The following is a 55,752-nucleotide window of genomic DNA, read 5'->3' on the forward strand; positions in this document are numbered from 1 at the left end:
GCGGCACACAGACCACTCCCGGCATTGACCAGCGTGTAATTCCCGGTGGACGGGGCCGCCAAGGCGGCGGTGGCGAGCATGGCGACAATGCTGCCGCCTGCCACCAGGGCGGCGGTCAGGAAGACCGCCAGCCTGCCTTCTTTACGCACGTTGAACTCCGTTTCGTTGAAGGGGTTCGCAGTCGGTAAGCGCTTTCCCGAACGCAGGTGCAGTGAAGCACAAGGGACACCCCGGTGAAAGCGACCCGAAGGCCGTGCGGCCGGCCGATCGGCTGTCGGGCCAGGTCAGCCGTCATGCCGCCGGTTGCAGGCGCGCTGTGAAAGTTTCATCCCGGGGTCAGCGCAGGTCCGCGGCGAGCAGGCCGTCCTCCCAGGCGGCCGTGGTGCCGAGGTCCGCGCAGGCGGCGATGAAGCGGCGGCCCAGCCAGGCGCGTTCCTCGCCGTGGGCCAGGACCGTGCGGCAGTAGTCGAGCTTGAGCGGGACGGCGCGCAGCCGTACGGGGCCGAGTTCGTCGATGGTGACCAGGAACAGCAGCGACAGGTCGTTGCGCAGGCCGGGATCCACGGCGTAGTCGTCGAGGAAGTCGCCCAGGTCGTACAGGACGGGTGGCGCGACGCCGTGGGGGACGTGCGCGGAGTGGCCCGCGATCAGCGTCGCCCCCGCGCCGGCCAGGACCGTGGCCGCGGCGCGGATGTACGGCTGGGGCGCGGTCGTCATGTTGGGACCCCAATGAGGGCTGACCAGCACGGCGTCCGTCTCCGCACGGGCCCGCGCCACCGTGTCCGTCAGCCACGACGGCACGCCCGAGGGCAGGTCGGCGTGGGCCACACCGGGCCGGTGGGGCGTGGCCGCGTAGTCCGCCGGGTGGTCGGTCACCGAGATGACGGACAGGCGCAGCCCGCGTACGTCGAGGACGACCGGCTCGCGCGCCCGCGCCAGGTCGGGGCCCGCGCCCGCCGTGCGGATGCCCGCCGCCGCGAGGTGGTCGCAGGTGTCCAGCAGCGCCTCGTGGCCGTAGTCGAGGGCGTGGTTGTTGGCCAGCATGACGCAGTGGACGCCGAGCCGGGCGAGCAGGTCGGCCGCCCGCGGCGGGGCGCGGAAATGGAAGATTTTGCCCGGCTCCGGCCACGGGTCGCCGCGGTCGGAGAGGCAACATTCGAGGTTCAGCAGCGTGAGGTCGGCCTCGGCGAGGTACGCGCGGACGCCGTCCGACACGTACGCCCCCGGGTCCGCGGACTTCGCCAGCAGGTAGGCGACGCCGCGGCCGAGCATCGTGTCCCCCGCCAGCGCGAGCGTGACGGTCACACGAGTCCCCTGCCCGCCGCGGCGCGCCCAAACGTCAGATCAGCGCCAGGCGGCGCACCCCCGTCATGGTCGGCGTGGGGATGAAGGACACCGGGTCGTCCGGGTCGGTACGCAGGACGGCGAACCGGTCGAGCAGGATGTCCAGCGCGACCCGGCCCTCCAGCCGGGCCAAGGGGGCGCCCAGGCAGAAGTGGATGCCGCGGCCGAAGCCGAGATGCGGGTTGGGGTCACGGTCCGGGTCGAACACGTCGGGGTCGGGGAACTGCCGGGGATCGCGGTTGGCCGCGCCGAGCCAGGTCATGACCATCTGGTCGGCCGGGATCGTCACGCCGCCGAGCTCGGTCTCCCGGGTGGTGGCGCGGCCGAGGGCGGAGAACGGGGTGAAGAAGCGCAGCGACTCCTCGATGGCGGCCGGGATCCTGGAGCGGTCGGCGCGCAGCAGGTCCTGCTGTTCGGGGAAGGCGTCCAGGCACAGCACCGTGTTGCCGAGCAACATCGTCGTGGTGACGTGGCCGGCCAGCAGCAGCACGATCGCGAAGTTGACCACCTGCTCGTCGGGCAGGCGCTCGCCGTCCACCTCGGCCTCGACCAGCCTGGTGAGCAGGTCGGCGCGCGGCCGGACCCGGCGCTCGGCGGCGTGGCCCGCCAGGTAGCCGGACATCTCCTTCCACGGTTTCAGCGTGGTCCGCACGTCCTCCATCCGAGACTCGGCGGACTGCTTCAGCGTGACCTTGGCATCGCGCTGGAACAGGGCGTCGGCCCACTGTTTGAACAGCGGGCGGTCGCTGCTGGGCACGCCGAGCAGGTCGGCGATGACGATGACCGGCAGCGGGTAGGCCAGGTCGGTCACGAGCTCGAACCGGCCGCGTTCGCGCGCCTCGTCGAGCAGTTCCCGCGTGAGTGCGGCGATCCTCGGTTCGAGGTCCGCGACGACCTTCCTGGTGAAGGCGCTGCTGACGAGTTTGCGGAGCTTGCCGTGCTCCGGCGGGTCGATCTGGGTGATGAAGCCCGACAACGAGAAGTCGTCAGGGTCGGGCAGCAGGTGCTTGGGGACCACGCGCATGGTGTCGGAGGAGAACGTCGCCGGGTCGCCGAGGATCTCGTGCAGTTCCGGGTAGCCGTAGACGTTCCACATTCCGGTGGCGGGGTCGTGCTCGACCGGCGGCCCCGATCGGGGGCCGTGGAGCCAGAAGTGTTGTTTCGGTATGTCGTACCGCTCGACGATGTCGGCCATCGCCTCTCCTTCGTGGTGAATCGCTTGTGCCCACGTCCTCCTGGCGTACGTCTTCACGCTAACTCCGCGGACTCACCCTCACGCGCCTCGCGAGCGGCCCGCTCCAAAACCCGGGGCGCTCATCTCTTGATCAGCCCGCTCCCGCGACCGACGATCGGTTCAGGGAACCCCCCCCATCCCGCGAAGGGAAGAGCCACCATGATCCGCCGTGCCCTCCTGGCCACCGTCCTGGGTCTCGCCGCGGTCACCATCGTGACCACCGGCCCCGCCCAGGCCCGCGCCTGCAGGATCGACTACACCTGCGTCACGACCTTCTACAGCGACTCCGCCCACACCACCGTCGTCGGCGAAAAGTACGAGGACTGCGCGGGCAACGCGAGCATGTGGGGCGTCCGCAGCGGATACCTGACCTTCGACGAGAGCCCCTGCTGATCCCGGTCAGCGGGGCGGGGACGCGAGCCGGGTGAGGATTGCGTCGAACCAGCCGGCCGCGTCGCGGTGCAGGTTGAGCGCGTGGCCGGCGTCGTCGAGGGTCAAGTGTCTTCTGACTCGTCCGCGTTACCGCGCGGCCCGGACAAAGTACCCTTCATCCGCGGAGGTCTCCGCCGAGCGCCGGCAGAGGGCATCGCCGATCGGCCTCGCCCGCACGTCGAAACCGGGAGGAGCATCGGGCAACACGGCGTACCCGGGCCCCTCAGGGCTGATCTGTACGGGCCCCAGGCCACCTCCCGGCAGCCAGGGGCGGACCCTTAAGCAGTAATTGTCGCCGTAGTAAATAGCAGCCGTGTGCCGCCAGCCTGAATATTGCCCCGCTGGAATCAGGGCGTCGTAACAACCCTGCCGGTAAACACAGGAAGGGCCCCTGTAGACCTGGACGGCGCCGACGGAGATCGTGCTCGTATTATGCACCTCGTTGTCCGTTGGCGAGGCCATCGCCGCAGATGGCCCCGCACTGGCCAGAAGACCGGCTGTCAGGGCGATCGCGGCAGCCCATGCCGTTTTATTCATTTCCTTCTCCCCTGCCTTGTGAACGGCTATTGCGAGAAAGGTAATGCTTTCGCTTCTACGGCAACCAGGACAGCAACCGGACATTTCGCGGACCCGGTGGGCCAGGACGGCTGCCGTCTGGGTTGCGGGGCGGCTCGGCGTCCGTCGGGGATTCACGACTCCGGCCTCGATTTCGAGGATGGTTTGTCCGGGGGTCGGCGTTAAGGTGATATTTCAGGTGGAATCGCGGCCTTGCGGTTCCCGGGGCTGGTCCGGGCGGAGTGGCGGTGGTCGGCGAAGGACGCCTTCAGGTGCCCGTCGGGGCCCAGGCCCGCCGCTGGCACACGATCTCCCCGGCCCGCACGGTCCTCGCGGTGGCGCGCACGGTGACCACGGCCGGGCGGCTGCTGGAGATGGCGCCGCTGTTCCGGGCCGACCGCCGGGTCCAGATGGTGTTCACGGTGAGCGGCGGGTCGGCGTTCGACGACGGTGTGACGGACTTCCTGCGCGAGGCCCAGGCCCGTACCCTCTCGTGGGAGCAGGCCGTGGACACACCGTTCGACCTGGCCATCTCCGCCAGCGCCAACGGCGACCTGCACCGGCTGAAGGCGCCACTGCTGCTGGTGCCGCACGGCGCGGGGCACAATCGGATCCTCCACTCGGACGGCGGGGTGTCGGGGCTGGCCCGGCGCCAGCTCGTACGGGACGGGCGGGTGGTTCCGGCGGCCATCGCCCTGTCGCACCACGAGCAGCTGACCCGGCTGGCCCGCGACTGCCCCGAGGCGCTCCCCCACGCCGTGGTGACCGGTGACCCGATCTTCGACCGGATCGTGGCGAACGCGGACCTGCGCGACCGCTACCGGCGGGCGCTCGGCGTCGATCGCAAGCTGGTGCTGCTGAGCTCGACGTGGGGCGAGCACTCCCTGCTCGGCGCGAACCCCGACCTGGTGGCGCGGCTGGTGACCGAGTTGCCCTTCGACGAGTACCAGGTGCTGCTCGCCGCCCACCCCAACATCTGGTACGGCCACGGCGGCATGCAGCTGCGGCTGTGGCTGGCCGACGCCCGCGAGGCCGGCCTGATGCTGCTGCCCCCGCATCAGGGCTGGCAGGCGGCCCTGCTCGCCGCGGACGTGATCGTGGGCGACCACGGATCGGTCACCTTCTACGGCACCGCTCTGCGCCGTCCCGTCCTCCTCGCCTCCTCCGGGCGGGAGTTCGAGGAGCTGGACCCCGACTCCCCCACGGCCGCGCTGTGCCGGGCCCTGCCCAGGCTCGACCTCCGCCGCGACCTCCAGGGGCAGGTGGCGGCCGTCATGGCGGGCGGGCGCTCGTACGAGGAGGTGACGGGGCGCACGCTGGGCATGCCCGGCCAGGCGGAGGGCCTGCTGCGCGGCCTGGCCTACCGGCTGATGAACCTTCATGAACGCGGGCCCGCCCCCTCCCCCACGCCGCCGGCCGAGCCGCTGGCGGAGCATTCGGAGGTGCTCGCGTTCCTGGTGGAGACCGACGTCCGGGAGTCGTCGGTGGTGCTGCGCCGCTTTCCGGCAGTTCTCGGGGAAGAGAAGGATGATCGGGTACGGGAGGCGCATCTCTGCGTGGATGCCCACGTACTGGATCGGCGGCTCTTGGAGAGCGCCGCGATCATCATCCACCGGGACCCGGACCCGGGCTGGGCCGAGGAGACGCTGCGCCGCTATCCGGGTTGTCAGGTGGTCGCGGAGATCGTCCATTCGGGGCCGGTCCGGCTGACGTTGCGGGACGGGCGGCGGCTGTACGTCTCCGCGCGGGACCGGCCGCCCGATCCCTGGTGCCTGCCGTCGGCCGTGTACGGCTGGCTGACGTCAGGCCGTGAGCCTGAGGACATCACCGTCCAGGTGGGTGAGCGCGAGATCCGCATGCACGTCCGCCCTGACCGTTGATTTCAGGCCAGGCGGGCGCGCAGCGCCCGATGTCCCTGGCCTGCGGTCACCTGTCCGGACACCTCATTACGCGTGCCGGTTTCGTCGCCGGGGCCGGTCACCGTGTCCGCCTCATCCGTGAACCGCCTTCGCACGTCACGCCGCGGGAGTATTCCCGCCGGCCTGAATCGCCATTCACTGCTTCTTATGGAAATTGTCCGAATTAACGAAGGCGACTTCGAGTCGCCACTCATATCCAATCAGCAAACCGCGCCCTGCCGGGGGTACTCGCCCGCGAACAGGTCCTACGCTGGAGGAAATCCTTCTTCATTTGAGAGGCCCGATGGACCCGAGCGTCATTCCCACGCTGGCGGCGGTCATTTCCGCGATCATCGGCGGCGCCGCGGGCGAGGCCGGCAAGAACGCCTGGACCTCCCTGACCGCACTCGTACGCGGCCGCTTCGGCGCCGACGCCGCCGTCACCTCCGCCATCGAACGCGCCGGAACCCGGCCCCCGGAGGAGACCGCGGAGATCATCGCGGGGCACGCGGCGACGGATCCGGCGTTCGAGGAGTCGCTCGGCCGCTGGACCGCCGAGACCGTGCGTCTCATCCAGAGCAAGCACGACGTGTCGAACACGATCGGCGGCGACGCCCGTATCACCGGCCCCGTGGTGCAGGCGGGCGACGTCTTCGGCTCGATCAACCTCGGCAAGCCCTAGGGCTGAGGTGACAGGCCGGCGAGCAGGAGGTTCGCGAGCTTGCGTACGGCCGTGCCGGCCCGCTCGGCCGGCAGCGTGCGGAACGAGGTGATGGCCAGCAGGCCGATCCGCACGTCCTCGACCGACACGCCCTGACGCAGGGCGCCGGCCTCGCGCGCCCGCTCGACGAGGTGCTCGAGGCTTCTCGTGTGGGCGCGGCGCTGATCGGTGAACTCCCGTCCGGTTCAGTTCGACCGGTTCGGCCCGCCCGATGTCCTGGCCGTCGGGCCGTTTCCCGAGCCGCACGCGGGTCCCGGCGAGGTACGCGTCAGGGTCGAGACCGCCGGGATCTCGCCGGTCGATCTCGCGTTGCGGGCCGGGTCGTCACCGTCGAGCGGGAAGCTCGCCCTGCCCCACGTTCCGGGGGTGGACGCGGCGGGGGTGATCGACGAGGTCGGGGCGGAGGTCAGCGGGTTCGCCGTCGGGGAGGAGGTCTTCGGGGCGGTCGACGTCGCACGGCTGGGTGGCGCGAGTGCGGAGTTCGCCGTTCTGCGGTTCTGGGCGCGCAAGCCGGGTTCGATGTCGTGGGTGGAGGCCGGCGCCGCCGGCACGAGCGTCGAGACGGCCACGCGGGCGCTCGACGGTCTCGGCGTACATGAGGGGGCGACGCTCGTGATCGAAGGCGCGGCGGGCGGGGTCGGCAGCGTCGCCGTGCAACTGGCGATCGCGCGGGGCGCCCGCGTGATCGGCACGGGACGCCCGGGCAACCACCCCTTCATCGCCGGGCTCGGCGCGCTCCCCGTCGCCTACGGGGCCGGGCTGGGCGAGCGGCTGCGGGCCCTCGGCGTCGATCGGGTCGATCTCGCGCTGGACGTCGCGGGCGCCGGATCGCTGCCCGAGCTCATCGCGCTCACCGGCACGGCGGCCTCGGTCCTCACGATCGCGGACTTCACCGGCCCTGGGCTCGGGGTCCGCGTCTCGCTCGGTGAGCTCGGCGGCGAACCCGGCGGGCGGCACGGCCTGCCGATCGCGGCGGCGCTCTCGGAGGAGGGGCGATTCCGCGTCCCCGTATGGGAGACGTTCCCCATGAGCCGGGCGGCCGAGGCGCACGCGGCGGCAGGGAAGGGCCCGCGGCAAGGCAAGATCGCTCTCACCGTCTCCCACTGAGCAGACCAGAGCTCAGCGTGAGGTGACCCCTGGCAGAGCGTGGCCCGCACTGCTAGCGTCGATAAATGGTGCGCCGGGAAGTCTGGTCGGCAATGGTCATATCAGGCCGGGTTCGGGGAGGCGTCGCCAGATGAGACTCATCCAGCTGTCCGAGATCGACTCTTCCATGATCGAGCTGGTGGGCGGTAAGGCCGCCGGGCTCGGTGAGATGGTCGGAGCGGGTGAGCGCGTGCCTGACGGGTTCTGCCTGACCGTCGAGTCGTACCAGTCCGGAGATCTTCCCGAAGCCGAGCTGATCGAGGCCTACGAGCGGCTCGGCGGCGGGCGGGTGGCGGTCAGGTCCAGCGCCACCGCCGAGGACCTGCCGGACGCCAGCTTCGCCGGCCAGCAGGACACCTACCTCAACGTCGAAGGCTCGGGCCCGCTGATCGAGGCCGTGCGCAAGTGCTGGGACTCCCTGCACACCGAACGTGCCGTGGCCTACCGCGCCACCGTGGGGATCGACGACGCCGCGATGGCCGTGGTGGTCCAGCGCATGATCGACCCGGTGGCCGCCGGGGTGATGTTCACCGCCAATCCGATCACCGGCCGCCGTACCGAGATGGTCGTGGACGCCGCCCCGGGGCTGGGCACCGCCATCGTCGAGGGCACCGTCGTCCCCGACCACTACGTCCTGGGCGAGGGGGCCGTGCGGGGCGGCGACGGCTGCCTGGACAAGGGGCAGCTCGAAGCGTTGCGGGAGGCAGGGCGGCGGTTGCAGAGGCACTTCGGCTCGCCGCAGGACATCGAGTGGGCGATCGACGCCGGCGGCACGTTGTGGCTGCTGCAGTCGCGGCCGATCACGACCCTGTTCCCGGCGCCGCCCGACACCGGTGACACCCGGCTCTACATGGAGTTCGGCCACGTCCAGGGAATGTTGCGCCCGGCCACGCCGATGGGGGTGTCGTTACTCAAGGCGGGTGCGGGCATGTGGTTCAAGGGTGCGGGGGCCAAGGTCGATCCGCGTGATCCGCTGCCCCGGCTGGTGCCCATCGGCGGGCGCTTCTACTTCGACCTGACCGATTTCCTGCGCAACAAGTCGATGCGCACGCGACTGCCCGTCTCCTTGCAGGTGTACGGACCGCGGGTGCAGGGCGCGATCGAGCGGATGATGGACGATCCGCGCTTCGCCCCGAGGCCCGGCCTGCCGTTCCACCTCGGCAGTGCCGTGCGGATGACACTGCGGCTGGCGCCCGGCCTGGTCTTCGGCCTGGCCTGGAGCCTGGTGGCGCCGGACGCCGCCAGGGGCAGCGCCTATCGCGCGGTGCGGGCGATGCGGCGTCAGGCCACGCCGCCCGCCGGGCCGGCCACGGCGGCCGAGCAGCTGCGCTGGGTGATCGAGGACTCCCACCGGTCGCTCAAGAGCCCTGACATGATGGGGCTCATGGGGCCGCTGATCACCGGGATGATCGCCGGAATGGCCCCGTCCGCGCTGCTCGACGGCCTCGCCACCGAGGAGGAGCTGGGCGTCGTTCTCGGCGGGATGCCGCACAACGTGACCACCGAGATGGACCTCACGCTCTGGAGGGTCGCGGTCAAGGCGCGCGAGCACCGCGACCTGTTCCTCGGCACCCCGCCGCAGGAGCTCGCCGCGCGGCATCACGCGGGCGACCTGCCCGACATCGGGCTGGGCGGCTTCCTCGACCGGTACGGCATGCGCGCCGCCGCCGAGATCGACGTCGGCATGCCGCGCTGGGCGGACGACCCGGCGCCCCTGTTCGCCACGATCGCCAACTACCTGCGGGTGGAGGACCCGGCGCAGGCGCCCGACCGGCGGTTCGAGGTGGCCGCCCGGAAGGCGGAGCGGATGATCGGCACACTGTCGCGGCGGGCGCGGCGCACGAGACCGGTACGCGGGCTGCTGGCGACGTTCCTGATGCGCCGCTCGCGCAAGCTCACCGGGCTCCGCGAGATCGTGAAGTTCGCCTGGATGCCGTCGATCCAAGGGGCGCGCGGGCAACTCCTGCTGGTGGGAGCCGATCTGGCCGGCCGCGGGCTGCTGGAGCGGGCCGGCGACATCATGTTCCTCGACCTCTTCGAGGCTCGGGCCGCCGTGCACGACGGGGCCGACCACCGGGAGCTGGTCGCGGAGCGGCGCGCCATGTACGACCGCGAGCTGCGGCGGCACAGCGTCCCCGGAGCCCTCCTGTCCGACGGGACCGACGTGGAGACGCTCACCCCGCCAGGACCCGTGGAGAAGGGCGTGCTGACCGGGATGGCGGGGGCCGCGGGGCGGGCGACCGGCAGGGCGCGGGTGATCCGCGACCCGGCCGGCGCGCACATCGAGCCGGGCGAGATCCTCGTGGCCCCGACGACGGACCCCGGCTGGACGCCGCTGTTCCTGACGACGGCCGGGCTGGTGACCGAAACCGGTTCGCCGGTGGCGCACGGGCCCACGGTCGCCAGGGAGTACGGCATCCCGGCCGTGATCTGCGTGCGCGACGCCACGCGCGAGATCAGGACCGGCCAGCTCATCACCATCGACGGCAGCGCGGGCACCGTGCGGATCGAGGAGGAGGACACACCTCGGCGCGACGAAGCCGGCGCCTAGGAAGCGCCTTCGCCGCGGATCGAGGAGGAGGACGCGCCTCGGCGCGACGAAGCCGGCGCCTAGGAAGCGCCTTCGCCGGGGAGGCGCAGCGCTATCACCGCGATGTCGTCCAGGCCCGTCGTCGGCAGGCCGCTGAGCAGTTGGTCGCAGAACCTCTCCACCGGCTCGCGGGCCAGTGACTCCGCCAGCCGCCGCAGCCGCTCCAGCCCCCGGTCAAGGTGCTCGCCTGACCGCTCGACGAGACCGTCGGTGTACAGGAGCAGGGTGCCGCGCGGCGGCAGCGGCTCGACGGAGGACGGGCAGCCCAGGTCGTGGGGCAGGCCGAGCAGCGGGCTCTCCCCGCCGTCGAGGAAACGCCCTGTGCCCTCGTGGGTGACCAGCAGGGGCGGCAGGTGGCCGGCCACCGCGTAGTTGAGCTGGTAGCGGCGGTCGCACCCCTCGACCCTGGCCAGTACGCAGGTCGCCGTGACGTCCCCGGACAACGACTCCATCGCGAGGTTGAGGCGGGTGAGGATCTCCCCCGGCGGTTCGCAGCGGTCCATCGCCAGCGCGCGCAACATGTTGCGCAACTGGCTCATGGCGACGGCGGCGCCCAGGTCGTGGCCCGCGACGTCCCCGATGGCCATGACGCAGGCGCCGTCGGGCAGGACGAAGGAGTCGTACCAGTCTCCGCCCACCTCCGCGGCGGCCGGGCTGGCCCGGTAGCGGGCGACGATGCTCAGCTCGGGCAGCGACGGCGGCTCGGCGAGCAGGCTGTGCTGCAGCGCGAGGGCGATCTGCTGGGCGCGCTGGAAGCGGATGGCGCTGCTCAGGGCGTCGTGCGCGTGGTCGAACATGCGGTTCAGCAGCACTATGTCGGCCCGGCTGATCGGCGGGCGGTCCCCGCAGGTGACCACCGTGACCACGGCGGGCACCGCGCCGTCCACCACGACGGGCAGGATGAGCAGGCTGTTGGCGCCGTTGGCCTCCATCCACGCCTGCGACCCCGACGGGCTGAGCTTCGGCGGCGGAGAGCCGGCGGGGAACGTCTTCAGCAGCGGGCGCCGCCGCCGCACCACCCCGACGAAGGCGTGGTCGGAGGCCAGCTGCTCCTCGCTGTACGGGGGCAACCTGGGCAGCCCGGCACGCGAGGCCGTGGCCACCCGCTCGACGACGAACGGGGTTCCGCCCTGCTGCCCGGCGGTGAGATCGATGATCAGGTGCACGCCGCAACCGTCGGCCAGTTCCGGCACGATCACGTTGGTCAGCGCGCCGAGCATGTCCTCCAGGCTCGTCATCTCCCCGGTCGCGGCGGCGGCGCGGTCGAGCAGGTTCTGGCAGCGCTGCTCCTGCCACTGCTGCTCGACGTCGCTGCAGGACCCCACCCACTCCACGACCACGCCGTTCTCGCGGATCGGCACGGCACGGACCTCGAAGTGCCGGTAGTCGCCGCCGGCCGTACGCAGCCGGTAGTTGTGCTCCCACACCTCCGTCACGCTGCCCACGGCCCTCGCCCACGACCTCAGGGTGTCGGCGCGGTCGTCGGGATGGACCATCTCCTGCCAGCCTGGGCCGCGGAACTCCTCCCACGGCTGGCCGGTCACACGTTCCCAGCTCGGGCTCGGTTCGATCACGTCGCCATCGGGCCCGGCCACCCAGATGATCTGCGCGCTGACCCGCATCAGGCTCTGGTAGCGCCGCAGGATGTGGCTGCGCTCGTCGGCGATGGCCTGGACCTGCTGGACGGCCTCGATCTGCTCGGTGATCTCCATCGCCACCACCAGCACGCCGTGGTCGCCTGGCCCGAAGGAGATCCGGGACAGGCTGGAGGTGAAGAGCCGTTCGGTGCCGCGCTCGCCGCTCCCGGGCTCGGCGGTGAGGATGACCGGCTCGCCGCTCGCGTAGACCTGGTCGAACAGGAGCCGATACCGCTGCTGTACGGCGTCGATGAACGACTTCGCCAGCGGGGCCCCGATCGGGCGATGGCCGAACTGCGACCGGTAGACGGCATTGGTGTAGACGAGGCGGTGATCTTCACCCCTCGTCACCGCCACGCCGACCGGCGCCGGATCCAGCACCTCGAACGCCAGCCCGCTGTCCTCGGGCACCCCGCTCATCGTGACCTCCCCCGATGGCCACTTCCCCTATGAGCCCTACCCCTGCCGGGCCGCTCGCACGCTCACTTCGACAGGTAGAGGGTCTTCCAGGTGCCCGCGTACAGGCAGTTGAGTGACGGCTTGGCGGCCTTGCGCTCGGAGCAGACCTTGATCTCGACCTGGTAGACGTCCCGGTACTTGAGCGAGAACCGCTTCGGCGTGCGGTACGAGCAGTCGCGGACCCAGCGGTTCTTGGACGGCAGGTTGTTCCCCGAGCGGTAGCCGATGCGGAAGACCGCCCAGCCGCAGGCCGCGCCGCGGGTGCTGTCGTGAATCTGGCCCGAGATCCGCACCACGTCGGCGGTCGGCAGGACTGCGTGGTCCTCGCCCGTGGCCGTCAGCGTCCCGGCGGCCTTGGCGGCGTGCCCGGGAGCGTAGTAGGCGCCCCACGGGGTGCCCGCCCCGTCGGTGGTGGCCTGGGCGGCGGGGGCGAAGGTGGCGAGGGTGGCGGTCGCGGCGATGGCCAGACCGGCAAGGGTACGGGTGATCGTCATTGGGGGGCCGTCCTTTTCTGGTGGATGGCCACACTGTGCGACGAAACGATTTCAACCGGCTTGCCGGTAATGGATGGCCGCTTTCAACCTTCTTGCCACGTCTTAGTGGGCGGCCTCGTACTGCTCGACGACGGTGGCGGCGATGCGGCCCCGCTCGCTCACCGGCAGACCCTGGTTCTTGGCCCACCGCCTGATCTCCGTGGCCTTCTCACGGCTGACGGCGCGGGCGGAACCGCCGCGCCGGCCGCGGATGCCCCTTTCCGCGCGGACAGCACGGGCCTTGGTGATAAACGGCGCGAGAGCCTTCTCCAGCTTGTCCCGGTTCGAGCCCGACAGGTCGATCTCGTAGTTCGTGCCGTCGAGAGCGAACCTCGTGGTTCCCTCGGCGTCGCTGCCGTCGATGTCATCGATAAAGGATTCAACAATGCGCTTCGCCATAAGGGTGCTCCAATTAGGTTACGGTTGCAGGTACTGTAGCCCTCTTCAGCAGATTGTGCACCTTCCGCGCGCGGTGCTCCCGCACAAAGGCACTTCTTGCGGCCACCCCTCGCCGCCACGCCATTAGCCCATGTCACGAGGGTCATTCACCGGGATCAGCCCGGTCCATGATCAATCCGGGAGCCTTCAGGGACCGCCTCGCGGATCCGCCGTCCCACATTGCGGTCGGACCCGCCGTCAATAGCGCGGGAATCCCTATGTTGAAGCTCAATTCAAAGCTCGGCGGGGCGCCATCCCGCATTGCCCGAGAGCCGCGGGACCGGCCATTCCCGCCCCGCGGCAATGGCGCCATTCCCCCGCAACACGGGCACAGCGGGCTAGGCTGAGATGATGATCGAGGTTCGGGTGCTCCTTCTCGTCGCCTACGACGAGAAAGGGCGTGTCGTCGGGCGGACACGCCTCGCGTGAGGAGCGGCGGATGGCGATGCACGGGATCGACGTGCGCTCCGATGTGGTGATCAAGCGGTTCCGATCGGTGGATCGTGACCAGCCGCGGCGGGAGTGGCGGGCCCTGGAACTGCTCGACCGGTACGCGCCAGGGCTGGCGCCCGCTCCGGTGAGCGCCGACCTGGACGCCGATCCGCCGACCGTGGTGATGTCCCGCCTCCGTGGTGAGCCCGTGCGCGGGCCGATCACGGGGCGGCTGGCCGACGCGATCGCCGAGGCCGTCACAAGGGTGCAGCGGGCGCTCCCCCAGTCCGTGCTGCGGCGGCTGCCCGCGCGCGCCGATCAGGCGGTCGAGCTGCTCCAGCAGGTACGGTCCTCGGTGGCATCCGCCGTCGGAGGCCCCACGGTCACCGACAGAGATCCCACGGTCCCCGGCAGAGATCCCATGGTCGCCGATGGGGATCCCGTGGTCGCCGACGCGCTTCGCCAGGCCGCGAAATGGGCGGCACAGCAGGGGCTGGAGGAGCTGCTGGCACGGCCCGCCACCCCGGTGTTCGGCACCGGTGACGGGAACCTGGCCAACTACCTGTGGGACGGAACCGGCATCCGGGTGCTCGACTTCGAGTACTCCGGCCGCAGCGACCTCGCCTTCGAACTGGCCGAGGTCGTCGAGCACATCTCGGTGTGGCGCAACGACGTTCGTGGCCTGACCGCCGTGCTGGAGCGCCTGGGGCCCGCCGCCGGAGAGGGCGGCAGGCTCACCGAGTGCCGTCGGCTGCTCGCGCTGTACTGGCTGCTGCGGATACGCGGCGAAACCCGCGCCGGTCAGGCGGAGCGGATGCTGGCCCTCCTCTGAGACGAGGTTGCGGGTCAGCGGATGCTGGCCCTGCTCTGAGACGAGGTCGCGGGTCAGCGGAAGGCGGGGACGGTGGGCGGTCGGCCCATGAGGACGGCGCCCGCGGCGTCGTACATGGCCGGGCTGAGGAAGGCGTGCTCCTGCGGCACCAGCGCGTCGCCGAGCAGGCTCTGCAGCGGGTGGTCGCTGTAGATCGCGGCGGTGCCCGAGAGGGAGATGACCTTGGTGACCACCTCGGCGGCGGTGCGGGCGAGGTAGGCGGCGGACAGGCGCAGGTGGGCGTTCTGCTCGTCACTGACCTGTCCGCCGGCGACGACCGCCTGCCACGCCTCGTCGGCGGCCTCGTAGAAGTAGGCCCGGGACGAGCGCAGCGCGGCCTCGGCCTCGGCGATCCCGGCGCGGTAGTAGGGGCGGTCGGCGAGCTTCGGCGCGCCGGTGATGCTCGCCCGTCCGCTGCCGGTCTGCTCGGCGAAGTCGAGGGCGGCGCGGGCGACACCGGCGGAGACGACGGAGAGCGACTGGGCGGCGTAGGTGATCGCGGGGTAACGGTAGAGCGGTTCGTCGATCGCCGGGGTGCCGCCGCGGATGAAGGACCATTCCCTGCCGACCTCGACGTCCTTGGCGACCAGGTCGAAGGAGCCGGTGGCCCGCATGCCGATCACCTCCCAGTCCCGTACGATCTCCAGCAGCTCGGGGCGCACCAGCACGCCGCGCGGCTTGCCGGCGGTCGAGTCGTCGCCGGGGATGCCGACGCAGATGATGTCGGCGGCCATGCAGCCGCTGGCGAACTTCCACCGGCCGCTGACGCGGAAGCCGCGCTCGGTCGGGACGGCCTCCTGGACCGGGAACAAACCGCCGGCGAAGACGACGTCGGGGCCGTCGGCGTACAGCTCGGCCTGGGTCTCCAGGGGCAGCGGGCCCAGGTAGACGAGCTGGGAGCCGAAGCTCGCCACCCAGCCGGTGGAGCCGTCGACGGCCGAGATGCGCTCGATCTGCCTGAGGAAATCCGCCGGCGGCATCGGCTCCCCGCCGAACCGCGCCGGCGTGGAGGCCCGGTAGAGGCCGAGCCGCTTGAGACGGGCGACGAAGTCCTTGGGGACGTACCGCAGCTCACGGAACTCCTGACGGCGCTCGGCCAGCTCCGCGAGCATGTCGTCGAACGCGGCGGCGTCGGTGCGTGTCGCGGCTTCCGGGTCGGTCCCCTGGTTCTGCGTCATCGCTGCTCCTCCTGGGTTCGATCCTGGCTCAGGGCGTTCCGGGGTCTCCGGCGACTTACCCAGGGTGAGGGCAACGGAATTCCCCGGCCACCGGCTCACTGGGAAAGTCGCTACGATCCTGAGGTCTGGGGAGGCGTACGCGTCCTGGTGGGCGCCGCGGTCTTCAAAACCGACGAGGCCGAGGATCTCGGCCTGGCGGGTTCGATTCCCGTCCGCCTCCGCCATAGGATCCGCCATCGGATCTGTACGCGACCTTCAGGACGGCGGCGAGGCGGGCGTCCGCGTTCGGGGGCACGCAGCGCACATCGAGCAGGCAACGGTCGGCGTCCACGCGCGCGACCACGATGGAATCCCCCTGGCGCAGCACGACCGCGAAGCCTTCCGGCAGTTCGACCGCCCGGCCGGGCAGAGTCAGACCCGGTGCGCCGCCGCCGACCAGCCCGAGGCTCGGCACCACCGCGGCCGGGAGGCCCCACCGCCGACCAGCCCGGCGCTCGGCACCACCGTGGCCGGGACGCCCGCGGCCGTCAGATCGGCGGCTAGCGCGGTGGCCCGTTCGCGCGGCTGTTCAGGATCGGCCCTGATCGCGTTCATGGCCGGGGTGGACGCGCCGGACAGGGTCGCCTCGATCGCGGCGAGCGTCAGCTTGTCCACGCGAGGGGGGTGGCGGTGCAGGGTGTGGATGAGGTCCCCGCGCCCGAGTACGAGTCCCGCCTGCGGCCCGCTGAGCGGTTTGTCCCCGCTGGCGATGATGAGGGCGGCATTCTGGGCGAGCCAGGTGGCGGCGTCCGGTTCGTCCGGGAGGAGGGGTTCCGGGCGGAGCAGGCCGGAGCCGATGTCGGCCACGACGGGGACGTCGCTCAGGTGCCGGTGGAGAGGGCCTTGGCCTCCTCTTCCTCGATCTCGCGGTTCCAGTCGCGCTTGGAGGACTGCCAGCCGTCCTCGTCCCGGCCCCGCCGCCAGTAGCCGGAGATCGACAACCACTCCAGCGGCAGCTCGCGCTCCACCCGCAGGTGCCGGCGCAGCTCCTTGACGAACGTGGCCTCGCCGTGGACGAAGGCGTGCACGGTGCCGTCGAGGAACTTCACCTCTCGTACCGCGTCCACCAGCGCCTGGCCCACCGGCGCGCCGTCGCGGTGCAGCCACACGATCTCGGCGTCGCAGGCGGTCGGCAGGTCCTGCCGCTCCGCCCGGTCCGCCACCTCGACGAAGACCCGGGCGGGCACCCCGGCCGGGATCCGCGCCATGGCGGCGCCGATGGCGGGCAGGGCGCTCTCGTCGCCCACCAGCAGGTGCCAGTCCGCCTCGGCGCTGGGCGTGTACGCACCGCCCGGGCCCAGGAAGCGGAGCACGTCGCCCGGGCGGGCGCCCATGGCCCACGGCCCGGCCAGGCCCTGGTCGCCGTGGCAGACGAAGTCGATGGCGAGTTCGCCCGACTCCGGGTCCCAGGAGCGTACGGTGTAGGTCCGCGTCTTCGGCCAGTCCTCCCGTGGGAGTTCGGCGCGGATCACGCCCATGTCGAAGGGCTCCGGGTAGTCGACGCCGGGCACCGGGAACAGCAGTTTCACGTAGTGGTCGGTGAACTCGCCCGCGCCGAAACCGGCGAGCCCGTCGCCGCCGAGCACGATCCGGAGCATGTGGGGGCTGATCTGCTCGCTGCGCAGCACCACGCCGGTGGTGCACTGGGGCGCGCGCCGTGTCGATTCCGTCGCCATGGGGGACGTCCTCTCATAGGTTAATTAGGCAAGCCTAACTTAACTATTGCGACTCTAGCGACTCCGGGGCCGCTTTGCGCCGCGAGAGGAACGTGTCCATGCGCTGCCGCTTCTCCTCGGTCTCGAACAACACCGCCTGCGCCACGTTGTCGAAGACCGGATGCGCCTCGCGGGGCGCGCGCAGCGCCGCCTTGGTGAGCCGGACCGCGAGCGGGGCGTTGCGCAGAATGCGGTCCACCCAGGCGTGCGCGGCGTCCATCAGCGCCTCGGGCTCGGCGACCTCGTTGAGCAGGCGTACGTCGAGCGCCTCCGCCGCGGTCAGCACCCGGCCGGCCAGCAGGATCTCCTTGGCGAGCGGTTCGCCGACGAGTTCGGGCAGCCGCCAGGCCGCGCCCGCCGCGGCGAGGATGCCCAGTTGCCCTTCGGGGTTGCCGAACGTGGCGCGCGGCGTGCCGACGCGGAAGTCGCAGGCGTAGGCGAGTTCGGCGCCGCCGCCGATGGCCGGGCCCGCCACCGCCGCGACCGTGGGCATCGGCAGCCGGGCGATCCGGTCGAAGAGGCCGCTGTTGATGCCGGCCAGGGCGTCGAGCCGGTCACGCTCCCTCAGTTGCCCGATGTCGGCGCCGGCGGCGAAGATCTTGGGCCCGCCGGTGAAGATCGCGGGCCGCGGGTCGCGTTCGAGGTCGGCGCAGACACGGTGGAGGCCGTCCACCATCGCGGCGTCGATCGCGTTGCGGACCTCGGGCCGGTCGAGAACGACGACCAGCCTGTCCTCCCGCCGTTCCACCCGCAGCCCCTCGTGCGACGGCTCGGTCATGACTTCCTCCCGGTCGTCCCGCAGCCCCTCGTACAACGGCTCGGTCATGGCTTCCTCCTGGTCGTCCCCAGCCCGACGTGCGACGGCTCGGTCATGAGTTCTCCGGCCAGTCGTAGAAGCCCCGGCCTGTCTTGCGGCCCAGGTCGCCGCGTTCGACCATGTCGATCATCAGTCCCGGCGGCGCGAACCGCGGGCCGAGTTCCTGCTCCAGGTAGCGCGCGATGCCCAGCCGGACGTCGATCCCGACGAGGTCGGTGAGCCGGAGGGGACCCATCGGGAAGCCGTAGCCCAGCGTCATCGCGGCGTCGATGTCCTCGGCCGTGGCGATGCCCTCCTCGAGCATCCTGATCGCCTCCAGGCCGATGGCCACGCCCAGACGGCTGCTGGCGAAGCCGGGCGCGTTCCGTACCGTGACGGGGGTCTTGCCCCACTCGCGGACCCAGCCCTCGGCGCGGTCGCGCAGGTCGGCGGAGGTCCGGCCGCCCAGGACCACCTCGACGAGCTTGCTGGCCGGTACGGGGTTGAAGAAGTGCAGGCCGATGACCCGCTCCGGGTGGGGCACGGCGTCGGCCAGCACGTCCAGCGAGATGCTGCTGGTGTTGCTGGCGATCACCGTGTCGGCGGCGACGTGCCGCGCGATCCGCCCGAACGTGTCGAGCTTGAGATCGAGGTCCTCGGGGACCGCCTCGATCACGAGCGCCACACCGGCCAGCCGGGCCGGGTCGGTCTCAGTGGTCAGTCTGGCGAGCACCGGTGCGGCGTCGTCGAGGCGGCCGCGGGCGACGCCGGCCGCCAGGGCGTGCTCCACCCGCTCGACCGCGGCGGCCGCCGCCTGCTGGTCGCGTTCGACGAGGACGACCTCGGCGCCGGCGAGCAGCAGCGCGTGAGCGATGCCGGCCCCCATCCGCCCTCCGCCGACCACGCCGCAGCGGGCCGGGGTCGTGCCGGGCGGTGGATCTGTGGTGTTCATGGCATGCCTTCCCGGAAGTCGTCGAACCTTCATGGCAAGGGCGATCTTACGTACGCGGCACCGCGCCCGCCCATGTCAGACGGCGGACCAGCCCAGCGGGTACGGGACGTCCACCGGGGGTTCGCCGCCCGCCTCGGTGAAGGCGTTCATCGCCGAGATGAGCTCCTGCCGCTGCTCGGAGGACATCCGCTCGACGATCGACCCGATCTCCTCCCGGCGCCGCGCCATCACCTCGTCCACGATGCGGCGCCCCTCCTCCGTCAACCGCATCAGGCTCTCGCGCCGGTTCTGCGGATTGATCTCACGCACGATCAGCCCCGCGCCCACCAGCCGCTCGGCCATCCGCATCGCCGTGGAGGAGTTGACCCCCAGGTGCTCCGCCATGGTGACCAGCTTGGTCTCACCGCGCCCGGCCAGCACCACCATCATCCTGAACTGCGGCAACGTGACCCGGTCCGCGACCTCGCCCAGCGACGCCGCCGCGATCGCCACCAGGAGCCGCGAGCCGGTCAGCACCGCCGTGACGACGGCCGAGAGGTCCTCATCCTCGTTCACAGCGAGTCCGGCTGCCCGGTGACGCGGCCGAGGAACAGGTCGAGGCGATCGCGTACGTCGGTCAGCGCGGCGATCTGCTCCTCCAGCGCGGCCAGCTTCCTGGCGACGAACGGCGCGCTCGCCGGGCAGTCGCGGCCTTCCAGCTCCAGGTCGAGGCAGGGCAGGAAGACGTGGATGTCCTCGGCCGTGAAACCCAGCGAGAGCAGCTGCCGGATGTTGCGGACGAGGGTGACGGCCCGCTCGTCGTACTCACGGTAGTGGTTCGGCGCCCGCCGGGGGCGCAGCAGGCCCTGCTGTTCGTAGTACCGCAGCGCCCGGACGGTCGTGCCCGCGGCCTGGGCCAGCTCTCCGATCAGCATCGGCTCACCTCCAATCGCAGGCTAGCGTGCCCATCAGGCGGCGTTGATCCCGCCGTCCACGCGTAGCACCGTACCGGTGAGATAGGCCGCCTCCGGACGGGCCACGTTGACGATCCACCAGCCGATCTCCTCGGGCCGCGCGATCCGCCCGAGCGGGATGCGCGCCGTGAGCTCCCCGCCCCAGCGGGTGATCTCCTCCGGGGTGAAGCCCGCGTGGACGAGCACCGGCGTCGCGGTGACGCCGGGAGCGACGGACACGACGCGGATGCCGCGCGGCGCCAGTTCGACGGCCCAGGTGTAGGTCAGGAAGTCCAGCCCGACCTTGGTGGCCCCGTAAACGGAGTTGTTCGCCCAGCCGCGCTGCGGGCCGTTCGAGGTGATGTTGACGATGGTGCCGCGCGTGGCCTCCAGGTGCGGCAGGGCCTCCTGGGCGAGCATCGCCGGGCCGATGAGGTTCGTGGCGACCTGCTGCTCCGCCGCCTCCCTGTCGATGGCGCCGAGCGCGGCGGGGCGGGTGATGGCGGCGTTGTTCACCAGGACGTCCACGCGCCCGAAGGCGTCGAGCGCGGCGGCCACGATCCGCTCCGGCGCGCCCGGCTCGGCGACGTCGGCCTCGACGACCTCGATGCGGTCGTGGCCCTCGGCCGTCTCCTTCAGGGTGGCGACGGTACGGCCCGCGATGAGCACGTCGGCGCCCTCCTGCGCGAACAACCGCGCGGTCACGCGGCCGATCCCGGTCCCGCCACCCGTGATGATCACGGTCTGGCCGCGCAGAGATGTCGTCATGAGTTCTCCCTCATAGGTGTTGCGGTCGCGAGGAGGCTAAGCGTTGACCCCGGGGTCAAGGTCAAACCGGATCGGCGAACCTTACGGAGATCGAACCGCCCCGGTAGTGGTTCCGGCGTCAGGCCGAAGCGACGATGGCGCGCGGAGACCGCGACCACGAGGAGCTGAACATGGCCGATCCCGCACCGTTCGTCATCGACCCCACCGGCCGCGACATTCGCGGTGAGGCGGACCGTATCCGCGAGCTCGGGCTCGCCGCCCGCGTCGAGCTGCCCGGCGGGGTGCGGGCGTGGGCGGTGTCCGGCCAGGAACCGCTCAGACGGCTGCTCACCGACGACCGCGTGTCCAAGGACGCGTTCCTGCACTGGCCGGCCTGGATCAAGGGCGAGATCTCCCCCGAGTGGCCGCTGTTCGCGTGGGTGGCGGTGCGGAACATGCTCACGGCGTACGGGCCGGACCACCGGCGGCTGCGCGGGCTGGTCTCCAGTGCCTTCACCGTCCGCCGCACCGCCGCGTTGCGGCCGCGCATCGAGGCGATCGCCGCGGAACTGCTCGCCGGGCTGCCCGGCGGAACGGTGGTGGACCTGCGGGAGCGCTACGCCTACCCGCTGCCGATCAGGGTGATCTGTGAGCTGTTCGGCGTGCGCGACGAGGGCTCCCGCGAGGAGATCCGCCGCTGCGTGGACGCCTTCTTCCAGACCGGCAAGGCCGGCGTGGACACCGCCGACGCCTTCCCGCGCCTGCAGGGCATCCTGCGCGAGCTGGTCGCCGAGAAGCGCGAACGCCCCGGCGACGACCTGTCCTCGGCGCTGATCGCCGTCCGCGACGACGACTCGCGCCTGTCGGAGGACGAGCTGGTGGACACGCTGGTGTTGTTCCTGAGCGCGGGCCACGAGACGACGGTCAACCTGCTCGACAACGCGATCTACGCGCTGCTCACCCACCCAGGGCAGCTCGCGCTGGTCCGCGAGGGCCGTGTCACCTGGGAAGCGGTGATCGAGGAGACGTTGCGCAATCAGGCCCCGATCGCGAACCTGCCGTTGCGCTTCGCCGTCGAGGACATCGACCTCGGCGACGGGCTCACCCTGCGCGCGGGCGACCCCATCCTCGCCTGCTACGGCGCCGCCGGCCGTGACCCTCAGGTCCATGGGCGGGACGCGGACCGGTTCGACCTCACCCGCGCGGTCAAGGAGCACATGGCCTTCGGCTACGGCGTGCACCGCTGCCTCGGCGCGCCGCTGGCCAGGCTGGAGGCCGCGATCGCGCTGCCCGCCCTCTTCCGGCGCGACCCCGTCCTCGCCGCCGAACCGGGCGGCCTCCTGCCGCTGGAGTCGTTCATCTCCAACGGGCACCGCTCCCTGCCCGCCGTCCTGTCGCCCTGAGCCGCCGGAATTCAGCCCCCGGCCCGCGTGCGTACGGGCCGGGGGCTTTTTCGTGCAACGAGCCCGCAACGGGTCTGCAACGCCGCCTGTGAGCCTGAGGGTCGTCGCCGACCTGGGCGATGTCCATCGCTGGACGAAAGGGAGGTGAACATCGATGAAGGTTCAGATCCGGCGCCTCGAGAAGATCGAGACGACCAGTGCCTGTAACGCTTGCTGCTGCTGCGGCGACTGCTGATCCCTTACGCCCGGCCTCGATATCCCCACTGGTACGGGGCCGGGCCCTGGGCCGCCATCATTCACGAGAAACATGGAGTCAGACAGCATGCAACGACCACGGATGAAAATTGTCTTCCCGCCGATTCCGATTGGCGCCGGGCGCATCCGGATCGCCAGCATGGACCTGGGCATCGCCTCCGAACTGGAGGACGACGAGCGCGGCAACACGTGGCGCCTGATGGAGCTCATGGACGGCACCCGTACTGTGCCGGAATTGGTCGCCGAGATGCGCGCCGAGAATCGCGACGTCACCGTGGACGACATCGGCGGCGCGATCGCGGCGCTCGATGACGCCGGCTTCGTCGAGGACGCCGCCATTCCGCCGCCAGACAGCCTGTCGGCAGCCGAGCTGGAGCGTTACCGGCGCAATCTCGAATTCTTCTCCTACTTCCACCGGCCCCCGGCCACGCCTTACGACTTCCAGCACCGGCTCAAGGGGGCCAAGGTCACCCTGCTCGGCCTCGGCGGGCTCGGCTCGTTCGTCGCGATGAGCCTGGCCGCGATCGGCGTGGGCGACATCCTGCTCGTGGACTACGACCACGTCGAGCTGATGAATCTCAACCGGCAGATCCTCTACACCGACAGTGACGTCGGCCGATTGAAGACCGAGGCCTCGGCCGACCGGCTGCGCCTGATCAACCCGCACGCCACCATCACCACTCTGAACACCATGGTGGACGGCGTGGACGCGGCACGTTCCATCATGGCGGGCCGGGATCTCATCATCTGCGCGGCGGACCGGCCGCGCATCCAGCTTTACCAGTGGCTCAACGAAGCGGCGCTCGCCGAGGGCATCGCCTGGCTCCGGGGTTCGCAGAGCGGGCTCACGGTCAACCTCATGATGCACATTCCGCACGACAGCGCCTGTTTCCAGTGCGCCGAGCAGGAAGCGCTGGCGAAATTCCCCTGGTACGGCCCTTCGCAGCGTTATTACATCGACGTCATCGGGGACCGCACCGTCAATCCGTGCATGGCTCCGCTCGCCGGAATGATCGGCAACCTGGCCGCCCTCGAAGCGGTCAAATATCTCACCGGCGTGGCCGAACCCGTCATTCGCGGCCGCATGCTCTTCATCGACCTGCTGCGCATGCAGACGGAATTCGCCGAGGCGAAGCGGCTCGACGACTGCACGGCCTGCGGGGCCACGGTGAGTGTATGAACGACGACAGCGTCGTCGCCCTGCACGCGTTGCACTTCGGCCCCGAGGAGAACGGCGAGTGGGAGGTCGGCCGGCCGGACACCGGGCAGTTCGTGCGGTTGCCGGTCGAGGGCGTCGCGCTGCTGGAGTGGCTGGGCGACGGCCTGCCGGTGGCGGAGGTGCGGGAGCGCTTCGCCGGCCGGTTCGGCACCGAGCCCGACCTCGACGAGTTCCTTGAGGGGATCGGTGAATGCGGCTTCGTCGCCTCCATGGACGGCGAGGCGTTCGGCGACCCGCTCGGGCCCGCTGAGACGCGCCGGGGGATGACGTTGCTGGGCAACGTCCGGCAGGAGCGGGTGGCCTGGCTGGTCACGGCGCCGATGCGGGTGCTGTACGTCGCCGTCTGGCTCGCCGTGCCGGCGCTGCTGCTGCTCCAGCCGGGGCTGCTGCCGGGGCCGTCCGACGCGCTGCCGTTCGACGGGGCCCTGACCAGCGCCGTCACGCTGGGCGTGGTCGGCTGGGGTCTCGTCCTGCTGCACGAGGGCGCGCACGCCATCATCGCGCGGGCGCTCGGCTGCACCGGCTCGTTGTCGTTGAGCCGCCGGCTGTACTTCCTGGTCGCGCAGACCGACGTGAGCGGGGTGCGCTCGGCTCCCCGGCACCGCCGCTACGCCGTCTTCCTGGCCGGGATGACCTGGGATCTGGCTCTCATGCTCGGTTGCCTGGCCGCTCAGCTGGCCGGGGTGAGCGGTTCAGGTGAGCGGCTGGCCCGCGCGGTCGCGTACGCGCTGGCCCTGTCCGTGATCTTCCAGTTCCAGGTGTTCATGCGCACGGACATGTACTACGTGCTCGTGAACTGGCTGCGCCTGGGCAACCTGATGGAGGACACGCGGCACTGGCTGGCGAACGTCGTGCGGCAGGCGACGGGTCGTCCGCCGCGCCATGACCTGAGCCTGGTGCCTGCGCGCGAGCTGCGCATCGTCCGCTGGTACGCGCCCTACTACCTGCTCGGCTCGGCCGTCGCCTTCGTCGCGCTGGGCCTGCTGACGGTGCCCGCGCTGGGCCAGATGGCCGGCTCCGCGATGCGCGGCATCGGCGGCGGCCCCGGCTCCTCCTCCTTCTGGGACGGCCTCGGCTTCCTGCTGCTGGTCGTGTTCCAGTTCGCCGCGCTCGCCTGGGTCCTCGTCGTCGAACGACGCGAGCGCCGGGCCGGCCAGGCGATCGTTTCCGGCGGATGAAAGGGTGCACATGAACGGAACGAGACGCGGCGTCCTGGCGCTGGCCCTGAGCACCCTGGTGCTCCCGGCCCAGGCCGCCGCCGCCGACCCCGGCTTACGCCCCGGTGGCACGATCGAGGTGGTGGCGCAGGGGCTGGACGCGCCGCGCGGGCTCATCTACGACGCCAAGGCCCGCCGGGTGCTGGTGGCCGAGGCCGGCGAGGGCGGGCCGTCGCAGCCCAACGGCGGCGCCTGCGCGCAGACCGCCATGGGCGCGCTCTGGTGCTACGGGCCGACCGGGGCGGTCTTCCAGTACTCGGAACGGGGCGGGTCCGGGCGGCGGATCGTCAACGGGCTGCCCTCGATCACGATCTATGACGACACGGGGACGCAGCGGCAGGGCGTGCTCGGCCTGCACGACCTCAGCCTGACGCCCGGCGGGCTCCGTGCCGTCTTCGGGCTCGCCGGCGAACTTCCCTTCCGCGACCAGCTCGGGCCGGGTGCCGCCGCGCTCGGCCGGCTCGCCCGGATCTCCGGCCCGCTCGCTCCCGAGGCCGACCTGGCCGCGTACGAGGAGGAGCACGACCCGGACCCGGTCAGCGACGAGTCCAACCCGTACGGCCTGGACACCGGCCCCTACGGAACCGTCGCCGTGGACGCGTCCGGCAACGACCTGCTGCTGATCAAGCCGAACGGCGGCATCAAGGTGCTGGCCGTGTTCCCGGCCCGCGCCCCGGCCGCCGATCCGGGCGGCTCCGTCGACTCCGTGCCGACGACCGTGGTCCGGGGCCCGGACGGCGCGTTCTACGTCGGTGAGCTCAGCGGCTTCCCGTACTACAAGGGCGAGGCCAAGGTCTGGCGGCTGGTTCCCGGCCGGACCCCCACGGTGCACGCCGGCGGCTTCACCAACATCGCCGACCTCACCTTCGACGAGCGCGGCCGGCTGGTCGTCCTGGAGATGGCCAAGGAGGGCATGTTCGACGGCAATCCCGGGCACAACGGCGACACCGTGACCGGCCGGCTCGTGCGGGTCGAGGCCAACGGGTCGCGGACCGACCTGGCCACCACGGGGCTGGAGAACCCGGGCGGGGTGGCGTACGCGGGGAACGGCGTCTACTACGTGACCAACCGCAGCAACGGCGCCGGCGACACCGGCCAGCTCCTGCGTATCAAGGTCAGGTGACCCACCGCTGGTCAGGCCCCGGTGGAACGCCGGGGCCTCCGGGTCATCGGGCCTTGGGCGGCTTCTTGTAGGTCACGACCTTGTCGCCCTTCGCCGGCCAGGCCATGATCAGGAACCGCTGGGTGCCGTACTCCTCGCCCTTCCACGGGAACCAGTCGAAGTGCACGCGCAGGCGGTAGTGCCCCTTGCGGCCGTAGAGCGACAGGTCGGGCAGTTCGGTGCCGCTGAGGCCGTCCATGAACACCAGTCGGCCGCTCGGGCTGTCGAAGCCGACCTCGACGACGTGCTCCCAGCCCTTGGTCTCCACCGGGGGCCGGCGCTTGTACGTCTCCAGCTCGACGCAGATGTGGTAGTCGGAATGCGTCCCGACGAACAGGTGCCCGGGACCCACGCCGACCAGGCCGTTGTCGAAGCTCTTCTCAAGCACGCCGTCATCGGCGGGGTCGGCGCCCTCGACCTCCTCATACAGCTCCAGGCCCACCTCGGGCCACTCCGGCTCCTTGACGCGGATGGCGCGGGCGGCCGGGACGAGGGGGCGGTGCCGCGGAGTGGCGTCGCATTTGCGCTGCTCCTCCGCCATGTACTCGTCGAACTCGCGGTCGTCCTCGGCGTTGGCGGCCTTGACCGCCGCGTCGGCGGCCGGGCAGATCGGGGCGAGCGCCCCCTCCAGGTTTGACACCTTCTCCTGGCTACGGGCCAGCTCCCGCGGATCGTCGCGGGTGTAGACGCCGCACAGGCGTCGTCCGTGGGCGAGCAGCACCTGGTCGGGGGTGGTGTCGGCGAACGTGAGCAACTCGTTCTCGCGTACCCCGCAGACGAAGGCGCGCGGGCCGGTCACCGGCTCGGGTTTCTCGGGCACCATCCAGCTTTCCTCCGGTGAGCAGTCCGCGGCCGTGGTGACCGGCCCGCGGGACTGGTCGGCGACGGGGAGGAAGCACAGGGCCACCGAGGTGGCCAGCGCCGTGACGAGCACCTGGTGGCGCAGGCGGGCGGCGGGGGCGGCGCCGTACAGGAAGAACAGGAGCAGGGCGGAGGCGGCGAGCGCGGCGCTGTACCAGAGCGGGGAGAGGCCGAAGAGGAACTGGCCTTCCCCGTCCCTGGGGAACAGCCCCCTGGGGTAGACGCCGAGCTCCTGGTCGGCCATCTCGGACGCGGACTGCCAGTTCTCCTGCTTCCTGACGGTGAGCGCGGTGACGACGCCCGCCGCCGCGGCGAGGGTGAGGGCCAGCATCGTGCCGCGCAGCAGCCGTCTGGTCCTGCGCACGACCGCGACCAGCACCAGCACGGCGGGGGCGCCGACGCCCACGAGGGTGTCCACGGCCAGCCACAACAAGCTCGCCTGGTAGCCGGCGAACTCGCGGAAGAAACCCTCGACCGCGCCCCTGGGCCCGGTCCACATGGGCATCCCGTGCGCGAGGTTGACGGCGGCGGGAACCAGCGGAAGCGCCACGGCCAGGCCGGCGAGGGGCCACGGGCGCGCGGGGGCGGGAGCGGGCTTCGGAGCCGGTACGCGGGGCGGACCGGCCAGTTCATGGGCGGAGCGGGCCTCCCACACCATCCCGAAGACGCCCAGAACGCCAAGGATCATGAGCAGCAGCATCGTGTAGTCCACGCCGCCCCCGCCGAACGCGATGATCGAGCTGCCCCCGGACGACAACGACGACAGCGACGCCGAGACCACGCCCATGCCCACGGTGGCCCGGCTCCAGCGGGGGTCCCTGGCCTGACCGACCAGAACCGGCACCAGCCACACCAGGTGGAGCAGTTCGAGCCCGGGAAGAGACCAGAGGAACTCCACGAAGGTGAACGCCGCAAAGCCGTAGCCGACCGTGGTGACCAGACCCATGGCGGCGTTCGCCAGGCCCGCCACCAGCGCGAGGATCCGCACCCATCGGGGCAGCACCCCCGCGAGGACCGCCACGAACAACCAGACGACGGCGAACTGGACCACCGCGCCGGGCACACCGAGCCACCACTGGTACGGGATCGGGATCCGGAACAGCAGCGCGCAGCCGACGCTCAGATAAAGGGCCAGCCGCAGCAGCCCAACCTGCCGTCCCCGGCGGACCGGCTCGCCCGACGGCCGCCCGCGCAGCACCTGCCAGTAGGCCCAGCCCTGCAGGAGCCCGCCCGCGACCATGAGGAGCTCCACCCACCAGACGTAGGGCATCCAGTCCGGATCCCACTCCCCGTCCACGATGGTGCGCAGCAGCGCGGGGTCGCCGGTGCCCAGCGCGTACGCGCCGGAGGCGATGATCACGATCGCGTAGCAGATCGCGAGCGGCGCGGCGATCCTGCCTAATCGGTAACGGCGCAAGGGACATCCTCTGAGGGGGGAAAGCACCAAACCCTAGCGAGCCCCCGCGAAGATCATCAAATATCGGTCGGGTAACGCGTGTCCGCGAAGTGTTCACCTTTCCTTCGGCACACATGGCCTTTCCTTGACTCGGTACGGGAGAAGAACATGACAATGATTCGTCATCCCCCACAAGGAGGCCATCGTCGTGCGCCCTCGACCTTCGTGGCAGGTACGGCTCGCCGTCGTCCTCGCCGCCGTCACCTCCGTCATCGCCCTGGCCGGCGTCTCCCCCGCCAGCGCCTCGGTCTACAACTCCTGCACCATCTCCCGCTGCGCCGACGCCCGCACGGCCAGGTCGACCTGGGCCTCCAAGGGCTACCCCACCTCCGCCGGCTGGTACTCGTGGACGGACGGCCGCTACAACTACACCGGCGGCCAGTTCTTCAACCGGGAGGGCCAGCTCCCCAGCGGCGCCACCTACAACGAGTACGACGTCTACTCCCGGGCTCGCGGCGCCGCCCGTGACGCGTACCGGATCGTCGTCAACCGCAGCACCGGCGTGACCTGGTTCTCGCCCAACCACTACACCGACTTCTACCGGCTCTAGGACCTCCATGACCGCCGCCCCGCCACCGCTGCCGCCCTGGCTGACCGTGTCCACGGCGCCGGCCGTGCTGGACGGGCGGGTCTGCCGGACCCGCGCCGCCTTCTTCGAGGAGGTGGCGCGGGCCCTGCGCCTGCCCGGCTACTTCGGCCGCAACTGGGACGCGCTGACCGACTGCCTGCGCGGCACCGGCCGCGTCGCCCTCGTCGTGGAGCACGCCGAGGACCTGCTCGCGGCCGAGCCGCCCGAACAGTTCGCCCTGCTGCTGACCGTCCTCGGCGAGGCCGATCTGACGCTGACCCTGCACACGGACCCGGAGCACGAGGCGCCGCTCCGCCGGCGCGTCGCCGACGCGCTGGACTCCTGAAGATCGACCGTCCTTCTCGCGGCCTGCGATCGTGGCCCGTCCGTGATCCGCTTCCGGCAAGATCACGCCCCATGAAGAAGACGATCACAGCCATGGTGACCTGCGGCGCACTCCTGGTGACCGCCGCACCCGCGCAGGCCGCCGCCCCCAAGGACCCCGTACGCGCGTTGAAGAGCAAGCTCTCCACCGGCCACGGCGTGCGGTTCACCGAGACCACGATCCTCTCGGGCGATCCCAAGACCAAGATCCAGAGCCGCAGGGGAACCTTCCAGTTCAACGCCAAGGGCCTCGCGGCCTCCGACATCAAGACCGATTCCAGGGCCACCGGGCCCGAGCGCGCGATCAGCATCGGCAAGGTCAGCTACTCCTCGGGCGGCATACACAAGGACCGCCTGCCGTCGGGCGCGACCTGGTACAAGGGCCGTGGGCTGCCCGCCGGCGGCAGCGGCTTCTACGGCCAGGTCATCAACCCGGTCGAGCCCAAGACCTTAGCGGCGCTCATCAAGAAGGGCAGGCTGACCAGGAGCGCCATCACCGGGAAGATCACCTTCAAGGAGCTGGCGAAGATCTCGGCCTGGTTCGACGCGTCGATCCCGCTGCGCATGCACGACGACACCAAGGTCTCCTACTCTCTCACGCTCACCTCCGCCGGGCTGGTGAGCAGGGTGAAGAGCTCGTACGCGGCGACGGGCGTGTTCGACACGAACAGCTTCGACGGCAAGACCCTGACGATCGACAGCCGCTTCACCGGCTGGGGCGCCAAGGTCTCCATCAAGGCGCCGGACGCCGCCGAGGTGACCACCGACCCGGGCGACTGACATCTGGTGGCCGGTCGGCAGGTTTCCTCGACGAGGGCCCGAACGACGTCGGGGACGCCGACCGGCACCGCACCGACTTCACCGGCGCGTATGATCGCTGGTCTCCGCACGGCACGCTCCGCGAGCGCGCCATCACCCCCTGAGGAGATCTCGAAGTGAAGCGCGCCATCCCCTGCTGCCTGCTCGCCCTCGTGGCCCTCACCGGCTGCTCGGTCACGAACGTCGAGCCCGACGAGGGCGGCATCGTGTACGACGCGGGCATGTTCTCCTCGACCACGTTCCAGGAGTGCCTCAAGCCGTCCACCCGCGACGTGTCCGGCCCCGGCGACGAGGGCTACCGCTACCCGAACGGCCAGCGCACCTACGACTTCTCCGGCCGCGACGAGTCCGAGGGCAAGTCCATCACGTCGGTCAGCAAGGACGGGCAGGTCATGAGCATGTCCGGCGGCCTGACCTTCTACTTCTCCGCCTCCGACTGCAAGAAGCTGCAGTCCTTCCACGAGAACATCGGCAAGAAGTACGCCGCGTACGAGTCCGACGGCTGGACCCGGATGCTCCAGTTCTACATCGGCAACAGCGTGGAGCGGGCGATGGACGAGGCGACGCTCAAGTACAACTGGCGCGACCTGTACACCAACCCCGCGCAGAAGTCGCTGTGGGAGCAGGACATGGCCAAGCTGACCAACCAGTACGTGGCCAGCCTGACCCAGGGCCAGTACTTCGAGCGCCTCCAGTTCATCATCCGCCAGCCCGAGCCGCCCAAGTCGATCGTGGACGCCCAGACCGAGACGCAGGCGGCGCAGGAGCGGCAGAAGGCCCAGGAGGCGGAGAACACCCGCGCCCTGACCGAGCTGAAGTCCCTGAAGGAGCTGGCGAAGGTGCTCGGGCCGCAGGGCGCGATCCTGTACAAGGCCATCCAGGACGGCAAGGTCTCGATCGTCCCGGTGCCGACGGGCAGCTCGGTCAACATCACTCCCAAGACTCCATGACATTGCGCGGCGCGCATATTATGCGCCGCACGCATCATCCGCTAAAGTCATCACCATGAACGACGACGCCATGGATCTGCGGACCCGCAACAAGCAGGCCACCCGGGAGGCGATCGGCCACGCCGCGCTGCGCCTGGCCATCGAGCAGGGGCCCAGCGGGCTGGCCCTGGTCCGGGTCCATGACATCGCCTCGGCCGCGGGCGTCTCCCCCCGCACCTACAACAACTACTTCTCCAGCAGGGAGGAGGCGATCTGCTCCTTCCAGGCCGACCAGTCCAGACGCGCGGGCGACGCGCTGCGCTCCCGGCCCGCGGGCGAGCCGCTCGACCAGGCCGTCATCGCGGCCGTGGTCGAGCTCTACACCGATCCCGAGCCCGACAAGGCCGGCCTGCGCATGATCATGTCCACGCCCGAGCTGGAGGGCGAGGCACTCAAGGCGTTCACCGTGGCGGAGGAGCCGCTGGCCGAGGCGATCGCGGCCCGCACCGGCACCGACCCAGGCCGCGACCTGTTCCCCGCCGTCACGGCCGCCGCGGTCGCCGGCGCCATCCGGGTGGCCGGTCGGCACTGGCTCTCCCCCGGGGTCACCGCCTCCTTCGCCGCCATCCTGAGCGAGGCCCTGTCAAGCGTGGTTCCCGCGCGCAAACCGTGAACCCGCTGCCCCGCCGTCGGGCTCACTGCTCCTTCGCCGGCCGGCCGGCATCGGCAGTGTGCACAGGTCGCCGGGCGAGCGGGGTGGCTCGCCCCGACAACGGTGGCTCGTCCCGGCGAGTCGCTTCGGCTCAGTGAGTTAGTCAGTTGGCGGGCGGGGTGGGCTTGTGAGGCGGGAACGGGTTCGGTGCGGGGCCCATTCGGGCAGTTCGGTGAGGATGTCGGCGAGGGTGACCGCTTCGAGGCTGCGCCGCCACGCGTCATGCGCCTCGGCCATCTTCGCGGCGAGGATGCACATGTCCCTGCACTGCTCGGGCTCCAGTGCGCCCCTCCCCTGCCGGCGGATCTCGCGGCACTCGTACGGGGAGGACGCGCCGTCCACCGCCTCGACGATCCGCAGGAGCGTGATCTCCGAAGCCGAGCGGGCGAGCCGGAAGCCGCCCCTTGGCCCTGTGGTAGCGGCCAGCACACCGCCCTTGACCAGCGACTGCAGCTGCTTGGCGAGGTAGGGCGCGGGGAGGTCGTAGTAGTCCGCGAGTTGTGCCGCCGACGCGGTGGCGCCCGGCTCCAGCTGCGCCAGCGTCGTGGCGCAGTGCAACAGCCATTCGGTGCTCACAGGCAGCTTCACGCCGTCAGCCTATCGCAGATATTGAGGATCTATTTAGTCCGAGATAGGGTCGGCGAGGTAACGAACGAACGAGCCAGAAAGAGTGATCACCATGCGAATCGCAGTCGCCGGCGCGACCGGGAACATCGGCTCGCTGACCGCCACCGCCCTGAAGCGCGACGGGCACGACGTCGTGGGCATCAGCCGCTCGCTCGGCGTGAACCTCCAGACCGGCGAGGGGCTCGACGCCGCCCTCGCCGGCGTCGATGCGGTCGTCGACGCCACCAACGGGCAGGCGGCCACCGAGGAGGAGACGGTGGCGTGGTTCGGTGCGCTCACGGCCAACCTGCTCGCCGCCGAGGAGCGGGCCGGGGTTCGCCATCATGTGCTGCTGTCGATCGTCGGGATCGACCGGGTCGCCGGCAATGCGCACTATGCCGGTAAGCGGGAGCAGGAACGCCTGGTGGCCGCCGGGCCGGTGCCGTGGACGATCGTCCCGGCCACGCAGTTCCACGACTTCGCCGAGATGGTCGCGAGCTGGACCGAGCAGGACGGGGCCGCCTCGATCGCGCCGCTGCTCGTACAGCCGATCGCGCCGGCCGACGTGGCCGAGATTCTCGCCGAGATCGCGGTGGGCGAGCCGCACGGCCGCTACGCCGACGTCGCCGGCCCCGGCCCGCAGGACCTCGTCGACATGGCCCGCCGCACCCACCAGGCACGCGGCCGGGAGGTACGGCTCGTACCGACGTGGTCGGGGATGTTCGGTCTTTCGATGGCCGGCGACGTACTGCTGCCCGGCGAAGGCGCCCGCATCGCACCGACGACCTTCGAGGAGTGGCTCGCCGAACAGAAGTGATTCCAGGGGATGGACACCGGTCGATGATCAGTCGGCGTGGCCGCCGGCGGATCGAATCCGCCCTGCGGGCTTGACCCTGACGCAGCGTCAACCCCTCATTCTGGCTGTCATGAGCATCCCTCCGACAACCGATCAGGTCCAGGGGCCGGCGATTCATGTGCGGGGCCTGGAGAAGTCGTACAAGGAACTGCGTGTGCTGCGCGGTGTGGACCTCGACGTGGCGCGGGGCAGCATCTTCGCCCTGCTCGGCTCGAACGGGGCCGGCAAGACCACGGTGGTGAAGATCCTGTCCACGCTGCTCAAGGCCGACACGGGAACCGCCCGGGTCAACGGCTTCGATGTCGTGACGCAGGCCGCCGACGTACGCGGGTCCATCAGTCTCACCGGGCAGTTCGCGGCGGTCGACGAGATCCTCAGCGGGCGGGAGAACCTCGTCCTGGTCGCCAGGCTGTGGCACCTCGACGACCCGGGCGCGATCGCGGATGCCCTGCTGAGGCGCTTCTCGCTGAGCGAGGCCGGCCACCGGAGGGTGGCGACGTACTCCGGTGGCATGCGCCGCCGTCTGGACATCGCGATGAGCCTCGTCGGGAATCCGCCGGTCATCTTCCTCGACGAGCCGACGGCCGGGCTGGACCCGGAGGCGCGCATCGAGGTGTGGCAGGCCGTCAAGGAGCTCGCCGAGGGCGGCACGACCGTGCTGCTCACCACGCAGTACCTGGACGAGGCCGAACAGCTCGCCGACCGGATCGCGATCCTGCACCAGGGGCGGATCATCGTGAACGGCACCCTGGCCGAGCTCAAGCAGCTGCTGCCGCCCGCCGAGGTCGAATACGTCGAGAAGCAGCCCTCTCTCGAGGATGTCTTCCTCGCGGTCGTCGGCGACACCGGCGAGGACGGCCAAGACCATAAGACCAGGTCGAGCACGAAGTAAGGAACAACGATGGCCACGCATTTCCTGGGTGACACCGCCGCCCTCACAGGACGGACCCTGCGCCACGTCACACGCAGCCTGGACACCATCATCACGACCGCGATCACACCGATCGCCATGATGCTGATGTTCGTCTACGTGTTCGGCGGCGCGATCGACACCGGGTCGGTCGCGTACGTGAACTACATGCTTCCCGGCATCCTGCTCATCACGATCGCGTCGGGCGTCGCCTACACCGCATTACGGCTCTTGATGGACATGCAGGGCGGGATCTTCGAGCGATTCCAGTCCATGCCGATCGCACGCTCGTCCGTGTTGTGGGCGCACGTGCTGACCTCGCTGGTCGCCAATGTGATCTCGCTCGTGGTCGTCGTCGGTGTCGCCCTGCTCATGGGCTTCCGCTCGGGCGCCGGCGTGCCGGCCTGGCTCGCGGTCGCCGGCATCCTGATCCTGTTCACCCTGGCACTGACCTGGATCGCCGTCATCCCCGGTCTCACCGCGAAGAGCGTGGACGGCGCGGGCGCGTTCTCCTACCCGCTCATCTTCCTGCCCTTCCTCAGCTCGGCCTTCGTGCCCACCGCCACCATGCCCGGCCCCCTGCGCGCCTTCGCCGAGAACCAGCCGGTGACTTCCATCGTCAACACGATCCGCGACCTGCTCACCCAGCGACCGGTCGGCACGGACATCTGGACCGCCCTGGCCTGGTGCGTCGGCATCCTCGTCGTCGCCTACGTCTTCGCCGGCATCTCCTACCGTCGCAGGATCTCCTGAGCCCGGCGTCGACCGGACAGGGCGGGTTCGGGGCAGGATCAGAGCATGCTGACGATCGGTCAACTGGCGGCGTATGCCGGCGTCACGGTGCGGGCGGTGCGGCACTATCACCAGATCGGGCTACTGCCCGAGCCTGAGCGGGACGCCTCGGGTTACCGGCGGTATGGCGCGAGGGCGGTCGTGTCCCTCATCAAGATCCGCAGCCTCGCCCATGCCGGCGTGCCGCTGTCTCAGATCGGTCACATGCTCGAAGCCGACGCATCGACCTTCGCCGAAGCGGTCCACAGGATCGACAGCCACCTGCGCGAGGAGATCGAACGGCTCGAGACCAGCCGCAAGCAGATCGCGCGGCTCGCTGCCGGGGACAGCCTGGCGCTCCCGCCGGAGGTGACCTCCTATCTCGATCGGCTTCGGGAGATCGGGGCGTCGGAGCGGATAGTGGAGGGTGAGCGGGACGGCTGGATCCTGGTCGCGGCTCGCTGGCCCGATCACATCGGCGAGGTCATGCCAGGGAAACTCGCACAGCTCGATGACCCGCAGATCGTCCGGCTCTATCGGGTCCTGTCGGAGCTCTTGGAGAACGACACAGGCGACGACCCGCGCCTGGGGGAAGCAGCCGACATCCTGGCCGCCATGGCCGAGCAGGCATACGCCTCCGGCGAGCCGGCGTACGACGATCTGGCGTTTGACCTCGTCGACGCGCTTCTCCTCGAGGCCGGCCCACGGTCGGAGCGGATGCTGGACGCGATGCGCGAGCGCGGCTGGGCCGGCTGGACCCGGCCGGAGCGGCTGGCGGGGCCGCCCGCAGGAAGCTGATGGTCTCACCGCCGGCCAGGTGGCGAAGGTACGCGCGCATGTCCTGACGCTCATCCCGGTCGCCCGCAGGCAGCTCAGCGCCTCGATCGTCCGTACGGACCCGGCGCTGTAGCGGCGGTGGCCGCTGCGCTCGTCCCGGAGCACGGGGGCGAAACGGACTAGGTAGGGCCTACTCATCCGTTCCCCTCCCATGACCCGCATGCTGCGTGAAACTCCCGAGCGTGCCGAGGTGACGGCCCATGAACGGAACGGTTCGTAAACGGTGGATCGCGTACGCGTCCGCCGTCCTGACAGGGATCGCCTTCCTGCCGGTCTTACCCGCCCAGCCGGCGATGGCGAGCAGCGTCTCCGTGACGCTGAGCATCGACCATTTCCAGCGGTTCGAGGTGCCGGACGACGGCATCGGGGAGGAGGGAGAGTTCTTCCCGGAGATCAGGATCGGGGACGACCCGGCCGCCCCGGTCGAGCGCAGGGCGCCCATCGCCGACGACGTGTTCAGCCCGAGCGCGGATCACTTCGGGGCCCAGAAGTGGGTGTTCACCAGGACCCTCCCCCTCAGGAACGACCAGACGACGATCCCGGTGCTCATCCGGGTCTGGGACGACGACAGCGCCCTCGGCTTCGGGGACGACCGGATGGACATCTCCCCCGCCAACCAGGACGTCGAGCTGAACCTCACCTACGACCTGGTCACCGACGCCTGGCAGGGCGACGGGGTGGCGCCGCGCTCCCCGTGCCACGGCGACGCGAATCTGGGGCAGACGTGCGCCAAGGGCGACGGCGACCCGAACTTCCCTGACGACGGCGACGGGAAGATCGCCGAGCTCGGGTTCAGGCTGACCACGTCGCAGTTGCCCGACTTCGACCACGACGGCATCCCGGACCTGGTCGAGCTGTTCGGCGTCAAGGACACCAACGGCACGATGCTCGCCGACCTGCCGGGCCGGGCGGACCCCTGCCGCAAGACGATCCTGCTGAAGACGGACTTCATGGTCGCCTCCGACCACTCCCACGATCCGGACAAGGGCGCCATCGCGGAGCTCGTGAGCGCCTACGACGCGGCCAAGGTGCCGGCGGAGCCGGACTGTCCCTTCCCCGGGCCGCACAAGGCCGAGGGCGTCGACCTCGTTCATCTGCCGGGCAGGGCCATCACCGAGCAGACCGCGATGGCGCTGGACAGCACGGCGTACGCGACGGCCAGGACCAACGGCCTGCACTTCCGGCTGCGCCCCTACACCCACTACGCGATCCTCGCGCACAACCTGGAGAACGCCGGCCGCACGTCGGGCATCTGCTGCGACGAGGTGAAGGACTTCATCGTCACGCTCGGGTCCTGGCGGCTGGCCGGCGTGTCCGCGGGGCAGAACGGCCTCCTGGAGACGACCCCGGCCGGCGACGACGAGCCCGGGCGGGGCAGCGAGATCACGCCGGGGCCCAATGGGGTGCTCGACTCGGTGGTGGCGGGCAACGACCAGCCGATCGGCACGTCGATCTTCCCCGGTCCCGGCGGGGAGTTCGAAACGGTCCGCGCGGGTGACGACCGCGAGCTCAACATGACCGTCAACGTGGGCCGCGACCGCAAGATCGACACTCTCGCGAACACGGTCGGGACCGCCGACGACGAGCAGTTGTACGACCTCGGCACGGGCGGGCAGTACGCCAACCTCGGCACCCCGCGCGACCAGTCGGGCACGATCATGCACGAGCTCGGGCACGCGCTCGGCCTCGATCACGGCGGCTTCGAGGAGACCAACTTCAAGCCCAACTATCTCAGCATCATGAACTACGCCTTCGAGCCGGGCGGGATCCCGATCCAGCCGCCCCCGCAGAGGCTGGTCAACGTCACGAGCGCGCACCGCCGCCTCGACTACTCGAACGTGGTGCTGCAGCAGCTGGAGAAGAGCAGACTGGACGAGTCCCTGGGGATCGGCGACGGCACCGACTACACGTTCTGGACCGACGCGAACCGCCGCACCCGCTTCGGCCAGGGCAACGGCCCGCTCAACTGGAACGGCAACAGCAACCCGGTGACGGGGATGGCGATCATCGACCCGGGCACCGTGGATGTGAACATCAACGCGCGGGACGACGCGCCCGCACCCAGAAGCACGCTCTTCGGCTTCAGGGACTGGAACAACCTCAGGTATCGGGCCGGCGTCCTGTCCAGCGGCGTCGCGAACACGGACTACGGGAGCGAGATCGACGCGGGGACCGCGCTGCGGCAGGAGATCGAGTTCTTCCGCGCGTTCGACCCGGACCTGACGGTGAAGAAGACCGTGGACCGGGCCGACGCCCTGCCGGGTGACACGCTCACGTACCGCGTGAGCATGGACAACGCCGGTACGGGCGCCGCCACCGCGATCGAGGTCGCCGACACCCTGCCCGGCGGCGGCACGGCGACCAGGACGGTGCCCTACCTCGACGCCGGGAAGTCCGCGGCGGAGACGTTCACCTACGAGGTGCCGTGCACGACGGCGGACGGGGCGAAGCTGACCAACACGGCGACGGTGACCGCGAAGGACGCCGGCGGCGACCCCGAGGTGAACACGGGCGACAACACCGCAGAGGCCGCCACCAGCGTCCACGCCCCGGTGCTGGCCCTCACCAAGTCCGCCCCGGCGACCGTCAACGCCGGTGAGGCCATGGCGATCGACCTGAAGGTGGACAACACCGGCGGCGGCACGGCCACCCAGGTGTCGCTGACGGACACGCTGCCCGCCGAGGTGCATCCCACCGGCAGCCAGCCGAAGGCGTCGTCGGTGACCCGCAACGCCGACGGAACGACCACGCTGACCTGGTCGCTCGGCTCGCTGGACGGCGGCGCGAGCACGACGGTGCGGTTCACGGCGCGCGCCGGCCTGCTGTTCACCGCCGGGGCCGAGCTGCCCGACACGGCCACCGCGTCGTACCGGAACGCGAACGGCTGCGCGTACGAGCCGGTGACCGCCGGCGCGGCCACCCGCGTCACGGAGGTGACGCCGTCCAGGAACCCGTGGCCGCAACTGACGTGGCAGTTGCACGGGGACCGGCAGAGCGCCGAGTTGCTGGCCCGCGTGCAGGCGACCGACGAGCGGTTCGACGGGGCCGACGGGTCGGTGGCGGACGGTCTGCTCACCCGGGCGGAGGTCAGGGCGGTGTACGGCCTGTCGATCAGGCAGTCGGACCTGCTGAGGGCGCAGTTGCTGACCGCGTACCTCAACCTGGCCGACCGCCGGATCAACGCCGCGACGAAGATCTTCTCGCTCGTCGCGGCCGGCCTGGAGCTGAAGTCGGTCGGCCAGGCCGCCCGGCACGGGCAGGCGACCCTGCTCCTGCCGGACGACCTGGGGAACCTGCTGAGGTACGGCAGGTCCACCACCGTGCTCACCGAGATCAACCTCAACCTCAGCGAACGCTACTGAGTCAGCTCAGCCGCAGGTCGAGCCGGACCCTGGCCAGCCAGGACCCCCAGCCGTCCTGCGGCTGACCGTCCGCGATGCGCAGGTAGAACGTGCGCGCGTCGCCGACGTCGATCGTGCGCTCGGCCCGGTTGGACAGGTCGCGCACGTTGGCCTCCTCCCGCAGCACGGTCCGCCAGGTCTGGTTGTCCTCCGAGACCTGCACCAGGAACTGGTTGCCGATGTCCAGCGTCAGCGACGCCGGCGCCGGGAGCTGGAACCGGTAGGTGGCGTGGGCGTCGCCGTCGGTGAAGCGGGCGCGCCCGTCGTGCACCTCGCCGTCGAGCTGGGACCCGTCCTCCTCCAGCAGCCAGGGTGTCTCGGCGGCGGTGCCCGGCGTGAACTCCACGGTGTCGCCGATCACCGTCACCGTGGCCCGCGCCCCGGCCGTGCCCTGGCCGGAGGTGACGGCGAGCTGGATCGGGTGACTGCCGGGACCCGCCGTCGCCGGCAGCGTCACCTGGAGGTTCACGGTCTGGGACGCGTCCGGCGCGATGGGCCCGAAGTCGGCGGCCGCCGGCTGGACGGTCCAGCCCTGGGGCGCGGTCGCGCTCAGCCGTCCGGTGGCGGCCCGGTCGGCGTGGTTGGACACGGTCACCGGGAGCGTCACGGTCTCCCCCGGCGCGGCGAAGACCCCTTCCGCCTCGACGACCAGCGGTGACGTGGCGGGCGGCGCGGAGGCGAGCAGCTCGATCTCCGCGAGCGACGTGCCGCCAGCGAACCGGATCCGGTAGTGGGTGTAGGCGCCCGGCTTGGCGATCTTGAACGGGCGGGTCTGCTGCCGCCAGGCGAAACTCTCCCCGGACCGCTCGTCGAGCACCTTCCACGTGGTGCCGTCGGCGGAGCCCTCCAGCGCCCACCCGGCCGGGTCCTCGGACTGCTGGCCGGAGCCGGAGGTGAGGGTGTAGAAGCGGGCCTGCCGGTCGGCGGGGAAGGTGTACTGGACCCACTCGGGCAGCGTCGCCCGGGTGGCGGAGTCGTCGTCGAACAGGGCGCTCACGTCGGCGCCGCCGGCCCCGGTCGCGGTGCCGCGCCCCGGTCCCGTGGCGTCGTGCAGCGGTGCGGGGACGCGGTCGTCGCCGGTGATCGAGGGCGGGGCGGCGTCCTTGCCGGTGCCCCAGCGCGACGGCTTCGGTCCCATCTCGAACTCCAGCTCGCCGCCCTCGGCGATCAGGTCATGCGGCAGGTACGTCTTCCCGTACGGCCTGCCGTTGACCTTCAGCCCCTGCACGTACACGTTACGGGAGCTGTTGCCGGGCGCCTTGACGACCAGTTTCCTGCCGTTCTCCAGGCGGATCGTCGCCTTCTTGAACAGCGGGGAGCCGATCGCGTAGGTGGGGCTGCCCATCTGCAGCGGGTAGAAGCCGAGCGCGCCGAAGACCTGCCAGGCCGACATCTCGCCGTTGTCCTCGTCGCCCGGGTAGCCCTGGCCGATCTCGCTGCCCAGGTACAGGCGGGAGAGCGCCTCGCGGACCTTGGCCTGGGTCTTCCACGGCTGGCCGGCGTAGTCGTACATGTAGAGGATGTGGTGGGAGGGCTGGTTGCTGTGCCCGTACTGGCCCATGCGCACGTCTCTGGCCTCGCGCATCTCGTGGATGACGCCGCCGTACGAGCCGGGGGACAGCGCCGTCTCCGGGGTGGCGAAGAAGGCGTCCAGCTTGTCGGACAGTTTGCCGGCGCCGCCGTAGAGGTTGGCCAGGCCCCGGCCGTCCTGGGGAACGTGGAAGGCCATGTTCCAGCCGTCGGTCTCGGTGTAGTCGAAGCCTCAGGCGCGCGGGTCGTAGGAGCCGGGCTTGTTCCTGAAGGAGCCGTCGGCGTTCCTGCCCTGGAAGAAGCGCACCGCCGGGTCGAACAGGTGCACGTAGTTGAGCGCGCGGTTGCGGAAGTATTCGTGTTCCTCCAGGTAGCGGGCCCGTTCGGCGCCCTTGGAGCGGTCGGCGAGCGCCTTGGCCATGTTGGCGATGCCGAAGTCGTTGATGTAGCCGTCCATCGCCCACGACATGGCCTCGCCAGTGGACTGGATGCCGGTGTAGCCGAGGAAGACGGAGGTGGACAGGCCCTTGCGGCCCACGTGGCGGGTGGGCGGGGCGACCGTGGCGTTCTTGACGGCGGCCTGGTAGGCGGTCGCCGCGTCGAAGCCGGTCACGCCCTTGAGGTAGGCGTCGGCGAAGGCGACGTCGGAGCTGGTGCCGACCATCAGATCGGCGTACCCCGGCGACGACCACCGCGCGATCCAGCCGCCGTCCTCGTACTGCTGGACGAACCCGTCCGCCATCTCCCCCGCCATGCCGGGCGTGAGCAGCGCGTACGCGGGCCACGTGGTGCGGTAGGTGTCCCAGAAGCCGTTGTTGACATACACCTTGCCGTCCGCCACCCGCGTGGTGGGCGAGGTGCTGGTGGCCGACTGCACGGCGTGCCGGTACACCGGCGCTTCCTTGGTGCCGGTGTTCTCGAACGCGGAGTTGGGATACAGGAACAGGCGGTAGAGGTTGGAGTAGAGCGTGACGAGCTGGTCCCGGCTCGCCCCCTCGACCTCGATGACGCCCAGCTTGGCGTCCCACGCCCGCCGCGCCCGCTCGCTGACCGTCTCCAGCGTGTCGGAGGCGGCCAGCTCCAGCTCCAGGTTGTGCCTGGCCTGCTCCACGCTGATCAGCGAGGAGGCGATGCGCATGCCGACCGTGCGGCTCTCGCCCGCGTCGAAGGACAGGTAGCCCAGGACGTTGTCGCGGCCCTGGCCGGTCAGCTTGCCGCCGCCGGTGACCGGGCGGTCGAAGACGGCGTAGAAGTACATGCGCGCGGCGCCGGTGGACAGGTCGCTGCGCACGTCGGAGTGGCCGGTGACCACGCCGCCCGACACGTCCAGGGTCAGGCCGCCGTTGTCGTTGACGTTGTCGAAGACGATCTTGGCGGGAGATCCGGGGGAGCCGGGGAAGGTGAAGCGGGCCAGCGCCGCGTGGTCGGTGGGCGCGATCTCGGTCTTGAGCCCGTTGTCGAAGGTGACCGCGTACAGGTGCGGGCTCGCGATCTCCCGCTCGTGGTGGAAGGGCAGCGCGCGGGCCGTACGTGACGGGTTCGGCACCCCTTCGGCCGCCGAGGGCATGAACTGGAACGTCTGCCGGTCGCCCATCCACGGGCTCGGCTCGTGGCTGGCGGTGAACGCCTGGATCTGCGGCAGGTTGGCCGCGTTGTTGGCGCGGTGGTACTCATACAGCCAGCTGATCGAGCCGGCGTTGGTCATCGGCGTCCAGAAGTTGAACCCGTGCGGCACCGCGGTGGCCGGGAAGTTGTTGCCCCGCGAGAAACCGCCGGTGGAGTGGGTGCCGCGGGTGGTCAGCACGTACTGCGAGGGGCTTGACCTGCGCTCGTCACGCCCCTCGTACGGCTGCCGCCTCCGCTCCGAGACGATCTTGATGTCGTCGATCCACCCGCGGAACCCGGCCATCCCGGCGGGACTGTCGTAGGCCACCAGGATGCGGCTGATCCGCTTGCCCTTGGCCACCTCGCCGATCTGGGCGCGCTTGAAGTTCCACTGGTCGGCGTAGAGAGTCTTGGACTCGCCCTGCTCACGCGGGGCCAGCCGGACCCCGTGCTGGTCGGTGGCCCGCAGGTCGCTGAGGTAGGTGCCGTCCTTGAAGGCCAGGTCCACCGAGACGTACGTGCTGGGGTAGCGCAGGTCGGCCGCGGTGAACTCGGGGAAGACCACGTACGACAGCTCCGTCGTGGAGGTGACCGGGATGTCCACCTCGAACACCTTGTTGGTGGAGCGGCCGCCGTCCTCGGCGGTGGTGGCGCCCGCGTACTGGAAGGCGCGCAGGCCGGAGAAGCCGGCGCGGGGCTTGGAGACGTACCCGCCGTTCGGGCCCACGCCGATCTGGCTGCGCATGTCGCTCGGCGGCCTCGGGCCGCTCCGGCCGTCCGACAACTCCCACTCGGCCAGTTGCAGCGTCGAGCCGCTGCCGATGCGGGTGATGTCGAGCCGGTAGTGGGCGTAGGCGACCGGGTTGGTGAAGCGGTACTCCTTGCGCTGCATGCGCGCCGTGAACGTCTCGCCGGTGCGGGTGTCCAGGGTGGTCCAGCTCTGGCCGTCCTGGGAGCCCTGGAGCCGCCAGTCGCGCGGGTCGCGTTCCGGGGCGTCGTTGGCGGAGGTCAGGGCGTAGTGCACGACCGCGACCGGGGCGGACAGGGTGTACTGGGCCCAGCCGGTGGCGGTGAACACCAGCCACTTGGTGGCGGCGTCACCGTCGGCCAGGTTCTCCTTGACCTCGCCCGAGGTGGCGTACTCGCCGCTGGCGGAGACCTGGGCGACCTGGTCGGAGATGCCGCCCTCGATGCCGCCCGGCAGGGCGCCGGTGATGTTCTCGGCCTTCTCGGCCGTGTTGAGCCAGGTCGGCTGGGGGTCGCCCGGCTCGAAGGAGGAGGCGAAGGCGGCGCCTTCCGCCTGGGCCAGGGACTGGGCGTCGCGGGCGGCCCGCCGCACCTCGGCGTCGGGGGCCGGGGGCTCAGCCATGCGCGGGCCGGGGGGCGGGCTGTAGGAGGGGCCCGGCGACGGAGTGCCCGAAGGTCCGGGGTTGGGGATGGGGTCCGGGCCGGCTCCCGCCGTCAACGCGGCGGCGGCGGGAGCGGCGAGGAGGAGTGAGACGAGAGGGCATAAGACCGCCATGAGGAGTGATCGTCGGGGAGGGTGCTTCATCGGGTTTACCTTTCGGCCGGCCGTGCGACAGACATGACAACGTTGTCAACCCCGATTTGTTAAGAAACTTTCAAGCCTGGAGCGCTCTGTCAAGACACCGCTGTCATACCGGCCGTCGGAGACCTGGCTCACCCGCCGCGTGAGTGACCCTGCTATGTTTACGTAAACATACGCAGAGCAGGAGCGGTAGTGACAGGCACTCACGGGCGCTGGCTGCGCTGGCCCGCCGACCCCTCGCGCCGGAGGTTCGCCTTCGGCGCGGACTACAACCCAGAACAGTGGCCCCGGGAGGTGTGGGAGCAGGACGTCCTGGCGATGCGCCGCGCCGGGGTGAACATCGTCTCGCTGGCGATCTTCTCCTGGGCGCGGCTCCAGCCCCGCCCTGGCCAGTGGAGCTTCTCGTGGCTGGATGAGGTCATGGACCTCCTGCACGCGCACGGCATCGCCGTGGACCTGGCCACCGCCACCGCCTCCCCGCCGCCGTGGCTGACCGCCCGGCACCCGGAGATCCTGCCCGTGGACCACGACGGCCGCACGCTCTGGCCGGGCGCGCGCCAGCACTGGCGGCCGACCTCGCCGGTCTTCCGCGAGCACGCCCTGCGCCTGGTCAGAGCCCTGGCCGAGCGGTACGGGAAGCATCCCGCCCTGGCCGCCTGGCACGTCTCCAACGAGCTGGGCTGCCACAACGTCCACGACTACTCCGACGACGCCGCCGCGGCCTTCCGGGTGTGGTTGCGCGACCGGTACGGCACGGTGGAGGAGCTGAACCGGGCGTGGGCGACGTCGTTCTGGTCGCAGGCGTACGGCGAGTGGGCGGAGATCCTGCCGCCCCGCCTGGCCGCCTCCTACCCCAACCCGACCCAGCAGCTCGACTTCAAGCGCTTCTCCTCCGACGCGCTGAAGGAGCACCTGCGGGCCGAGCGCGACCTGCTGGCCGAGCTGACCCCCGGCATCCCGGTCACCACGAACTTCATGGTCATGGGCGAGACCAAGGGCATGGACTACGCGGACTGGGCGCGCGAGATCGACTTCGTCGCCAACGACCACTACCTGCTGCCCGAGGGGCGGGAGGAGCTGTCGTTCTCGGCCAACCTGACCGGCATGCTGGCCGGGGGCGAGCCGTGGTTCCTCATGGAGCACTCGACCAGCGCGGTGAACTGGCAGCCGGTCAACCCGGCCAAGAAGCCCGGCGGGCTGGCCCGCGACTCGCTGACCCACGTCGCGTACGGCGCCGACGCCGTGTGCTTCTTCCAGTGGCGGCAGTCGGCGGGCGGCGCCGAGAAGTACCACTCGGCGATGATCCCGCACGCCGGCACCGACAGCGAGGTCTTCCACTCGGTCGTGGACCTCGGCGCGACCCTGGAGGCGCTCGCGCCGGTCGCGGGGACGCGCCGGCGGCGGGCCGCGGCGGCGATCGTGTTCGACTGGGACTCCTGGTGGGCGAGCGAGCTGGACTCCCACCCCACCTCCCGGCTGCGCTACCGGCAGGAGGCGCTGGAGTGGTATTCAGCGTTCCTGGCCGCGGGCGTGCGGGCCGACGTCATCGGCTCCGCCGGCTCCTTCGAGCACTACGACCTGCTCGTCGCCCCGATCCTGCACGTCGTCCCGCGGCCCATGGCCGAGCGCCTCGACCGGTACGTCTCCGGCGGCGGCCACCTCGTCACCACCTACTTCTCCGGCATCGTGGACGAGCACGACCACGTGTGGCTCGGCGGCTACCCCGGCGCGCTGCGCGACCTGCTCGGCATCAGGATCGAGGAGTTCGGGCCGCTGGCGGACGGCGACCGGGTGGAGCTGGACCTCGGCGTCTCCGGCACGTTGTGGACCGACCGGATCGACGTCACCGGCCCGGACGTCAAGGTCGTCGCGAACTACACCTCCGGCGACCACGCGGGCAGGCCCGCGATCACCACCCGCCCCGTCGGGACCGGCTCGGCCTCCTACGTCTCGACCCGGCTCGGGCCCGAGGGCCTGGAGCCGGTGCTGGCGCGGTTCCTGGAGCTCAGCGGGGTCGGCCCTGAGCTGCCCGCCGCCGTCGCCGGGCGGGTGGAGCTGGCGGTGCGCACGGACGGCGAGGCCGACTACTGGTTCCTCATCAACCGCACCGACGAGAGCGTGGCCGTGGACGGCGTGGCGGGCGAGGTGCTCCGGGGGCCCTGCCTGGCCCCCGGCCACCTCCTCGCGCCCCGCCAGGTCGCCGTCCTGCGCCGGGGCGTTACTGAACGCTGAAGCCCTGCTCCTGGCCGTACTTGACGGAGGCGTCCTGCCAGGCCTTCAGGCCGTCCTGGAGGGTGCCGCCGCCGACGTACGCCTTGCCGACGGTGTCATTGAAGACGCTGTTGGCGTACACCTGGTACGGCAGGTACGACCACCCGCTCACGACCTGCCCCGCCGACTCGGCCAGCACCTTGTTGACCTCCTGGTCCCCGAAGTACGGGAACTTCTTGGCCTGGAAGTCCGGCGCGTTGAGCTGCGCGGTCGTGGCGGGGAAGGCGCCGCCGTCCATGCGGGTCTGCACGCCGTCATCGACGCCGGCGTACTTGAGGAAGGCGTAGGCGAGCGCCTTGTTCGCGGCGGCCTCGGGGACGGCCAGCGAGCTGCCGCCGTTCTCGGCGGTGGCCTTGCCGCCGCTCTCCCACTGCGGCATGGGGGCGACCCGCCACTTGCCGGACCCGGCCTTGACGCCGGTCTCGAAGTTGGCGGGCATCCAGGCGCCGATCACGAGCGTGGCGATGGTCCCGTCGCCCAGGCCCTTGTACCACTCGTCGCTCCACCCGACGATCGGCGCGACGAGCTTCTCGGTGACGAGCTGCTGCCAGGCGGTGGTGAACTTCTGCGTGCCGGCGTCGGCGAAGTTGATGCCCACCTTGGTGCCGTCCACCTGGTACGGCTTGCCGCCCGCCTGCCAGATCATGCTGGTCGTGAAGCCGGCGTCACCGGTGTCGCTGGTGATGTACGCCTTCGGGTCGGCCTTGTGCAACTTCCTGGCCGCCGCGATGTACTCCTCCCAGGTCGCCGGCACCTCGATCTTGTGCTTGTCGAAGACGTCCTTGTTGTAGAACAGCGCCATCGGCCCGGAGTCCATCGGCAGGCCGTAGATCCCGGCGCCGGAGTGCACCGAGTTCCAGGGGCCCGGGGTGAAGGTGCCCTCCAGCTTGTCCGCGCCGAAGGCCGTCAGGTCGGTGACCGACTTGGACAGCGCGAACTGGGGCAGCGCGTAGTACTCGATCTGGGCCACGTCGGGGACGCCGGACCCGGCCTTGATCGCGTTCTGCAGCGCGGTGTACTGGTCGTCGCCGGTGCCGGCGTTGACCAGGTTGACCTTCACCTTCGGATACTTCGCCTGGAAACTCTCGATCACCGGCTTCAGCGTCGGCTCCCACGCCCAGACCGTGATGGTGCCACCGGCGTTCAGCGTGGCCTCCAGGTCGGTGGCCGACGTGCTCTTCACCGGGGCGGCCGCCTCCTGACCTGGAGAGCCGCAGGCGGCGGTCATCAGCGACACCGACAGGGCCGCGCCCACCAGGAGGGCGCTGCGGCGGGTTCTCGTCATGGATTCCCTTTCATGGGTGTGGCGCCGGTCACTCCTTGACGCTCCCGGCGGCCAGGCCGGACTGCCAGTACCGCTGGAGCAGCAGGAACGCCACGATCAGCGGGACGATGGTGAGCAGCGAGCCGGTGATCACGAGGTGGAAGATGGCGTCGCCGCCCGCGGTGGTCGCCTGGGCGTTCCAGGTGTTGAGGCCGACCGTGAGCGGGTACCAGTCGGGGTCCTTCAGCATGATCAGCGGCAGGAAGTAGTTGTTCCACGTCGCGACGACGGTGAACAGCAGGACCGTGACGATCCCGGGCGCCAGCAGCGGCAGGCTGATGCGGAAGAACGTCTGGAACTCCCCGGCCCCGTCCACCCGCGCCGATTCGAGGATCTCGTTCGGCACGGCGTCGGCGGCGAAGGTCCACATGAGGTAGAGCCCGAACGGCGACACCAGCGACGGCACGATGATCGCCCACGGGGTGTTGGTCAGGCCGAGGCTGGAGAACATCAGGAACGTGGGGACGGCCAGCGCGGTGCCGGGGACCGCGACCGCGCCGATGACCAAGGCGAACACGGCCTTCTTGCCGGGGAAGTCGAACTTCGCCAGCCCGTACCCGGCGATCGTGGCCAGCAGCGTCGCGCCGCCCGCGCCCGCGACCACGTAGAGCAGGGTGTTGAGCAGCCAGCGGGTGAAGATGCCGCCGCCGTAGGTGAAGGTGCCGGCGATGTTGCCGAACAGCGCGAAGTCGTCGTCGAACCACAGGCCGAACGAGCTGAGCAGCCCCTCCTGCGTCTTCGAGGCGTTGATCACCAGCCAGAGGAGCGGGAGCAGCGTGTAGACCAGCATGATCGCGGTCAGGACGGTCAGCGTGGCGCTGCGCCGGCTTCCGCGCCGCGCCGGGCGCCGGTGGCGGATCACCAGCGGGCGGGTGGTGGTCACCGTTCAGACCTCCTTCCGCATGCCGCGGAGCTGGACGACGTAGGCGACGATCATCGTGATCACGCCCATGACGATGGCGACGGTCGCCGAGTAGTTGTACTGCTGGCCGTTGAACGACAACGAGTAGGCGTAGTAGTTCGGCGTGAAGTACGTCGTGATCGTGTTCGGCGCCAGGTTCTTGAGGATGGCGGGCTCGTTGAAGAGCTGGAAGCTGCCGATGATCGAGAAGATCGTGGCGATCAGCAGGGCGCCGCGCAGGGCCGGGAGCTTGATGGCCAGGATGATGCGGAACTGGCCGGCCCCGTCGATCTCGGCGGCCTCGTAGAGGGACGGGTTGACCACGCGCAGGGCCGAGTACAGGATCAGCATGTTGTAGCCGACGAACTCCCAGGTCACGATGTTGCCGACGGAGGCGAGGACCAGGTCGGCCGAGAGCGGGTCAGGCAGGGACACGCCGAAGATGTCGTTGAGGTTGGCGAGCAGGCCGAAGCGGGTGCCGTACATGAAGCCCCACATCAGCGTCGCGACGACCGCGGGGACGGCGTACGGCAGGAAGACCGAGATGCGGAAGAAGCTCGACCCGTACAGCCGGCCGCTGTCGATCGCGAGGGCGACCAGCAGCGCCAGGAACAACATGATCGGGACCTGCACGACCAGGAAGAGCGCCACGTTGCCGAAGGCCGACCAGAACTGCGGGTCGCCCAGCGCCTTGACGTAGTTGTCCGCGCCGACGAACGTGGTCCCGCCGATGAGCTGGGTGCGGAAGAGGCTCAGGTAGATCGAGTACACGATCGGTGCCAGGAAGACGAGCGCGAACACCGCCATGAACGGCCCGACGAACCGCCAGCCCGCCCACGATCGCCTGGTCACTCGGTACCACTTCCTCCCTTGTTAACGTAAACATCGGGTCGGGCAAGCGGGCGCCGATTGTCCATGACCGAGGGTTGCCGGAGATGATCCCGTGGTGATGTTTACGTAAACTTCCGTTGCGGTATCGTGGCACCGGCCACACGGGCCGTCAAGGCAGGCAGAGCATGGACGCGATGAATCGGGACGAGCCCCACGATGGACCTCACGCCGGGCCGCATGATGGGCCGCACGAGGGGCCCCATGATGGGCACCGCACGACGCCCAGCGGCGGCGCGCAGCGCGGCGGTTCCGGCGTTCCCGGAGGCCGGCGCAAGCAGCGGGTGTCCATGGCCGACGTCGCCAAGCTGGCGGGGGTCTCGTCCCAGACCGTGTCCCGGGTGTCCAACGGCCACCAGGGGGTCATCGAGACGACCCGTGAGCAGGTGCTCGCGGCGATGCGGGAGCTGGGCTACCGGCCCAACAGCGCCGCGCGCGCGTTGCGGTACGGGCAGTTCAACACGATCGGCGTGATCCTCTTCGGGCTGGCCTCGACCGGCAACAGCCGCACGGTGGAGGCGATCGCCACCCACGCCGCCGCCGAGGGGTACGCGATCACGCTGTTCCCCCTCGACATGCCGACCCAGGACAACGTGCTGGGGGCGTTCACCCGGATGGGCGAACTGGCCGTGGACGCGGTCATCGTCATCATCGAGATCCACCTGCTCGACGCCGGCACCGTCACCCTGCCGCCCGGGGTGCACGTCGTCGTGGTCGACTCCGACGCAGGCGACCGCTACAGCGTGGTCGACACCGACCAGGCCGACGGGGCGCGGCGGGCCGTGCACCACCTGCTCGACCTGGGACACAAGACCGTCTGGCACGTCACGGGGCCTCAGACGTCCTTCGCCAGCCAGCGCCGGGCCGCGGCCTGGCGCACGACGCTGGAGCAGGCGGGCCGGCCGGTGCCGGAGCCACTGCACGGCGACTGGTCGGCCGAGTCCGGCTACGCCGCCGGGCTCGCGCTCGCGCCCGAGTGCACGGCCGTGTTCGCCTCCAACGACCAGATGGCACTCGGGCTGCTGCGCGCCTTCCACGAGCGCGGCCTGGCCGTTCCCGGCGAGATCAGCGTGGTGGGCTTCGACGACATCCCCGACAGCGCGTACTTCGTCCCGCCGCTGACCACCGTGCACCAGGACTTCGCCGAGGTGGGCAAGAGGTGCGTGCAGCGGGTGCTGGTGCAGATCCGCCAGAACCAGGCCGCGCGGCCGGGCACCGACCTCGTGCCGACCCGGCTGGTGGTGCGTGGCAGCACGGCCCCACCCCCACCAGGCTGAGCCCGGCCCGGGTTCGGCTCGGCCCGGTCGATGAGATGCCCAGTTCAGGCGTGGACCGGTTCAACTCGGTCGATGCGGTGCTCGATTCAGGCGTGGACCGGCTCGTCCCAGTCGATGTGGTGTTCGTAGATCCAGCGGCTCGGGTCCGCGCCGGTCCTGGCCGCGAGCTTCATGCCCAGGCTCATGATCACGTCGCGCGGCACCCTGGCCAGCGGGTTCAGCGCCTTCCATCCGCCGGTGCGGTTGCCCTGCTCGACGACGCGTTCGACGCGCCGCCGCCGCAGCCGTTCGTAGGCGGCGTACGCGGCCTCGACGCCGGGGCTGTCACGCAGGCACTTGGCCAGGACGACGGCGTCCTCGACGGCCATGGCCGCGCCCTGCCCGATCGACGGGGCGGTGGCGTGGGCCGCGTCACCGATGATGATCATCCGGTCGCGGTGCCAGAGCGGCACGCCCGGCACCTCGTAGGAGTTCCAGCCCGCGAGGATCTGCCCGGTCGCCGCGATGACGTCCCTGGCCGGGCCGAGGTCTCGCCGGAACAGGTCGAGCAGCCGGGCCCGCCACTCGTCCGGCGTGATCGCGGCCAGCTCGGCGGGGGTGAGCTCGGTGGCCTGGGCGGGGTTCGCCGCCCACCACACCTCTCCGTCGGGGCGCGTGGTGGAGACGAAGAAGCAGCGCTTGCCGAAGACGGCGTGCATCATGCCGGGCTCGACGCCGGTCGAGACGCCGCGCGCGTAGCCGCCGACGTTGAGCAGCCCGGTGTAGCGGGCGCCGGGGGCGGCCGGGTCGATGAGCTCGCGGACCTTCGAGTGCAGGCCGTCCGCGCCGATCAGCAGGTCCGCCTCGGCCGTGCCGCCGTCGGCGAACCTCGCCCGTACGCCGTCACCGGTGCGCGCGGCGTCGACGAGGCGCTTGCCGTACCGGATGGGAAGGTCCTGCTCGCGCAGGAAGCGGTAGAGGTCGGAGCGCTTGACGGTCCTGCTCGGCACGCCGTCGAGGCCGTAGGACAACTCGCCGAGCCGCCTGCCGGAGCCGCTGGTGAGCGTGATGCCCGGGGTGTCGAAGCCGAGCCCGCCTAGGTCTAAGCCGAGGGCGCGCAGGGCGTCGAGCGCGTTCGGCGCCAGCGTCAGGAAAGCGCCCGCGTCGTCGGCCGTCCTGTCGTACGCCTCATGGACGACCGCGTCGATCCCCGCCTTGCGCAGGGCGATCGCGCTCGCCGCGCCCGCGATCCCGCCGCCCGCGATCAGTGCTGTGTATGTCATACACGCAGTGTACGTAATACACTGAGTGGATGGATCTGTGGGAGCGACTGGACCGGCCCGAGCCCGAGCCGAAGGCGGGGCTGAGCCTGGGCCGCATCGCGCGGGCGGCGGTGGAGGTGGCCGACGAGGGCGGGCTGGAGGCGGTGTCGATGGCTCGGGTCGCCGGGCGGCTCGGCTTCACCACGATGTCGCTCTACCGGCACGTCAGGAACAAGGACGAGTTGCTGCTGCTGATGCTCGACGCGGTCGCGGCCGTGCCCGCCGAGCTCGACGAACCCTGCGCCGGCTGGCGCGACGGGCTGCGCCGCTGGTGCCGGGCCCAGTGGGAGATGTTGCGCACCCACGCCTGGATCGTGCACGTGCCCATCACCGGGCCCCCCGCCACGCCCAACCAGCTCGCCTGGACCGACCGCGCCCTGGCCGTGCTCGGCGGCACCGGGCTCGGCGAGCGCGACAAGGCCGGCGTGGTGCTGCTGGTGGCCACGTACATGCATGCCACCGCCCGGCTGGGCGCCGACCTCGGCCCGGCCGCCTCGGCAGCGTCGATCGCCGCCCACAGCGCGCTGCTCTCCTCCCGCGTGGACGCCGGGCGCCTGCCCGCCCTGCGCGCCGCGGTCGAGGCGGGGGCGTTCGACTATCCGGCCGATCTTCCCGAACGCGAACGGCGCTTCGACTACGAGTTCGGGCTCGACCGGATCCTCGACGGGGTGGAGGTCCTGATCAGCGGCGGCTCACCGGGAGCGGACCGTGATCGACGGTGACCGGCTTCGTCTGGCAGGGTGTGCGGATGCGGATCCCCAGAAAGGCGGCCAGGGTCGCGGTGCTGGACCCGGAAGGAGCGGTCTTCCTGCTCCGGTACGACAACGAGGAGGTCGGCGTCCACTGGGCGATGCCCGGTGGCGGGATGGACGCGGGCGAGACGCCGTCGCAGGCGGTCCTGCGGGAGTTGCGCGAGGAGACCGGGTGGGCCGACCTCGAGATCGGCGCCGTGCTCTGCCTCTGGGAACACGACTTCACCAGGGCCGGCGTCCCCGTACGGCAGCATGAGCACATCTTCCTCGCCCAAGGGCCGCGCCGGGATCCCATCGGTGACCTGAGCGCCGCGCACGCGGCCGACAAGATCCTGCGCTGGCGATGGTGGACGCCGGACGACCTGTCCGCTGCCGTGGAGCCGCTGTGGCCGCCGCAACTCCCGCAACTGCTGGCCGGCGTACGACGAGACGGCCCTCCCGCAGAACCGATCGACCTCGGCTACATCGCGAACGGCCCCGTCGGCCCCGCTTGACCACGCTCAGCGGCCGGCTCCCGTGAGCGCTAACGGCGACCTGCCCTCCACCTCCGGGAGCGCTAACGGTGACGCAGGGTGAGGGCGGCAGGGTGGCTCAGGCCGCCTCGGTGCCGGTGGTGTCATCGCGCGAGCCGGGTCCCTCTGCGAACATCTGGACCAGGCCGCGGGGTGCGTCGTCGGCGAAGCAGAGGTCCAGGCCGGCGGCCGATCCGGCGGCCATCTCCGCGCTGCGGGCGAAGAGCGCCTCCTCGTACGCGGCGAGCGCCCGTTCGGTGTCGTCCGGGTGGGCGGCGAGCGCCAGGCCCAGTTCGGAGCCGTCGAACATGGCCTGGTTGGCCCCCTCCCCCGCGAACGGCGACATCAGGTGCGCCGCGTCCCCCAGCAGCGTCACGCCGGGAACCCGGTCCCAGCGGTGGCCGACCGGCAGGGCGTGGATCTTGCGGGGGACCAGTTCGCCGTCGGCGTCGGCCACCAGGGCCCGCAGGTCGTCGTCCCAGCCGGAGAATCGCTTGAGCACGGCCTCCTTGGCCGCCCCCGCGTCGGTGAAGTCGATGGTGTCGAGCCACTCCTCGGGCGCCCGGACGGCCGCGTAGATGTGCAGGCTGCCGTCGGTCACGCGGTGGGAGAAGATGCCGTTGCCCCGGCCGAGCGCGAACATTCCGCCGCCTCCGGCGAGGGCCGAGCCGCGCGGGTGGCGGGCGTCGGCGTCGAAGAGGTTGATCTCGACGAAGGAGATGCCGAGGTAGGCGGGCACAGCCGTGGAGACCAGGGGGCGGATGCGGGACCAGGCGCCGTCCGCGCCGACGAGCAGGTCCGTGGTGAAGGCGGAGCCGTCGGCCAGGGTGATCTCGTGGCGCCCGCCGTCCAGCCGCCGGGCGGCGACGACCTTGCCGCCCCAGCGGACGGTGCCCGCGGGCAGCGAGTCCAGCAGCAGGTCACGCAGGTCGCCGCGGTCGACCTCGGGGCGGTCGCCGTCGCCGTCGTCGGGTTGGTCCCAGTGGACGGTGGCGTGCTCGTCGAGGACCCGGGTGGCCTCGCCGCCGACGTGGACGATCGAGCGGAACTCCCCGTGCAGCCCGGCGGCTCGGAGTGCGGCCTGGCCGCTGTCGCCGTGGATGTCGAGCATGCCGCCCTGAGTACGGGCGTCGCGGGAGACGTCGAGGTCGTAGACGGCGGCCTCGATCCCGTGGACGTGCAGGACGCGGGCCAGGGTCAGGCCGCCGAGGCCGGCGCCGACGATCGTGGTGGTGGTGGTGGTGGTCATGGTGATCCCTCCGTGGAGCGGTGTCCGTCCCTCCGGACGATAGCGAACATGTTCGTTACGAACAAGTTCGTTATCCGGAACTTGTTCGGGACGAACGCGTTCGCTACGTTGTCCGCATGACCGCACAGTCCCGCAGCCGCCGTGAGCGTCCCGCCAAACCCGCGCTCACCCGCGACGGGATCGTCGCCACCGCGGTCGGCCTCATGCACGCGGAAGGGCTGCAGCGGGTCACCATGCGCCGCCTGGCCAAGGAGCTCGACACGGGCCCGGCCTCCCTGTACGTCTACGTGGCCAACACCGCCGAACTGCACGCAGCGATCCTCGACGAACTGCTCGGCGCGGTGGACCTGGCCCCCGCCAAGGCCCCCGGCGACTGGCAGGAGCGGATCGAGGCGGTGCTCACCTCGTACACGGGCGTGCTCTTCCAGCACCCCGCCCTCGCCCGCTCCGCGCTGGTCGCCCGCCCGTCCGGCCCCAACTACTTCAACCTCCTGGAGGCGCTGCTGTCGCTGCTCAGCGAGGGCGGCGTGCCCGGCGAGCAGGCCGCCTGGGGCGTGGACATCCTGCTGCTGGTCACCACCGCCTCCGCCGCCGAGCACTCCACCCGGGCCGAATCGGCGGAGGAGACGGCGCAGGAGTGGGACGCGGCCACCGAGGCGCTGGAGCACGTCTCCCCCGCCGAGCATCCGAACGTCGCCGCGCTCGCCCGCGAACTGCTCTCCGGGGACCCCGGGTCACGCCAGAAGTGGGGCCTTCAGATGTTGCTCAACGGCACGATGAGCACGCCGCTGCCGGATCAGGGGCAGGCGGGACGGTAGGCGGTCTCGCCGAAGCGCTCCCGCCACTCGGCCTCGGTCAGGTCGCGGCGACGGCCCGGCAGCCGGGACCCGTCGGCGTAGGTGCCCGAGCCCACCAGCAGGGCCCGGGCGGCGGGCGGGTCGAGAAGCAGCTCAGGAGGTTCCATACGAGTGCCTCATGAATGCGTTCGACGGGAAAGTCCGGTGAATCGTGACCTATCGCAGCCCGCGAGGCAAGGCACGCGACACGGCTTCTGTCATCTGCTGGCGCGACAACGGCTGATGCTACTCTCTGTTACATATTGATGACGTTTCGTGTAGTGGGGAGCTCTTGTGAAGGTCGCCTGCGTCGGCGGCGGGCCCGCCAGCCTGTACTTCTCGATCCTGATGAAGCGGGTGGACCCGTCCCATGACATCACCATCTACGAACGGAACCCGGCCGGCTCCACCTACGGCTGGGGCGTGACGTACTGGGACCAGCTGTTCAACTTCATGCACCGCGTCGATCCCGAGTCCGCGCGCGCCATCAGTGAGAGCTCGGTCCGCTGGGACAGCTGGGTCGTGCACATCCACGACCGCGCGACGATCACGGTGGAGAACGCCGACGAGGGCTCCGGCATCGGCCGGCGCCGGTTGCTCGACATCCTCGCCGAGCGGGCCCGCTCCCTGGGCGTGCACATCGCGTTCGAGCACGAGATCGGCGGCGAGGAAGAACTACCCGACGCCGACCTCATCGTCGCCGGCGACGGCATCAACAGCGTGCTGCGCGAGCACAACGCCG

Annotated in this window: 49 protein-coding genes, 1 tRNA gene and 2 pseudogenes (1 of these 52 only partly in view); 27 read left to right on the top strand and 25 right to left on the bottom strand. The window is 70.8% G+C overall.

Features of this window, described 5'->3' with window-relative positions; all coding sequences use genetic code 11:
* Positions 1-336: 336 nt before the first annotated feature.
* Positions 337-1,305, bottom strand: a complete 969-nt coding sequence (locus ACFPZ3_RS62895; protein ID WP_379523978.1) for a CapA family protein — start codon at positions 1,303-1,305, stop codon at positions 337-339.
* Between the two features lie 34 nt (positions 1,306-1,339).
* Entirely contained in the window at positions 1,340-2,539 is a 1,200-nt protein-coding gene (locus ACFPZ3_RS62900; RefSeq protein WP_379523979.1) for a cytochrome P450, read from the bottom strand.
* Between the two features lie 198 nt (positions 2,540-2,737).
* On the opposite strand from ACFPZ3_RS62900, the gene ACFPZ3_RS62905 reads away from it, so the two are divergent.
* Both ACFPZ3_RS62905 and ACFPZ3_RS62910 read left to right on the top strand, forming a co-directional pair.
* Positions 2,738-2,971: a DUF6289 family protein gene (locus ACFPZ3_RS62905; RefSeq protein WP_379523980.1), complete on the top strand. Its 234-nt coding sequence runs from the start codon at positions 2,738-2,740 to the stop codon at positions 2,969-2,971.
* An 866-nt stretch (positions 2,972-3,837) separates the two neighbouring features.
* Positions 3,838-5,445, top strand: coding sequence for a hypothetical protein (locus ACFPZ3_RS62910; protein ID WP_379523981.1), 1,608 nt, complete (start codon positions 3,838-3,840; stop codon positions 5,443-5,445).
* A gap of 2 nt (positions 5,446-5,447) precedes the next feature.
* Here the strand turns inward: ACFPZ3_RS62910 and ACFPZ3_RS62915 are convergent, their stop codons facing one another.
* Positions 5,448-5,579: a hypothetical protein gene (locus ACFPZ3_RS62915; protein ID WP_379523982.1), complete on the bottom strand. Its 132-nt coding sequence runs from the start codon at positions 5,577-5,579 to the stop codon at positions 5,448-5,450.
* A gap of 188 nt (positions 5,580-5,767) precedes the next feature.
* Between ACFPZ3_RS62915 and ACFPZ3_RS62920 the strand changes: the two genes are divergently transcribed.
* Positions 5,768-6,145: a hypothetical protein gene (locus ACFPZ3_RS62920; protein ID WP_379523983.1), complete on the top strand. Its 378-nt coding sequence runs from the start codon at positions 5,768-5,770 to the stop codon at positions 6,143-6,145.
* Here the strand turns inward: ACFPZ3_RS62920 and ACFPZ3_RS62925 are convergent.
* Positions 6,142-6,300: pseudogene (locus tag ACFPZ3_RS62925) on the bottom strand (hypothetical protein); the annotation flags it as partial. The gene ACFPZ3_RS62920 and the pseudogene ACFPZ3_RS62925 overlap by 4 nt on opposite strands.
* A 52-nt stretch (positions 6,301-6,352) precedes the next feature.
* On the opposite strand from ACFPZ3_RS62925, the gene ACFPZ3_RS62930 reads away from it, so the two are divergent.
* Both ACFPZ3_RS62930 and ACFPZ3_RS62935 read left to right on the top strand, forming a co-directional pair.
* Entirely contained in the window at positions 6,353-7,291 is a 939-nt protein-coding gene (locus tag ACFPZ3_RS62930; protein ID WP_379523984.1) for an NADP-dependent oxidoreductase, read from the top strand.
* A gap of 130 nt (positions 7,292-7,421) precedes the next feature.
* Positions 7,422-9,881 (top strand): PEP/pyruvate-binding domain-containing protein, encoded by a 2,460-nt coding sequence (locus ACFPZ3_RS62935; RefSeq protein WP_379523985.1) that lies wholly within the window; start codon positions 7,422-7,424, stop codon positions 9,879-9,881.
* Between the two features lie 59 nt (positions 9,882-9,940).
* Here ACFPZ3_RS62935 and ACFPZ3_RS62940 read toward each other — a convergent pair whose 3' ends face one another.
* The 3 genes from ACFPZ3_RS62940 to ACFPZ3_RS62950 form a co-directional block, all read right to left on the bottom strand.
* Entirely contained in the window at positions 9,941-11,977 is a 2,037-nt protein-coding gene (locus ACFPZ3_RS62940) for a SpoIIE family protein phosphatase (RefSeq protein ID WP_379523986.1), read from the bottom strand.
* Between the two features lie 62 nt (positions 11,978-12,039).
* Positions 12,040-12,510, bottom strand: coding sequence for a hypothetical protein (locus ACFPZ3_RS62945; RefSeq protein ID WP_379523987.1), 471 nt, complete (start codon positions 12,508-12,510; stop codon positions 12,040-12,042).
* Between the two features lie 102 nt (positions 12,511-12,612).
* On the bottom strand, positions 12,613-12,948 hold the full coding sequence (locus ACFPZ3_RS62950) for a histone-like nucleoid-structuring protein Lsr2 (RefSeq protein ID WP_379523988.1): 336 nt from the start codon (positions 12,946-12,948) through the stop codon (positions 12,613-12,615).
* A 478-nt stretch (positions 12,949-13,426) separates the two neighbouring features.
* Here ACFPZ3_RS62950 and ACFPZ3_RS62955 point away from each other — a divergent pair, with 478 nt between their 5' ends.
* Positions 13,427-14,251: a phosphotransferase family protein gene (locus tag ACFPZ3_RS62955; protein ID WP_379523989.1), complete on the top strand. Its 825-nt coding sequence runs from the start codon at positions 13,427-13,429 to the stop codon at positions 14,249-14,251.
* Between the two features lie 53 nt (positions 14,252-14,304).
* On the opposite strand, the gene ACFPZ3_RS62960 is transcribed toward ACFPZ3_RS62955, so the two are convergent.
* Positions 14,305-15,468 carry an acyl-CoA dehydrogenase family protein gene (locus ACFPZ3_RS62960; RefSeq protein ID WP_379523990.1) on the bottom strand — a complete coding sequence of 388 codons (1,164 nt, stop codon included), beginning with the start codon at positions 15,466-15,468 and terminating at the stop codon, positions 14,305-14,307.
* Between the two features lie 129 nt (positions 15,469-15,597).
* On the opposite strand from ACFPZ3_RS62960, the gene ACFPZ3_RS62965 reads away from it, so the two are divergent.
* Positions 15,598-15,692 (top strand) — tRNA-Sec (locus ACFPZ3_RS62965).
* Positions 15,693-15,879: 187 nt separating this feature from the next.
* Here ACFPZ3_RS62965 and ACFPZ3_RS62970 read toward each other — a convergent pair.
* The 7 genes from ACFPZ3_RS62970 to ACFPZ3_RS63000 form a co-directional block, all read right to left on the bottom strand.
* Positions 15,880-16,314 carry a hypothetical protein gene (locus tag ACFPZ3_RS62970; protein WP_379523991.1) on the bottom strand — a complete coding sequence of 145 codons (435 nt, stop codon included), beginning with the start codon at positions 16,312-16,314 and terminating at the stop codon, positions 15,880-15,882.
* 14 nt (positions 16,315-16,328) lie between these two features.
* Positions 16,329-17,183: a siderophore-interacting protein gene (locus ACFPZ3_RS62975; RefSeq protein ID WP_379523992.1), complete on the bottom strand. Its 855-nt coding sequence runs from the start codon at positions 17,181-17,183 to the stop codon at positions 16,329-16,331.
* 43 nt (positions 17,184-17,226) lie between these two features.
* Positions 17,227-18,048 carry an enoyl-CoA hydratase/isomerase family protein gene (locus ACFPZ3_RS62980; protein WP_379523993.1) on the bottom strand — a complete coding sequence of 274 codons (822 nt, stop codon included), beginning with the start codon at positions 18,046-18,048 and terminating at the stop codon, positions 17,227-17,229.
* Between the two features lie 43 nt (positions 18,049-18,091).
* Entirely contained in the window at positions 18,092-18,970 is an 879-nt protein-coding gene (locus ACFPZ3_RS62985) for a 3-hydroxyacyl-CoA dehydrogenase family protein (protein WP_379523994.1), read from the bottom strand.
* A gap of 75 nt (positions 18,971-19,045) precedes the next feature.
* The gene (locus ACFPZ3_RS62990; RefSeq protein ID WP_379523995.1) at positions 19,046-19,525 is read right to left on the bottom strand and encodes a MarR family winged helix-turn-helix transcriptional regulator; all 480 of its coding nucleotides are present in this window, start codon (positions 19,523-19,525) and stop codon (positions 19,046-19,048) included.
* Positions 19,522-19,884, bottom strand: a complete 363-nt coding sequence (locus tag ACFPZ3_RS62995) for a MerR family transcriptional regulator (RefSeq protein WP_379523996.1) — start codon at positions 19,882-19,884, stop codon at positions 19,522-19,524. Before ACFPZ3_RS62995 ends, ACFPZ3_RS62990 begins: the two co-directional genes overlap by 4 nt.
* A gap of 33 nt (positions 19,885-19,917) precedes the next feature.
* Positions 19,918-20,670 carry an SDR family NAD(P)-dependent oxidoreductase gene (locus ACFPZ3_RS63000; protein WP_379523997.1) on the bottom strand — a complete coding sequence of 251 codons (753 nt, stop codon included), beginning with the start codon at positions 20,668-20,670 and terminating at the stop codon, positions 19,918-19,920.
* A 134-nt stretch (positions 20,671-20,804) separates the two neighbouring features.
* On the opposite strand from ACFPZ3_RS63000, the gene ACFPZ3_RS63005 reads away from it, so the two are divergent.
* The 4 genes from ACFPZ3_RS63005 (at position 20,805) to ACFPZ3_RS63020 (ending at position 25,866) form a co-directional block, all read left to right on the top strand.
* Positions 20,805-22,052, top strand: a complete 1,248-nt coding sequence (locus ACFPZ3_RS63005) for a cytochrome P450 family protein (protein ID WP_379523998.1) — start codon at positions 20,805-20,807, stop codon at positions 22,050-22,052.
* Between the two features lie 322 nt (positions 22,053-22,374).
* Positions 22,375-23,487 (top strand): HesA/MoeB/ThiF family protein, encoded by a 1,113-nt coding sequence (locus tag ACFPZ3_RS63010; RefSeq protein WP_379523999.1) that lies wholly within the window; start codon positions 22,375-22,377, stop codon positions 23,485-23,487.
* The gene (locus ACFPZ3_RS63015) at positions 23,484-24,704 is read left to right on the top strand and encodes a hypothetical protein (protein WP_379524000.1); all 1,221 of its coding nucleotides are present in this window, start codon (positions 23,484-23,486) and stop codon (positions 24,702-24,704) included. The genes ACFPZ3_RS63010 and ACFPZ3_RS63015 overlap by 4 nt, the downstream gene beginning before the upstream one ends.
* 10 nt (positions 24,705-24,714) lie before the next feature.
* Positions 24,715-25,866, top strand: a complete 1,152-nt coding sequence (locus ACFPZ3_RS63020; protein ID WP_379524001.1) for a ScyD/ScyE family protein — start codon at positions 24,715-24,717, stop codon at positions 25,864-25,866.
* A gap of 43 nt (positions 25,867-25,909) precedes the next feature.
* On the opposite strand, the gene ACFPZ3_RS63025 is transcribed toward ACFPZ3_RS63020, so the two are convergent.
* Positions 25,910-28,183 (bottom strand): hypothetical protein, encoded by a 2,274-nt coding sequence (locus ACFPZ3_RS63025; protein ID WP_379524002.1) that lies wholly within the window; start codon positions 28,181-28,183, stop codon positions 25,910-25,912.
* A 187-nt stretch (positions 28,184-28,370) separates the two neighbouring features.
* Here ACFPZ3_RS63025 and ACFPZ3_RS63030 point away from each other — a divergent pair, with 187 nt between their 5' ends.
* The 5 genes from ACFPZ3_RS63030 to ACFPZ3_RS63050 all read left to right on the top strand — a co-directional run bounded on the left by ACFPZ3_RS63030 (position 28,371) and on the right by ACFPZ3_RS63050 (position 31,595).
* Positions 28,371-28,772: a ribonuclease domain-containing protein gene (locus ACFPZ3_RS63030; protein WP_379524003.1), complete on the top strand. Its 402-nt coding sequence runs from the start codon at positions 28,371-28,373 to the stop codon at positions 28,770-28,772.
* 7 nt (positions 28,773-28,779) lie between these two features.
* The gene (locus tag ACFPZ3_RS63035; RefSeq protein WP_379524004.1) at positions 28,780-29,136 is read left to right on the top strand and encodes a barstar family protein; all 357 of its coding nucleotides are present in this window, start codon (positions 28,780-28,782) and stop codon (positions 29,134-29,136) included.
* 71 nt (positions 29,137-29,207) lie between these two features.
* Positions 29,208-29,954, top strand: a complete 747-nt coding sequence (locus ACFPZ3_RS63040; protein WP_379524005.1) for a hypothetical protein — start codon at positions 29,208-29,210, stop codon at positions 29,952-29,954.
* A gap of 155 nt (positions 29,955-30,109) precedes the next feature.
* The gene (locus tag ACFPZ3_RS63045) at positions 30,110-30,943 is read left to right on the top strand and encodes an SPFH domain-containing protein (protein ID WP_379524006.1); all 834 of its coding nucleotides are present in this window, start codon (positions 30,110-30,112) and stop codon (positions 30,941-30,943) included.
* A 55-nt stretch (positions 30,944-30,998) separates the two neighbouring features.
* A complete protein-coding gene (locus ACFPZ3_RS63050; protein WP_379524007.1) occupies positions 30,999-31,595 on the top strand; it encodes a TetR/AcrR family transcriptional regulator in 597 nt (198 codons plus the stop codon).
* A gap of 138 nt (positions 31,596-31,733) precedes the next feature.
* Here ACFPZ3_RS63050 and ACFPZ3_RS63055 read toward each other — a convergent pair whose 3' ends face one another.
* Positions 31,734-32,222, bottom strand: a complete 489-nt coding sequence (locus ACFPZ3_RS63055) for an RrF2 family transcriptional regulator (protein ID WP_379524008.1) — start codon at positions 32,220-32,222, stop codon at positions 31,734-31,736.
* Positions 32,223-32,313: 91 nt separating this feature from the next.
* Here ACFPZ3_RS63055 and ACFPZ3_RS63060 point away from each other — a divergent pair, with 91 nt between their 5' ends.
* From ACFPZ3_RS63060 to ACFPZ3_RS63080, 5 genes are all read left to right on the top strand, one after another.
* Positions 32,314-33,057 carry an SDR family oxidoreductase gene (locus ACFPZ3_RS63060; RefSeq protein ID WP_379524009.1) on the top strand — a complete coding sequence of 248 codons (744 nt, stop codon included), beginning with the start codon at positions 32,314-32,316 and terminating at the stop codon, positions 33,055-33,057.
* A gap of 109 nt (positions 33,058-33,166) precedes the next feature.
* Positions 33,167-33,988, top strand: a complete 822-nt coding sequence (locus ACFPZ3_RS63065) for an ABC transporter ATP-binding protein (RefSeq protein ID WP_379524010.1) — start codon at positions 33,167-33,169, stop codon at positions 33,986-33,988.
* A gap of 9 nt (positions 33,989-33,997) precedes the next feature.
* Positions 33,998-34,759 (top strand): ABC transporter permease, encoded by a 762-nt coding sequence (locus ACFPZ3_RS63070; RefSeq protein ID WP_379524011.1) that lies wholly within the window; start codon positions 33,998-34,000, stop codon positions 34,757-34,759.
* Between the two features lie 45 nt (positions 34,760-34,804).
* Positions 34,805-35,575 (top strand): MerR family transcriptional regulator, encoded by a 771-nt coding sequence (locus tag ACFPZ3_RS63075; RefSeq protein WP_379524012.1) that lies wholly within the window; start codon positions 34,805-34,807, stop codon positions 35,573-35,575.
* 239 nt (positions 35,576-35,814) lie between these two features.
* Positions 35,815-38,976 (top strand): CARDB domain-containing protein, encoded by a 3,162-nt coding sequence (locus ACFPZ3_RS63080; protein WP_379524013.1) that lies wholly within the window; start codon positions 35,815-35,817, stop codon positions 38,974-38,976.
* 1 nt (position 38,977) lies between these two features.
* Here ACFPZ3_RS63080 and ACFPZ3_RS63085 read toward each other — a convergent pair whose 3' ends face one another.
* Together ACFPZ3_RS63085 and ACFPZ3_RS63090 are read right to left on the bottom strand one after the other, a co-directional pair.
* Positions 38,978-40,153 carry a COG1470 family protein gene (locus ACFPZ3_RS63085; protein ID WP_379524041.1) on the bottom strand — a complete coding sequence of 392 codons (1,176 nt, stop codon included), beginning with the start codon at positions 40,151-40,153 and terminating at the stop codon, positions 38,978-38,980.
* Positions 40,154-40,156: 3 nt separating this feature from the next.
* Positions 40,157-43,702 (bottom strand): annotated as a pseudogene (locus ACFPZ3_RS63090) (GH92 family glycosyl hydrolase); the annotation flags it as partial.
* Positions 43,703-43,891: 189 nt separating this feature from the next.
* Here ACFPZ3_RS63090 and ACFPZ3_RS63095 point away from each other — a divergent pair.
* Entirely contained in the window at positions 43,892-45,931 is a 2,040-nt protein-coding gene (locus ACFPZ3_RS63095) for a beta-galactosidase (protein ID WP_379524014.1), read from the top strand.
* Here ACFPZ3_RS63095 and ACFPZ3_RS63100 read toward each other — a convergent pair.
* From ACFPZ3_RS63100 to ACFPZ3_RS63110, 3 genes are read right to left on the bottom strand one after another with little or no spacing between them, the layout of a single operon-like run.
* Positions 45,918-47,255, bottom strand: coding sequence for an ABC transporter substrate-binding protein (locus tag ACFPZ3_RS63100; protein ID WP_379524015.1), 1,338 nt, complete (start codon positions 47,253-47,255; stop codon positions 45,918-45,920). The two genes, ACFPZ3_RS63095 and ACFPZ3_RS63100, sit on opposite strands and share 14 nt — an antisense overlap.
* A 28-nt stretch (positions 47,256-47,283) precedes the next feature.
* On the bottom strand, positions 47,284-48,177 hold the full coding sequence (locus ACFPZ3_RS63105; protein ID WP_379524016.1) for a carbohydrate ABC transporter permease: 894 nt from the start codon (positions 48,175-48,177) through the stop codon (positions 47,284-47,286).
* Between the two features lie 3 nt (positions 48,178-48,180).
* Complete coding sequence (locus ACFPZ3_RS63110) at positions 48,181-49,047, bottom strand: carbohydrate ABC transporter permease (RefSeq protein WP_379524017.1); 867 nt, start codon at positions 49,045-49,047, stop codon at positions 48,181-48,183.
* Between the two features lie 173 nt (positions 49,048-49,220).
* Between ACFPZ3_RS63110 and ACFPZ3_RS63115 the strand changes: the two genes are divergently transcribed.
* Positions 49,221-50,360 carry a LacI family DNA-binding transcriptional regulator gene (locus ACFPZ3_RS63115; RefSeq protein ID WP_379524018.1) on the top strand — a complete coding sequence of 380 codons (1,140 nt, stop codon included), beginning with the start codon at positions 49,221-49,223 and terminating at the stop codon, positions 50,358-50,360.
* Positions 50,361-50,446: 86 nt separating this feature from the next.
* Here ACFPZ3_RS63115 and ACFPZ3_RS63120 read toward each other — a convergent pair whose 3' ends face one another.
* Positions 50,447-51,622, bottom strand: coding sequence for an FAD-dependent monooxygenase (locus tag ACFPZ3_RS63120; protein ID WP_379524019.1), 1,176 nt, complete (start codon positions 51,620-51,622; stop codon positions 50,447-50,449).
* A gap of 29 nt (positions 51,623-51,651) precedes the next feature.
* On the opposite strand from ACFPZ3_RS63120, the gene ACFPZ3_RS63125 reads away from it, so the two are divergent.
* Entirely contained in the window at positions 51,652-52,383 is a 732-nt protein-coding gene (locus ACFPZ3_RS63125; protein ID WP_379524020.1) for a TetR/AcrR family transcriptional regulator, read from the top strand.
* 26 nt (positions 52,384-52,409) lie between these two features.
* Entirely contained in the window at positions 52,410-52,907 is a 498-nt protein-coding gene (locus ACFPZ3_RS63130) for an NUDIX hydrolase (RefSeq protein WP_379524021.1), read from the top strand.
* Between the two features lie 97 nt (positions 52,908-53,004).
* Here ACFPZ3_RS63130 and ACFPZ3_RS63135 read toward each other — a convergent pair whose 3' ends face one another.
* The gene (locus ACFPZ3_RS63135; protein WP_379524022.1) at positions 53,005-54,174 is read right to left on the bottom strand and encodes an FAD-dependent oxidoreductase; all 1,170 of its coding nucleotides are present in this window, start codon (positions 54,172-54,174) and stop codon (positions 53,005-53,007) included.
* Positions 54,175-54,290: 116 nt separating this feature from the next.
* Between ACFPZ3_RS63135 and ACFPZ3_RS63140 the strand changes: the two genes are divergently transcribed.
* The gene (locus ACFPZ3_RS63140) at positions 54,291-54,992 is read left to right on the top strand and encodes a TetR/AcrR family transcriptional regulator (RefSeq protein WP_379524023.1); all 702 of its coding nucleotides are present in this window, start codon (positions 54,291-54,293) and stop codon (positions 54,990-54,992) included.
* On the opposite strand, the gene ACFPZ3_RS63145 is transcribed toward ACFPZ3_RS63140, so the two are convergent.
* Entirely contained in the window at positions 54,971-55,138 is a 168-nt protein-coding gene (locus ACFPZ3_RS63145) for a hypothetical protein (RefSeq protein WP_379524024.1), read from the bottom strand. The two genes, ACFPZ3_RS63140 and ACFPZ3_RS63145, sit on opposite strands and share 22 nt — an antisense overlap.
* 166 nt (positions 55,139-55,304) lie before the next feature.
* On the opposite strand from ACFPZ3_RS63145, the gene ACFPZ3_RS63150 reads away from it, so the two are divergent.
* Positions 55,305-55,752, top strand: the beginning of a protein-coding gene (locus ACFPZ3_RS63150) for an FAD-dependent monooxygenase (RefSeq protein ID WP_379524025.1). The gene runs 740 nt beyond the window's last position; the window shows 448 of its 1,188 coding nt (coding positions 1-448); it begins with the start codon at positions 55,305-55,307; its stop codon lies beyond the right edge, outside the window.

It is taken from the genome of Nonomuraea insulae, assembly GCF_042656245.1.

What these genes read in the sequence shown, in the direction of transcription:
- ACFPZ3_RS62900 (WP_379523979.1), bottom strand. Translation starts at nt 2,539, where the DNA reads ATGGCCGACATCGTCGAGCGGTACGACATACCGAAACAACACTTCTGG.
- ACFPZ3_RS62905 (WP_379523980.1), top strand. Translation starts at nt 2,738, where the DNA reads ATGATCCGCCGTGCCCTCCTGGCCACCGTCCTGGGTCTCGCCGCGGTC.
- ACFPZ3_RS62920 (WP_379523983.1), top strand. Translation starts at nt 5,768, where the DNA reads ATGGACCCGAGCGTCATTCCCACGCTGGCGGCGGTCATTTCCGCGATC.
- ACFPZ3_RS62935 (WP_379523985.1), top strand. Translation starts at nt 7,422, where the DNA reads ATGAGACTCATCCAGCTGTCCGAGATCGACTCTTCCATGATCGAGCTG.
- ACFPZ3_RS62940 (WP_379523986.1), bottom strand. Translation starts at nt 11,977, where the DNA reads ATGAGCGGGGTGCCCGAGGACAGCGGGCTGGCGTTCGAGGTGCTGGAT.
- ACFPZ3_RS62945 (WP_379523987.1), bottom strand. Translation starts at nt 12,510, where the DNA reads ATGACGATCACCCGTACCCTTGCCGGTCTGGCCATCGCCGCGACCGCC.
- ACFPZ3_RS62950 (WP_379523988.1), bottom strand. Translation starts at nt 12,948, where the DNA reads ATGGCGAAGCGCATTGTTGAATCCTTTATCGATGACATCGACGGCAGC.
- ACFPZ3_RS62955 (WP_379523989.1), top strand. Translation starts at nt 13,427, where the DNA reads ATGGCGATGCACGGGATCGACGTGCGCTCCGATGTGGTGATCAAGCGG.
- ACFPZ3_RS62960 (WP_379523990.1), bottom strand. Translation starts at nt 15,468, where the DNA reads ATGACGCAGAACCAGGGGACCGACCCGGAAGCCGCGACACGCACCGAC.
- ACFPZ3_RS62975 (WP_379523992.1), bottom strand. Translation starts at nt 17,183, where the DNA reads ATGGCGACGGAATCGACACGGCGCGCGCCCCAGTGCACCACCGGCGTG.
- ACFPZ3_RS62980 (WP_379523993.1), bottom strand. Translation starts at nt 18,048, where the DNA reads ATGACCGAGCCGTTGTACGAGGGGCTGCGGGACGACCGGGAGGAAGTC.
- ACFPZ3_RS62985 (WP_379523994.1), bottom strand. Translation starts at nt 18,970, where the DNA reads ATGAACACCACAGATCCACCGCCCGGCACGACCCCGGCCCGCTGCGGC.
- ACFPZ3_RS62995 (WP_379523996.1), bottom strand. Translation starts at nt 19,884, where the DNA reads ATGCTGATCGGAGAGCTGGCCCAGGCCGCGGGCACGACCGTCCGGGCG.
- ACFPZ3_RS63000 (WP_379523997.1), bottom strand. Translation starts at nt 20,670, where the DNA reads ATGACGACATCTCTGCGCGGCCAGACCGTGATCATCACGGGTGGCGGG.
- ACFPZ3_RS63005 (WP_379523998.1), top strand. Translation starts at nt 20,805, where the DNA reads ATGGCGCGCGGAGACCGCGACCACGAGGAGCTGAACATGGCCGATCCC.
- ACFPZ3_RS63010 (WP_379523999.1), top strand. Translation starts at nt 22,375, where the DNA reads ATGCAACGACCACGGATGAAAATTGTCTTCCCGCCGATTCCGATTGGC.
- ACFPZ3_RS63015 (WP_379524000.1), top strand. Translation starts at nt 23,484, where the DNA reads ATGAACGACGACAGCGTCGTCGCCCTGCACGCGTTGCACTTCGGCCCC.
- ACFPZ3_RS63020 (WP_379524001.1), top strand. Translation starts at nt 24,715, where the DNA reads ATGAACGGAACGAGACGCGGCGTCCTGGCGCTGGCCCTGAGCACCCTG.
- ACFPZ3_RS63035 (WP_379524004.1), top strand. Translation starts at nt 28,780, where the DNA reads ATGACCGCCGCCCCGCCACCGCTGCCGCCCTGGCTGACCGTGTCCACG.
- ACFPZ3_RS63040 (WP_379524005.1), top strand. Translation starts at nt 29,208, where the DNA reads ATGAAGAAGACGATCACAGCCATGGTGACCTGCGGCGCACTCCTGGTG.
- ACFPZ3_RS63050 (WP_379524007.1), top strand. Translation starts at nt 30,999, where the DNA reads ATGAACGACGACGCCATGGATCTGCGGACCCGCAACAAGCAGGCCACC.
- ACFPZ3_RS63060 (WP_379524009.1), top strand. Translation starts at nt 32,314, where the DNA reads ATGCGAATCGCAGTCGCCGGCGCGACCGGGAACATCGGCTCGCTGACC.
- ACFPZ3_RS63065 (WP_379524010.1), top strand. Translation starts at nt 33,167, where the DNA reads ATGAGCATCCCTCCGACAACCGATCAGGTCCAGGGGCCGGCGATTCAT.
- ACFPZ3_RS63070 (WP_379524011.1), top strand. Translation starts at nt 33,998, where the DNA reads ATGGCCACGCATTTCCTGGGTGACACCGCCGCCCTCACAGGACGGACC.
- ACFPZ3_RS63075 (WP_379524012.1), top strand. Translation starts at nt 34,805, where the DNA reads ATGCTGACGATCGGTCAACTGGCGGCGTATGCCGGCGTCACGGTGCGG.
- ACFPZ3_RS63080 (WP_379524013.1), top strand. Translation starts at nt 35,815, where the DNA reads ATGAACGGAACGGTTCGTAAACGGTGGATCGCGTACGCGTCCGCCGTC.
- ACFPZ3_RS63085 (WP_379524041.1), bottom strand. Translation starts at nt 40,153, where the DNA reads ATGGGACCGAAGCCGTCGCGCTGGGGCACCGGCAAGGACGCCGCCCCG.
- ACFPZ3_RS63100 (WP_379524015.1), bottom strand. Translation starts at nt 47,255, where the DNA reads ATGACGAGAACCCGCCGCAGCGCCCTCCTGGTGGGCGCGGCCCTGTCG.
- ACFPZ3_RS63115 (WP_379524018.1), top strand. Translation starts at nt 49,221, where the DNA reads ATGAATCGGGACGAGCCCCACGATGGACCTCACGCCGGGCCGCATGAT.
- ACFPZ3_RS63120 (WP_379524019.1), bottom strand. Translation starts at nt 51,622, where the DNA reads ATGACATACACAGCACTGATCGCGGGCGGCGGGATCGCGGGCGCGGCG.
- ACFPZ3_RS63125 (WP_379524020.1), top strand. Translation starts at nt 51,652, where the DNA reads ATGGATCTGTGGGAGCGACTGGACCGGCCCGAGCCCGAGCCGAAGGCG.
- ACFPZ3_RS63130 (WP_379524021.1), top strand. Translation starts at nt 52,410, where the DNA reads ATGCGGATCCCCAGAAAGGCGGCCAGGGTCGCGGTGCTGGACCCGGAA.
- ACFPZ3_RS63135 (WP_379524022.1), bottom strand. Translation starts at nt 54,174, where the DNA reads ATGACCACCACCACCACCACCACGATCGTCGGCGCCGGCCTCGGCGGC.
- ACFPZ3_RS63140 (WP_379524023.1), top strand. Translation starts at nt 54,291, where the DNA reads ATGACCGCACAGTCCCGCAGCCGCCGTGAGCGTCCCGCCAAACCCGCG.
- ACFPZ3_RS63145 (WP_379524024.1), bottom strand. Translation starts at nt 55,138, where the DNA reads ATGGAACCTCCTGAGCTGCTTCTCGACCCGCCCGCCGCCCGGGCCCTG.